General features: G+C 53.1%; 57 protein-coding genes (1 of these 57 cut by a window edge). 26 read left to right on the top strand and 31 right to left on the bottom strand.

Translation table 11 applies throughout. The annotated features are described in order from the left end of the window. From QJQ48_RS04820 to QJQ48_RS04805, 4 genes are all read right to left on the bottom strand, one after another. On the bottom strand, nucleotides 1-226 hold the 5' portion of the coding sequence (locus QJQ48_RS04820) for a YihY/virulence factor BrkB family protein (protein ID WP_346290063.1). Its footprint begins 653 nt before the window's first position; 226 of the gene's 879 nt are visible here — the first part of the coding sequence; its start codon is at nucleotides 224-226; the stop codon falls past the left edge of the window. Between the two features lie 18 nt (nucleotides 227-244). Beyond that, nucleotides 245-1051 carry a DUF1206 domain-containing protein gene (locus QJQ48_RS04815; protein WP_346290062.1) on the bottom strand — a complete coding sequence of 269 codons (807 nt, stop codon included), beginning with the start codon at nucleotides 1049-1051 and terminating at the stop codon, nucleotides 245-247. An 89-nt stretch (nucleotides 1052-1140) separates the two neighbouring features. Beyond that, nucleotides 1141-2025: a tetratricopeptide repeat protein gene (locus tag QJQ48_RS04810; protein WP_346290061.1), complete on the bottom strand. Its 885-nt coding sequence runs from the start codon at nucleotides 2023-2025 to the stop codon at nucleotides 1141-1143. Between the two features lie 276 nt (nucleotides 2026-2301). Beyond that, nucleotides 2302-2649 carry a hypothetical protein gene (locus tag QJQ48_RS04805; RefSeq protein WP_346290060.1) on the bottom strand — a complete coding sequence of 116 codons (348 nt, stop codon included), beginning with the start codon at nucleotides 2647-2649 and terminating at the stop codon, nucleotides 2302-2304. A 276-nt stretch (nucleotides 2650-2925) separates the two neighbouring features. On the opposite strand from QJQ48_RS04805, the gene QJQ48_RS04800 reads away from it, so the two are divergent. After that, nucleotides 2926-3711 (top strand): TrkA C-terminal domain-containing protein, encoded by a 786-nt coding sequence (locus tag QJQ48_RS04800; protein WP_346290059.1) that lies wholly within the window; start codon nucleotides 2926-2928, stop codon nucleotides 3709-3711. A 64-nt stretch (nucleotides 3712-3775) separates the two neighbouring features. On the opposite strand, the gene QJQ48_RS04795 is transcribed toward QJQ48_RS04800, so the two are convergent. Further along, nucleotides 3776-3943: a hypothetical protein gene (locus QJQ48_RS04795; protein ID WP_346290058.1), complete on the bottom strand. Its 168-nt coding sequence runs from the start codon at nucleotides 3941-3943 to the stop codon at nucleotides 3776-3778. 910 nt (nucleotides 3944-4853) lie between these two features. On the opposite strand from QJQ48_RS04795, the gene QJQ48_RS04790 reads away from it, so the two are divergent. The 4 genes from QJQ48_RS04790 to QJQ48_RS04775 all read left to right on the top strand — a co-directional run bounded on the left by QJQ48_RS04790 (nucleotide 4854) and on the right by QJQ48_RS04775 (nucleotide 8809). After that, on the top strand, nucleotides 4854-6422 hold the full coding sequence (locus tag QJQ48_RS04790; RefSeq protein ID WP_346290057.1) for a metallophosphoesterase: 1569 nt from the start codon (nucleotides 4854-4856) through the stop codon (nucleotides 6420-6422). A 103-nt stretch (nucleotides 6423-6525) separates the two neighbouring features. Beyond that, nucleotides 6526-7326, top strand: coding sequence for a glucose 1-dehydrogenase (locus tag QJQ48_RS04785; RefSeq protein WP_346290056.1), 801 nt, complete (start codon nucleotides 6526-6528; stop codon nucleotides 7324-7326). Nucleotides 7327-7535: 209 nt separating this feature from the next. Then, nucleotides 7536-8012 carry an orange carotenoid protein N-terminal domain-containing protein gene (locus QJQ48_RS04780; RefSeq protein ID WP_346290055.1) on the top strand — a complete coding sequence of 159 codons (477 nt, stop codon included), beginning with the start codon at nucleotides 7536-7538 and terminating at the stop codon, nucleotides 8010-8012. Between the two features lie 17 nt (nucleotides 8013-8029). Further along, complete coding sequence (locus QJQ48_RS04775) at nucleotides 8030-8809, top strand: SDR family NAD(P)-dependent oxidoreductase (protein ID WP_346290054.1); 780 nt, start codon at nucleotides 8030-8032, stop codon at nucleotides 8807-8809. A gap of 49 nt (nucleotides 8810-8858) precedes the next feature. On the opposite strand, the gene QJQ48_RS04770 is transcribed toward QJQ48_RS04775, so the two are convergent. Next, on the bottom strand, nucleotides 8859-9026 hold the full coding sequence (locus QJQ48_RS04770) for a hypothetical protein (protein ID WP_346290053.1): 168 nt from the start codon (nucleotides 9024-9026) through the stop codon (nucleotides 8859-8861). Between the two features lie 45 nt (nucleotides 9027-9071). Next, the gene (gene malQ, locus QJQ48_RS04765) at nucleotides 9072-10586 is read right to left on the bottom strand and encodes a 4-alpha-glucanotransferase (RefSeq protein ID WP_346290052.1); all 1515 of its coding nucleotides are present in this window, start codon (nucleotides 10584-10586) and stop codon (nucleotides 9072-9074) included. A 243-nt stretch (nucleotides 10587-10829) separates the two neighbouring features. Here malQ and QJQ48_RS04760 point away from each other — a divergent pair, with 243 nt between their 5' ends. The 3 genes from QJQ48_RS04760 to QJQ48_RS04750 all read left to right on the top strand — a co-directional run bounded on the left by QJQ48_RS04760 (nucleotide 10830) and on the right by QJQ48_RS04750 (nucleotide 13267). Then, complete coding sequence (locus tag QJQ48_RS04760; RefSeq protein WP_346290051.1) at nucleotides 10830-11270, top strand: NUDIX domain-containing protein; 441 nt, start codon at nucleotides 10830-10832, stop codon at nucleotides 11268-11270. A 235-nt stretch (nucleotides 11271-11505) separates the two neighbouring features. Beyond that, nucleotides 11506-12495, top strand: coding sequence for a GGDEF domain-containing protein (locus QJQ48_RS04755; protein ID WP_346290050.1), 990 nt, complete (start codon nucleotides 11506-11508; stop codon nucleotides 12493-12495). 13 nt (nucleotides 12496-12508) lie between these two features. After that, nucleotides 12509-13267 (top strand): SDR family NAD(P)-dependent oxidoreductase, encoded by a 759-nt coding sequence (locus QJQ48_RS04750; protein ID WP_346290049.1) that lies wholly within the window; start codon nucleotides 12509-12511, stop codon nucleotides 13265-13267. 71 nt (nucleotides 13268-13338) lie between these two features. On the opposite strand, the gene QJQ48_RS04745 is transcribed toward QJQ48_RS04750, so the two are convergent. The 4 genes from QJQ48_RS04745 to QJQ48_RS04730 are packed head-to-tail and all read right to left on the bottom strand — an operon-like array spanning nucleotide 13339 to nucleotide 16409. Then, entirely contained in the window at nucleotides 13339-15381 is a 2043-nt protein-coding gene (locus tag QJQ48_RS04745) for a ribonuclease catalytic domain-containing protein (RefSeq protein WP_346290048.1), read from the bottom strand. A gap of 43 nt (nucleotides 15382-15424) precedes the next feature. Beyond that, on the bottom strand, nucleotides 15425-15640 hold the full coding sequence (gene rpsR, locus QJQ48_RS04740; protein ID WP_346290047.1) for a 30S ribosomal protein S18: 216 nt from the start codon (nucleotides 15638-15640) through the stop codon (nucleotides 15425-15427). A 14-nt stretch (nucleotides 15641-15654) separates the two neighbouring features. After that, nucleotides 15655-15843 carry a 50S ribosomal protein L33 gene (gene rpmG, locus QJQ48_RS04735; protein WP_346290046.1) on the bottom strand — a complete coding sequence of 63 codons (189 nt, stop codon included), beginning with the start codon at nucleotides 15841-15843 and terminating at the stop codon, nucleotides 15655-15657. Between the two features lie 41 nt (nucleotides 15844-15884). Then, nucleotides 15885-16409 carry an RDD family protein gene (locus tag QJQ48_RS04730; protein WP_346290045.1) on the bottom strand — a complete coding sequence of 175 codons (525 nt, stop codon included), beginning with the start codon at nucleotides 16407-16409 and terminating at the stop codon, nucleotides 15885-15887. 261 nt (nucleotides 16410-16670) lie between these two features. Here QJQ48_RS04730 and QJQ48_RS04725 point away from each other — a divergent pair, with 261 nt between their 5' ends. Beyond that, on the top strand, nucleotides 16671-17561 hold the full coding sequence (locus QJQ48_RS04725; protein ID WP_346290044.1) for an AEC family transporter: 891 nt from the start codon (nucleotides 16671-16673) through the stop codon (nucleotides 17559-17561). A 5-nt stretch (nucleotides 17562-17566) separates the two neighbouring features. Here the strand turns inward: QJQ48_RS04725 and QJQ48_RS04720 are convergent, their stop codons facing one another. The 3 genes from QJQ48_RS04720 to QJQ48_RS04710 form a co-directional block, all read right to left on the bottom strand. After that, on the bottom strand, nucleotides 17567-18808 hold the full coding sequence (locus tag QJQ48_RS04720) for a Zn-dependent hydrolase (RefSeq protein ID WP_346290043.1): 1242 nt from the start codon (nucleotides 18806-18808) through the stop codon (nucleotides 17567-17569). Nucleotides 18809-18989: 181 nt separating this feature from the next. After that, a complete protein-coding gene (locus QJQ48_RS04715; protein WP_346290042.1) occupies nucleotides 18990-19358 on the bottom strand; it encodes a metal-sensing transcriptional repressor in 369 nt (122 codons plus the stop codon). Nucleotides 19359-19412: 54 nt separating this feature from the next. Then, nucleotides 19413-19817 (bottom strand): hypothetical protein, encoded by a 405-nt coding sequence (locus tag QJQ48_RS04710; protein WP_346290041.1) that lies wholly within the window; start codon nucleotides 19815-19817, stop codon nucleotides 19413-19415. A 311-nt stretch (nucleotides 19818-20128) separates the two neighbouring features. Here QJQ48_RS04710 and QJQ48_RS04705 point away from each other — a divergent pair, with 311 nt between their 5' ends. Then, a complete protein-coding gene (locus QJQ48_RS04705; RefSeq protein WP_346290040.1) occupies nucleotides 20129-21310 on the top strand; it encodes an HhoA/HhoB/HtrA family serine endopeptidase in 1182 nt (393 codons plus the stop codon). Between the two features lie 94 nt (nucleotides 21311-21404). On the opposite strand, the gene QJQ48_RS04700 is transcribed toward QJQ48_RS04705, so the two are convergent. Beyond that, the gene (locus QJQ48_RS04700) at nucleotides 21405-23054 is read right to left on the bottom strand and encodes an FAD-binding domain-containing protein (RefSeq protein WP_346290039.1); all 1650 of its coding nucleotides are present in this window, start codon (nucleotides 23052-23054) and stop codon (nucleotides 21405-21407) included. A 282-nt stretch (nucleotides 23055-23336) separates the two neighbouring features. Between QJQ48_RS04700 and QJQ48_RS04695 the strand changes: the two genes are divergently transcribed. Genes QJQ48_RS04695 through QJQ48_RS04685 form a run of 3 tightly spaced genes read left to right on the top strand, consistent with a single transcriptional unit; the run spans nucleotide 23337 to nucleotide 24723 of the window. Then, nucleotides 23337-23816 (top strand): hypothetical protein, encoded by a 480-nt coding sequence (locus tag QJQ48_RS04695; protein ID WP_346290038.1) that lies wholly within the window; start codon nucleotides 23337-23339, stop codon nucleotides 23814-23816. A gap of 8 nt (nucleotides 23817-23824) precedes the next feature. After that, nucleotides 23825-24286: a hypothetical protein gene (locus QJQ48_RS04690; protein WP_346290037.1), complete on the top strand. Its 462-nt coding sequence runs from the start codon at nucleotides 23825-23827 to the stop codon at nucleotides 24284-24286. A gap of 38 nt (nucleotides 24287-24324) precedes the next feature. Continuing rightward, nucleotides 24325-24723, top strand: coding sequence for a DUF4342 domain-containing protein (locus tag QJQ48_RS04685; protein WP_346290036.1), 399 nt, complete (start codon nucleotides 24325-24327; stop codon nucleotides 24721-24723). 1 nt (nucleotide 24724) lies between these two features. Here the strand turns inward: QJQ48_RS04685 and QJQ48_RS04680 are convergent, their stop codons facing one another. Beyond that, nucleotides 24725-25084 carry a DUF1823 family protein gene (locus tag QJQ48_RS04680; RefSeq protein WP_346290035.1) on the bottom strand — a complete coding sequence of 120 codons (360 nt, stop codon included), beginning with the start codon at nucleotides 25082-25084 and terminating at the stop codon, nucleotides 24725-24727. 12 nt (nucleotides 25085-25096) lie between these two features. Further along, nucleotides 25097-26755 carry a citramalate synthase gene (cimA, locus tag QJQ48_RS04675; RefSeq protein ID WP_346290034.1) on the bottom strand — a complete coding sequence of 553 codons (1659 nt, stop codon included), beginning with the start codon at nucleotides 26753-26755 and terminating at the stop codon, nucleotides 25097-25099. 98 nt (nucleotides 26756-26853) lie between these two features. On the opposite strand from cimA, the gene QJQ48_RS04670 reads away from it, so the two are divergent. The 3 genes from QJQ48_RS04670 to thiO all read left to right on the top strand — a co-directional run bounded on the left by QJQ48_RS04670 (nucleotide 26854) and on the right by thiO (nucleotide 29708). Beyond that, nucleotides 26854-27192, top strand: coding sequence for a 2Fe-2S iron-sulfur cluster-binding protein (locus tag QJQ48_RS04670; protein WP_346290033.1), 339 nt, complete (start codon nucleotides 26854-26856; stop codon nucleotides 27190-27192). Nucleotides 27193-27284: 92 nt separating this feature from the next. Next, complete coding sequence (locus QJQ48_RS04665; protein ID WP_346290032.1) at nucleotides 27285-27689, top strand: hypothetical protein; 405 nt, start codon at nucleotides 27285-27287, stop codon at nucleotides 27687-27689. A gap of 48 nt (nucleotides 27690-27737) precedes the next feature. Next, nucleotides 27738-29708, top strand: a complete 1971-nt coding sequence (thiO, locus tag QJQ48_RS04660; protein ID WP_346290031.1) for a glycine oxidase ThiO — start codon at nucleotides 27738-27740, stop codon at nucleotides 29706-29708. 17 nt (nucleotides 29709-29725) lie between these two features. On the opposite strand, the gene QJQ48_RS04655 is transcribed toward thiO, so the two are convergent. Continuing rightward, the gene (locus QJQ48_RS04655) at nucleotides 29726-30058 is read right to left on the bottom strand and encodes a hypothetical protein (protein WP_346290030.1); all 333 of its coding nucleotides are present in this window, start codon (nucleotides 30056-30058) and stop codon (nucleotides 29726-29728) included. A gap of 554 nt (nucleotides 30059-30612) precedes the next feature. Between QJQ48_RS04655 and QJQ48_RS04650 the strand changes: the two genes are divergently transcribed. Continuing rightward, on the top strand, nucleotides 30613-31017 hold the full coding sequence (locus tag QJQ48_RS04650; RefSeq protein WP_346290029.1) for an alr0857 family protein: 405 nt from the start codon (nucleotides 30613-30615) through the stop codon (nucleotides 31015-31017). Between the two features lie 82 nt (nucleotides 31018-31099). Here the strand turns inward: QJQ48_RS04650 and QJQ48_RS04645 are convergent, their stop codons facing one another. After that, nucleotides 31100-31930, bottom strand: coding sequence for a CPBP family intramembrane glutamic endopeptidase (locus QJQ48_RS04645; protein WP_346290028.1), 831 nt, complete (start codon nucleotides 31928-31930; stop codon nucleotides 31100-31102). Between the two features lie 39 nt (nucleotides 31931-31969). Beyond that, nucleotides 31970-32362, bottom strand: a complete 393-nt coding sequence (locus QJQ48_RS04640) for an AbrB family transcriptional regulator (RefSeq protein ID WP_346290027.1) — start codon at nucleotides 32360-32362, stop codon at nucleotides 31970-31972. An 817-nt stretch (nucleotides 32363-33179) separates the two neighbouring features. Here QJQ48_RS04640 and QJQ48_RS04635 point away from each other — a divergent pair. Beyond that, entirely contained in the window at nucleotides 33180-33398 is a 219-nt protein-coding gene (locus tag QJQ48_RS04635; RefSeq protein WP_346290026.1) for a chlorophyll a/b-binding protein, read from the top strand. 2 nt (nucleotides 33399-33400) lie between these two features. Here the strand turns inward: QJQ48_RS04635 and QJQ48_RS04630 are convergent, their stop codons facing one another. The 9 genes from QJQ48_RS04630 to QJQ48_RS04590 form a co-directional block, all read right to left on the bottom strand. Further along, nucleotides 33401-34864, bottom strand: coding sequence for a trypsin-like peptidase domain-containing protein (locus QJQ48_RS04630; protein ID WP_346290025.1), 1464 nt, complete (start codon nucleotides 34862-34864; stop codon nucleotides 33401-33403). Between the two features lie 154 nt (nucleotides 34865-35018). Continuing rightward, nucleotides 35019-36626, bottom strand: a complete 1608-nt coding sequence (locus QJQ48_RS04625; RefSeq protein ID WP_428843024.1) for an NAD(P)H-quinone oxidoreductase subunit 4 — start codon at nucleotides 36624-36626, stop codon at nucleotides 35019-35021. A 271-nt stretch (nucleotides 36627-36897) separates the two neighbouring features. Beyond that, the gene (locus QJQ48_RS04620) at nucleotides 36898-38973 is read right to left on the bottom strand and encodes an NAD(P)H-quinone oxidoreductase subunit 5 (RefSeq protein ID WP_346290116.1); all 2076 of its coding nucleotides are present in this window, start codon (nucleotides 38971-38973) and stop codon (nucleotides 36898-36900) included. 344 nt (nucleotides 38974-39317) lie between these two features. After that, complete coding sequence (locus tag QJQ48_RS04615) at nucleotides 39318-40667, bottom strand: hypothetical protein (RefSeq protein WP_346290023.1); 1350 nt, start codon at nucleotides 40665-40667, stop codon at nucleotides 39318-39320. Nucleotides 40668-40808: 141 nt separating this feature from the next. After that, a complete protein-coding gene (locus tag QJQ48_RS04610; RefSeq protein ID WP_346290022.1) occupies nucleotides 40809-41351 on the bottom strand; it encodes a hypothetical protein in 543 nt (180 codons plus the stop codon). A 190-nt stretch (nucleotides 41352-41541) separates the two neighbouring features. Continuing rightward, entirely contained in the window at nucleotides 41542-42339 is a 798-nt protein-coding gene (locus QJQ48_RS04605; RefSeq protein ID WP_346290021.1) for a ChaB family protein, read from the bottom strand. 129 nt (nucleotides 42340-42468) lie between these two features. Next, complete coding sequence (locus tag QJQ48_RS04600) at nucleotides 42469-42783, bottom strand: sll1863 family stress response protein (protein WP_346290020.1); 315 nt, start codon at nucleotides 42781-42783, stop codon at nucleotides 42469-42471. Between the two features lie 480 nt (nucleotides 42784-43263). After that, nucleotides 43264-43707: a YggT family protein gene (locus QJQ48_RS04595; protein WP_346290019.1), complete on the bottom strand. Its 444-nt coding sequence runs from the start codon at nucleotides 43705-43707 to the stop codon at nucleotides 43264-43266. Between the two features lie 320 nt (nucleotides 43708-44027). Further along, the gene (locus QJQ48_RS04590; RefSeq protein ID WP_346290018.1) at nucleotides 44028-44840 is read right to left on the bottom strand and encodes a PD-(D/E)XK nuclease family protein; all 813 of its coding nucleotides are present in this window, start codon (nucleotides 44838-44840) and stop codon (nucleotides 44028-44030) included. 286 nt (nucleotides 44841-45126) lie between these two features. Here QJQ48_RS04590 and QJQ48_RS04585 point away from each other — a divergent pair, with 286 nt between their 5' ends. After that, nucleotides 45127-46653 carry a coiled-coil domain-containing protein gene (locus QJQ48_RS04585; protein ID WP_346290017.1) on the top strand — a complete coding sequence of 509 codons (1527 nt, stop codon included), beginning with the start codon at nucleotides 45127-45129 and terminating at the stop codon, nucleotides 46651-46653. A gap of 9 nt (nucleotides 46654-46662) precedes the next feature. On the opposite strand, the gene QJQ48_RS04580 is transcribed toward QJQ48_RS04585, so the two are convergent. Next, nucleotides 46663-47256, bottom strand: coding sequence for a PAP/fibrillin family protein (locus QJQ48_RS04580; RefSeq protein WP_346290016.1), 594 nt, complete (start codon nucleotides 47254-47256; stop codon nucleotides 46663-46665). A 239-nt stretch (nucleotides 47257-47495) separates the two neighbouring features. On the opposite strand from QJQ48_RS04580, the gene QJQ48_RS04575 reads away from it, so the two are divergent. Both QJQ48_RS04575 and mraY read left to right on the top strand, forming a co-directional pair. Then, nucleotides 47496-47732, top strand: a complete 237-nt coding sequence (locus tag QJQ48_RS04575) for a DUF3134 domain-containing protein (protein WP_346290015.1) — start codon at nucleotides 47496-47498, stop codon at nucleotides 47730-47732. A 137-nt stretch (nucleotides 47733-47869) separates the two neighbouring features. Further along, a complete protein-coding gene (mraY, locus tag QJQ48_RS04570) occupies nucleotides 47870-48967 on the top strand; it encodes a phospho-N-acetylmuramoyl-pentapeptide-transferase (protein WP_346290014.1) in 1098 nt (365 codons plus the stop codon). An 82-nt stretch (nucleotides 48968-49049) separates the two neighbouring features. Here the strand turns inward: mraY and QJQ48_RS04565 are convergent, their stop codons facing one another. Continuing rightward, nucleotides 49050-49946, bottom strand: coding sequence for a DMT family transporter (locus QJQ48_RS04565; RefSeq protein WP_346290013.1), 897 nt, complete (start codon nucleotides 49944-49946; stop codon nucleotides 49050-49052). A 167-nt stretch (nucleotides 49947-50113) separates the two neighbouring features. On the opposite strand from QJQ48_RS04565, the gene QJQ48_RS04560 reads away from it, so the two are divergent. The 5 genes from QJQ48_RS04560 to QJQ48_RS04540 all read left to right on the top strand — a co-directional run bounded on the left by QJQ48_RS04560 (nucleotide 50114) and on the right by QJQ48_RS04540 (nucleotide 54878). Next, the gene (locus QJQ48_RS04560; protein ID WP_346290012.1) at nucleotides 50114-51175 is read left to right on the top strand and encodes a hypothetical protein; all 1062 of its coding nucleotides are present in this window, start codon (nucleotides 50114-50116) and stop codon (nucleotides 51173-51175) included. A gap of 218 nt (nucleotides 51176-51393) precedes the next feature. Beyond that, nucleotides 51394-51765, top strand: a complete 372-nt coding sequence (locus tag QJQ48_RS04555; protein WP_346290011.1) for a phage holin family protein — start codon at nucleotides 51394-51396, stop codon at nucleotides 51763-51765. A 45-nt stretch (nucleotides 51766-51810) separates the two neighbouring features. Next, nucleotides 51811-52818: a tRNA dihydrouridine(20/20a) synthase DusA gene (dusA, locus tag QJQ48_RS04550; RefSeq protein WP_346290010.1), complete on the top strand. Its 1008-nt coding sequence runs from the start codon at nucleotides 51811-51813 to the stop codon at nucleotides 52816-52818. A gap of 47 nt (nucleotides 52819-52865) precedes the next feature. After that, nucleotides 52866-53423 (top strand): hypothetical protein, encoded by a 558-nt coding sequence (locus tag QJQ48_RS04545; protein ID WP_346290009.1) that lies wholly within the window; start codon nucleotides 52866-52868, stop codon nucleotides 53421-53423. 93 nt (nucleotides 53424-53516) lie between these two features. Next, nucleotides 53517-54878, top strand: a complete 1362-nt coding sequence (locus QJQ48_RS04540; RefSeq protein ID WP_346290008.1) for an 8-oxoguanine deaminase — start codon at nucleotides 53517-53519, stop codon at nucleotides 54876-54878. The last annotated feature ends 107 nt before the right edge of the window (nucleotides 54879-54985 follow it).

The raw sequence follows: 54985 nt of genomic DNA, 5'->3' as shown, positions 1-54985 counted from the left end.
CGGAAGCCCCATCGGCTCCTACAAGGCCCTGAATTTGATTCACAATTTGCTCTCTGGCCGCACTGGCATCAAAAACCATACCGGCGATCGCAATCACCAGAATCAATAAAGGGGCCAACGAGAACACCGTATAGTAGGCCAGCGCGGCTGCTAAGCGGGAAGCATCGTCTTCCTGCCACTCCTTGAACGTTTCCTTTAGCAGTCGCCACAGGCGTTTGAAGCTCATCACAATACCTATAAAACACTAATTAACTGCAATGCGGCGATAGCGAGCCTTGGCCTCTAGATAGACACCGTAAGCCACCAGTCCGATGGCGACTAGCCCTAGCAGCCACGGGCCGTAAGCCTGCTGCTGTAGCGTCTGCAGCGCCCCAGAAAGTCCCCGCGCTTCGCTGGGATCGGCAGTGATGGCAGCTCTGATTAGAAATCCACCAATAATGACAAACGTGACGCCTCTAGCCGTATGGCCGATGCGGCCTAAGCGAATGGCCCAGGTGCGCTCAGTATCACTCATTTCAGCCCAGTTGAGCTGACGACGAAACTTAGCTGAAAAAGCTTCATAAAAATGATAGAAGGCAATGCCTAAGGTGATAACGCCTGCTGCCGCCACTAGCCACTGGCCAAACGGTTGAGACATTAGCTTAGCTGTCCAGTCCTGCGTTGAGCTGTCGCCGGAAGAACCGCCGCCTGAACCCATGATCAGCCGTACAGCGCTCACCCCCAAACCGGCATAGACAACGCCGCTACAGAAATAACCGAGGCGATGTACCAGTCCCTCGCCGTCGGTGCCCTTGTTTTCAATGTCTAAAAAAGCTTCTGTAAAACGATAAATAGCGTAACCAAATAGCCCAATCGTAATCAAAACGAGCATGAGCTGTCCAAAAGGCTGATTCAGAATCGTTGTCAGCACTCCTTTAGTGTCAGATGTTTTGCCCCCGGCCCCAAAAGCCGCCTGTGCCGCCAGAATGCCAATCAGCCCGTAGACAATGCCCTTGACGGCTATGCCTAAACGGCTGACAGTTTCTATCCAGCTAGCCTGTTGAGAATCCATGATAAGCCTCAGCTTGAATACTCCCAAACCCTATAGAAATTGGGGTTTGAGAGCATCTACCTGGGGTAAGACGGCTGGTTTAAAGCGCCCTATCGATTGATATAAGTTTGCACGTTAGCGATCGCCTCGGTAGCGTAGTAGTCGCTGGGGCGCTGTTCCAGGGCTTGCTGAAAGAAGTTTAAGGCGCGGGTATAGTCGCCTCGCGCAGTGGCGTCGTAGCCCAGGCGCATAAAGCGATCGTAAGCTTCAGTGTCAGTCTCTAGTGTGCCTAGGCCAGCGTCGCCGTCCTGTAGACCGTCAACCACGTTCCAGTAGGCAATAGTGGCCTGTCGGTCGTTCGGGCGCTCATAAAGGGCGCTTCTAAAATAGGAGCGAGCCGTGAGGTACTCTTGCTGCTGCTGGGCCGCGTAGCCTAGACGCATGTAGCGATCGTAAGGGGTTTCTCCTGGGTAAGCAGCCGCAGGCGCAGTAACGTCTTCAGCCTGCCCTGCCGTAGAATTAGCGCCTTCACCTCTGGCAAGATAAGTTTCTACATTACGGAGAGCCTGAGTAGCGTAGTAGTCGCCGGGGCGTTGATCTAGGGCTTGCTGAAAGTAGTTCTGCGCGGTGAGATAGTCACCTGCGTCTGTGGCGTCATAGCCCATTTCCATGTACTGATCATAGAGTGGCAGGTCTTGACTATCCTGATTCATCGCGTCAATGACGTTCCAGTAGGCAATCACTGCGGCGCGATCATTGGGGTTAAAGTGAAGAGCATTACGAAAATAAGTGGCTGCTGCGGCATAGTCTTCTCGCTGCTGGGCCGCATAGCCTAACCGCATGTACTGATCATAGTTCTCGTCGCCGGTCAGGTCTGCCGTTTGCTTGGAGCCTGAAGTGGCTGCAGTATTGGGAGCAGCTAGGGCGGCTGAGACAGGTAGGGCTAAAACAGCGATCGCCAGGGGTAGAGATTTAGCTATAGAAATAATATTCATCGGTTCGGTCTTAAATTTTAATAAGGCTTGCTGCTTATTCAAGCTATCGCTGAGCGAGGCTAAAAAGTAACGACTTTCTGACAGATTTTCGAGTTATTAGCGTCTGTCGCAAGAGGTAAATTTTAGGTTGGTTAAGTAGTAAACTAATCGCCTGCGGTAACGTCTCAAGCCTCGACGGCGTGGGACATTGCGGCTGTCTCCGACAGCTTCGACGGCCTCTTTTATCTGTGTTTACTGACTTAAATAAATCAAAAAATTTGTGGGGCCAAAAAGCGACTAAATACTCAAATCAGAAAATTCAGCGGTAAAGCGATCGCTCCATTGGCCGCCTTCTATCTGACTCATCATCTCAGCTTTGGCCGCAGACGGATGGCTCTCCTGCAGCGCTAGGCGATAGGCCGTTTTTTCCCAGCGGGCTGGCTCTAGCTGCTGCGCTAAATGGTTCTGGGGAATCAGGCTACTGATCTCTGTTGCTTTGTGGGCTAGTAGCTGACGAGTAACGCCAAAGCCTAAACTGAACATAGTTGCCGACAGCGCGATCGCGCCAAACAGAAGTTTTCCATGCCCTAGCTGAGAATTTTGCTCTGTAGCTAGCTGATCTGATTGAAAGCCTTGATTTGTCATTTCAGATTTGGAATACTTTTAATAATTCTTTGTCAAAGAAATAGCTACTTTAAGCTTGTCAGAGAAAATGAAAAATTCCATCGTTCAAAGGAGCCGAGTTGACTTCTCACCTGCGATGGATTAGCCTTTACTGCCGTCTGAAAATGTCAGCAACTCGCTCTGAAAATCTGACTTTTGCTAGAAGACAAAAATTGTCTTTTGGCTATGACTTTTTGCTACTGTGCCCGGTAGTTTATTCAGACAGATTTACTAATACCTAAAAAATGAGGTAATGCCTTGGCCGCTGTTATATCGCTACTGCTGGTTTTGTCCCTATCGATGCTGATTACGCGAGTTGCCACGGTAGCTTTGATTCACACGGGGCTATCACACGGAATCGCCCGTTTTCAGGCTCGCTCCGCCTTCACCAATGCTGGCTTTACCACCCAAGAGTCTGAAAAAATGGTCAACCATCCGGTGCGGCGGCGCATCATCATGGTGCTGATGCTGATGGGCAACATTGGGATTGCCACCGTCATATCCTCACTCATGCTCACTTTCTTAAACAACGGCGGCACCATCAACTGGGGACAACGGCTCCTGTTTTTAGCTATTGGCTTAGGGCTGATTTGGGGACTGGCGAGCAGTCACTGGGCCAACCAGCTAATTGCTCGTCTCACTTACTGGATTCTGCGGAAGTACACCAAACTAGACGTGCGAGACTATGTCAGTCTGCTGCGGTTGGTGGGAGACTATGGGGTCACTGAGTTCGTGGTGGAAGAGGGAGACTGGCTAGCCAATCAAAAGCTGTCTGCTCTGCGGCTAAATCAGGAAGGGATTATCGTCCTAGGCATTCAGCGAGAGAGTGGGCGCTATATTGGTGTACCCCAGGGACGCTACTTTATTCGTCCTAACGACACGCTGATTTTGTATGGCCGCTCGGATGTGCTCTCTAGCCTAGATGAGCGCGATTCAGGACTGGGTGGGGAACTGGCTCATCAAGCCGCGATCGCCCGACAGCGAGAAATTATTGAGCAGCAGGATCAAGAAGAAAAGACTGGGCAAACAGCCTCAAAAAAATAGCTTCCCTCAGATGAGAGAAGCTGTTGAATTCAGTTAGTCACTAAATTTAGCGGTGAATCCCAAATTAGCGAGCTTCAGTGCCCTGGTTGGGATCGCCAGGTTTGTTGCCTTTATCGCCAGGGGCTTCCGGCTTAGCGCCTTCACGCGCATCGGAGCTACGTGCACCTTGTCCTGTGCGACGAGAACCGGGTTCTAAAGGCGTGTTCTTACCTTCTTTATCTGATTCAGACATAACGTTTTCTCCTTAGAGCTTTGATTAAGTTTTTACAGAAGTTTCACTGAGACTTAGTCAGCCAGTGAAGCTTCCTTTACACTTCATAAGCTTATAGAGTTGCCCACCCTCAAAACGTCTATCTCTGGATATATCCTCTCAATCAGTGATTTACGAAGGCGATCGCTCCATTAAGGCGCTTAAGATTTCGATTGCTTCCAAAAGTTAAGTAAAGGCCAAATTATATTGATAAGTTTGCCTCACAAAAAGTTCCCAAATTAATTTGGATTCACAGTGATTTTAAAATTAAGCTGACTTTATAAAGGCTTTTTGAAGCAAGTCAGTATATTTCGATAGCAAATGAACGAAGTTAGGTAATCTCCGGGTTTGAGCCGCTTGTTCTTATTAGTTAGTTTTAACGAAAGCGATAGTTGAATCTAGAGTTACGTATAAAGATAGAGGCTTTTCAAAGTCAGTAATATTATCATCTAAAAAAGTTATTAAAACCTCAACTCATGAAAAGACATACCGTTTTCTATCAGTTGGTTAATATTAATGGCAGGCTCCGGTTGAAGCTTTGGGAACCCGCTACAGCGACAAGCTGCCAAAAGAAACGTCATCGCTTTGCTGTTAATTACTCTGTCGCTTCTGAGATGGAGGCCCAGCAGCTAATTGACCAGTATGTTAAAGCTAACCAGGCCAAGGCTCGCTGCTTTGCTTAGGCAGGTGCTTTCTGCTCATACTCCTCAATCCGGCCCAGTTTAAGATTAACCTCAGGGTGCTTTACCACCGTCATTCATTCGTATATATATTAATTTAGCTTTGAAACGCTTTTGCCAGGAAATATCCTGTTTTGGCAAAACAGCTTTACCGGCTGCCTTTGTAGCGTTATCAGACTTTTATATTTAAAACTTGCTATTTTTTGAACTGAATGAAATTTGTCACCGATCCGGCGATCGCGCTTAAGATCGACCGCATGAAGGAGCGTGTCCGCTGGCAGCATCCGTCTGTACTCAAGCGAGAAATTGATCAGACCCAGCTAGTTATTGAAGCACCGGATACGGACAATCCTGAATTTTCCTTTTTGGTCATTGGCGACAGCGGTTCTGGCTACCATCGCGGCGACAATCCTCAGCGCCAGGTGGCCAAAAGCCTGCTGAAGCAGCGAGATCAGTGTCGCTTCGTCTTACACACGGGGGATGTGATCTATCTGGTTGGCTCTAGTGAACAATACCCACAAAATTTTATTCAGCCCTACCGGGAGTTTTTGGTTGGCGGGGCAGATCCCGATCAGATTGCCTACGATCGCATGGTGTTCAACTACCCCTTCTTGCCAGTCCCCGGCAATCATGACTATTACGATTTGCCTTTTGTTTTCGGGGCGATCGCCCAGTCGCTACTCCCCGTCCGGCGGCTGCTGCGCTACCAGCTCGATCTTGACGTAGGCTGGCATGGTTCTCGCAAGGGTGATGCTTATGCTAGGGCTTTCCTCGACTACTTGCTGACCAAAGAAGGAGACGCCCTCAACCGCCACCTCGATCGCCACTATACGGCTAAAACGGCAAGCCACTGCTGCTTACGCTATCAGCCAGAAAAGTTCACTCGCCTGCCCAACCGCTACTATTCTTTCCGCGTTGGCGGTATTGATTTCTTTGCCCTCGACTCCAACACCTTCAATGCACCGCTGCCGCTAGAGGATCTAGAGGCCTGGCAGATTACCCAGCAGCAGCTTACTGCGCGGCGACAGCAGCTCATTAGCCGCAAGCAGCAGTTGCTAAACCAGGCTACCGACTTAGAAAGTCTGCCGGAGGAGGCCGACAGTGATGAAGCCAACGATCTTTACGGCAAAGTTGAGCAAGTTGAGGAGCAAATCCGCGATATTGAAAAGCAGCTCAACGCCGATCGGCAGCAGTCCGATGTGGATACCGAGCAGCTCAACTGGCTGCAAACTCGCCTAATTCAGTCCTGGCAAGATCCTGATGTCAGAGGCCGAGTCATCTACTTTCATCATCCTCCCTACGTCACTGAGGCAACTAAGTGGTACCAGGGGCAAACGTTAGCGATTCGGCAGCGGCTGCGGCAGGTACTTGACGGGGTAGATCAGGCGGTAGGCGATCGCCCGCCCAGTCAGCCCTTGGTCAACCTCATCATCTCTGGCCACGCCCACTGCTTTGAATATCTCAAAACGGCGGAGACAGGTCACGGGGATGCCCATCTTAACTGGGTCGTCTGTGGCGGCAGCGGCTACAGTTTGCGGCGGCAGCGACCCGAGGGCTCAGTGCTAACAGAAGCGCTTACAGACGATCAGAGCCGGGTGGTCGCGAAGTCTCACTGCTTTGCCGGACGTAACGGTCACGGCTCCCAAAAGCGACATCCCTACTCGTTTCTCCGAGTTGACGTACGGGCAGGCTGTCCACCTCAGGTCGTGCTGCGCCCCTTTATTGTCGAGCGCTATCAGCGATCCTGGCAGGAATACGCCCTCGATCCGATTAGTCTCTAAGCCAGTTTAGCCTTTAGGCTAGTCGCTCCAATCTACACCTGTAGCATGAGGTGTCAGGGCGCTCAAAGCCGTAAGCTAACCAGGGATTTTACTGGGGACGCTTATGAAAGGGCTAAAGGGCAAGAACGTACTGGTGACGGGCGCTTCTACCGGCATTGGCCGGGCGATCGCGGTGCGATTTGCGCAGGAAGGGGCCAACGTTGCTATCAACTACTACAGCGGTGAGGAAGAGGCAGCCGAAACTCAGGCGCTAATTGATCAGGCCTGTGGTGAGATTCAGGGCTGCGGCGTCAAAGACATGGTGATTCAGGCCGATGTCTCCCAGCCAGATGATGTCGCCAGTATGTTTGAGCAAACGCTGGCGAATTTTGGCGACTTGGACATTTTGGTCAACAACGCCGGTATTCAAATGTCAGGCCCTTCCCACGAAATTGAAATTGATAAGTTTGACCGGATGCTAGCCGTTAATCTGAAGGGAGCTTATCTCTGTGCTCGCCGCGCCATTCAGCATTTTTTAGCCCAGGACAAGCCCGGCATCATTATCAACAACTCCAGCGTCCACGAAATTATTCCCCGACCTCAGTATGTGGGCTATTCCGTCAGTAAAGGCGGGTTGGAAAACATGACCCGGACGCTGGCCCTGGAGTATGCGCCCAAGGGCATTCGCATCAACTCGATTGGCCCCGGTGCCACCGCAACCCCAATCAATGACTGGGCCAATAAGCCGGATGAACGGGCTAAGGTAGAGGCTCATATTCCCATGCGGCGGGTAGGCAATCCGGAAGAGATGGCGGCGGCTGTGGCTTTTCTTGCCTCGGATGAAGCCAGCTACATCACCGGACAAACCCTGTTCATCGATGGTGGACTGACCCTGTATCCCGATTTTCTAGAACCCTGGTCTTAGGGATAACTAAACCGGAGTTCCCGTCTCCAGCAGGATGTCTGTAGCTGCGATTAGGCGTTAATTTGCTGCTAAAGCAGAGATCTGAGTTCTCGTGATGCTCAAGCTAACGGAGATGCTTGGCTTTGTAACTGAACCCATCAACAGCGATCTCTGCTGCAGATTAAAAACAACCTGCTCAAGTCACTCAGCGAATCGAGGAAGCAAAACCTATGGCAACCGACCAGTCCCAGATGAAAAATCTCACCCAACAGTTCAAACAGCTATCTGTAGACAATCAGCTTTTTTTGCTGTGGCAAATCTTTCAGCAGATGGAGAAGCAGGAAGAAGTGGAAACTTCTGAGCAGATGATGCCACAGACAGCCCAGCTATTTTTGCAGGAGTTTCTGCAGATAGATAAAACCAGCCGCCTTGCCATCATGCGGGATATTGTGGCGGGCGCGGATACCCGCTTTGGTCGCGGCTACAACAGCCTCGATCGCAATATGCAGCTAGCTTTCTGGTACGAGTTGGCTCAAGCCGCAGAGCAGCGCGCAGCCGTCACGCCTCCCAGTGAATACTCGCTGACAGATGAGGCTAAAACCCTTTGGCAGTCATTGCAGGCGCTCAGCCCCAAAGAGAAGGCTGATTTTGCCCAAACTGTGATTTCGTCTATGGGGTCGGATGTGGCTGAGCTACCTGTTGTATAAGGCTTGAAGGTAACTAGATGACAACTGTTCTAATTACAGGAGCCTCAGCCGGGATTGGGGCTGCCTTCGCCCGTGCCCTCGCCGCCCGAAAATACGATCTTGTGCTGGTGGCCCGTTCAGAAGGGCAGCTAAAAGCGATCGCCCAGCAGCTGGCCGCTCAGCATGATATTCAAGCCCACGTAATTACCCAAGACCTGACGGAGTCCAACGCGGCTGAGGCCGTTGCGGCAGCAGTCGCCGCCAAAGGGCTAACTGTAGACTGGCTGATTAATAATGCTGGCTTTGGTCGCTACGGGGAGTTTGCTCAGGTAGACAGGCAAACGCACCTGCAAATGGTGCAGCTTAACGTGATGGCGCTAGTGGACTTGACCCATCAGTTTCTGCCCGCGATGCTGCAGCAGCAATCAGGCTGTATCATCAACGTTTCTTCGACCGCGGCCTTTCAGCCTATTCCCTACATGTCTATCTACGCTGCAACCAAGGCGTTTGTGCTTAGCTTTAGCGAGGCTCTGTGGGCAGAAAATCAGGACAAGGGTATTAAAGTCTTAGCTGTCTGTCCGGGGCCGACACGCACGCAGTTTGCCGATCGCGCTAATTTTCCAGACTCGATGGCAGAACGCATGGGGCAAAACTATGACTCCTCCGAAGAGGTAGTGAAAGACGCGCTCAAGGCGCTAAAGCAGGGCCAGTCCACAGTTGTCACCGGCAGCTTTAGCAACAAAGTTGTCGCTGCCCTGCCGCGCCTGCTGCCCCGGCAAAACGTTGTCAAACTGGTCGGTCAGCTATTTGAGCCTTAGCACCGCTGCGATAGAATCCCAACAGCTAGGCGGAAAAACTGCCGGTGCGTTAGGGCTGCGGGTCAACCACAGATTGGTTTGCCGTAGACTGCTGGGTTTCTGGCTGGACAGGCTCATCTGGATTAGGCGCAGTGCGGCAGGCAGCCAAACCAATAAGGCTGCCCGCCACAGCTAGGCCGATTAGAATCAGATAGCGTCGGATAGATGGCCAAGACATCGCAGATTTGTGAAGTCAAAAGCGTTTAGTCTACCCACAGTCTACCTAACAGTGCCAGTGAGCGGGTGCCCGCCGACACAGCATGGTCAAGTCTCTAAAGCGATCGCGCAGCTCGTCGGTCAGCACTTCAGAGCGATAGCGCCAGAGCCAGTTACCGTCGGCCTTGCCGGGGCTGTTCATGCGGGCGCTGCTGTCTAGTCCTAAGAGATCCTGCATCGGCAGAATGGCACAGTCTGCCACCGAGGTCAGCGCCAGCCGAATCATATCCCAATGAATGCCGTCTTCGCTGATGCAGCCTAGGTACTGCAGCACCCGTCCTCGTTCGTAATCATTCGCTTTCTCAAACCAGCCAACAGTGGTGTCGTTGTCGTGGGTACCCGTATAGATGACGCAGTTGGTCGGTACATTAAAAGGCAGGTAAGGATTGTTGCAGTCCGAGCCGAAGGCAAACTGCAAAATCTTCATCCCCGGAAACTCAAATTTGTCCCGCAGGGCTTCCACCTCTGGCGTAATAATGCCTAGATCTTCGGCCAGAATCGGCAGGCTACCCAGTTCTTCCTTCACCGTTTGGAAAAACAGCTCTCCTGGCGCAGTAATCCACTCACCATTAATCGCCGTAGTTTCGCCCTCCTTCACCGCCCAGTAAGCTTCAAAGCCGCGAAAGTGGTCAATACGAATCAGATCTACGTAGTCCAGCAGTGACTTAATCCGCTGCAGCCACCAGCGGAAGCCTCGCTCTTTCACCGCTTCCCAGTTGTAAGTAGGGTTACCCCAGAGCTGGCCGGTTTCGCTGAAGTAGTCCGGCGGCACCCCAGCCATTTCAGCGGGCGTGAGGGTTTCAGGATCAATCATAAAGTTGTGGGGAAAGGCCCAAACATCAACGCTGTCATGGGCCACATAGATCGGCATATCCCCCAAGATCTGAATACCGTGCTCATTGGCATAGCCTTTCAGGGCGCACCACTGCCGGAAAAATTCAAATTGCAGATACTTGTGAAAGAAAACAATGGGCGAGAGCTTGGTGTGCCACTCAGCTAGCGCCTCTGGCTGCCGCCGGGCGATCGCCTCATCCCACTGATCCCAACTGGCGCCGCCATGCGCCTGCTTCAGCGCCATGAAGAAAGCGTAATCATCTAGCCAAAAGTCACGCTCTTGGCAAAACTGATCAAAATCAGCTCGATTCTGCTCACTAGCCTGATCCTTGAACCGGCTCGCGGCTTTCTCTAGCAGCGGCATCTTCGACTGCAGCACGGCTTCAAAATCCACCTGATCCGCGTTTAGCTGGGGAAAGCCATCTAAGTCTTCTTGGCCAAGCAGGCCGCGATCGCGTAGCTGCTCTACGCTAATCAGTAGAGGATTCCCCGCCATTGAAGAGTAGGACATGTAGGGCGAATTGCCGTGTCCGGTTGGCCCCAATGGCAAAACCTGCCAAACCTGCTGCCCGGCTTCAGTTAAAAAATCGACGAACCGATAGGCATCTGGCCCTAAATCTCCCATGCCGAATCGACCGGGTAAAGAAGTGGGATGTAATAAAACACCACTTGATCTGGAAAAGGGCATAGGATCTCCTAGCGAATTAAACGGCAGCGTATCTTGACAATGAGCTGTCAAAAAGAGCTATTGGTACCAGGATTACTCATAAACGAGAAAACCTGTTGCGGCTAACTACCAATAGTTAGAAGACGGTGATATTCTCTCAAAACTAACCTCTGACAGAGGCGGTTGAAAACTGATTTCTTATCTCCTTAAAGATTCAGCGCCTATTTAGGCATAAGTAGTGATGAGTGAGGAAACGTAGCTTTAGTGACTTATCGAAATCCAGCGCCCACGGTTGATCTCATTATTGAACTAATTGATCGACCGCATCGGCCCATTATCCTGGTTGAGCGGCAGCACGAGCCTTTAGGCTGGGCTTTGCCTGGCGGCTTTGTGGACTACGGCGAAGCGGTTGAAACTGCCGCCTGTCGCGAAGCTCAAGAAGAAACGGCCCTGACAGTCACGCTGGTTGAACAGTTTCAAGTCTACTCTGATCCCAGCCGCGATGCGCGTAAACATACTATCAGCCTGGTCTTTTTGGCAACAGCCACCGGGACACCTCAGGCCGGAGACGACGCTCAAAACCTGGATATTTTCAATCCCTGGGAGTTCCCTAAAGATCTTTGTTTCGACCACGACCATATTCTTAGCGACTATCTGCGGTATCGCCATTACGGTCTACGGCCACGGCTGCAAAATGCTTTTTGAGGAATTGCTTTATACCAATAGCCATCAGATAAAAAACTAGGCTCATGGCGGTCAGCCCTTGCCTAAATCTGTCTTTGGATATGGGCGATCGCATCTGCTGACAGATTTCTAAAGATCTAATGATTTTCTGACTTCAAATACCGTAGTTGTTCAAATCTTGGCGTCTGCGCCCGCTATAGCGACCTGTAGCGGCTAAGCTTACTACTATCAGTATCCTGAGTAAGTCGGTACCAACGTGAATTCAATAGGGAACAACCCCAAGCATCCGCCTGACTTTCTGCGTCAGTCTTTTCTGGGGCTGGCTTTGGTATGTCTCACAATCATGCCTCCCTTTGCGCTCAACAATCTGATGCACGGGCGCTATCTGCTAGGAACCGGCGCTTTCATGATTGTCGCTATCTTTGCTTTCAACACCTGGCAAATTATTTACCGCGATCGCTACTACGCTATTCTGACGCTGTTGGGATTAGTGCCTGCAATCCTATTCTTTCTGGCGCTCTCGCTGCGCACCCAGGGAATGATCGGTGTCTTTTGGTGTTACCCTGCTGCCGTTTCCTTCTACTTTATGCTGCCTGAGCGGCGAGCCTGGTTGGCAAACGTCGTGCTGCTGCTGATTGTGCTGCCGATGGCCTGGCGCGTTATGGCATATTCCGTCGCTGTCAGAATGGTGGTCACGCTGATAATGGTCAGCGTTTTTTCAGCTATTTTTGTGCGCGTGATTACCATGCAGCAAAAGAAGCTTCATCTCCAGGCCATTACAGATGTCCTCACTGGTCTTTTCAACCGGACGCTACTGCACGAGACGCTAGATCAGGCCGTTGAGCAGAGTCGGCGGCAGAAGATTGCAATGACGCTGATTGCGCTAGATATCGATCACTTCAAGGCAATCAACGATACTTTTGGTCACGATGTCGGCGATCAGGTTTTGCGCCGATTAGGCAATTTGCTTAAACAGAGGATCCGGCGAACCGATCGCGCCTTTCGGCTAGGCGGGGAAGAGTTTTTAGTGCTGCTTTTTGGCGCTAATCCAGAGGAAGCCCAGCAGGTGGCCGAAGAACTCCGTCACCTAATTGCACAGCTGCCGCTACTGCCAGATCGCTCAGTGACGGTAAGTATTGGGATAGCCACGCTGCAGCTAGGTGAAAGCTGGTCACAGTGGATGAAGCGCAGTGACAAAAATCTCTACTGTGCCAAGGCTAACGGACGTAATCGGGTAGTAGCTTAGCGCTGGGTTGTCTATGACGAGCGACTTGGGCAAAACTGAACAGCGAGTGGCTTTGGTGACGGGGGCAACTTCAGGGATTGGTTTGGCAATTGCCCAGCAGCTCGCTGCAGACGGTTTTGTGATTGCTTTTCATTCTGTCTCTTCAACTGAGGCCGGGCAGGCGTTAGCTGCTTCTTATCCGGGTGCAACCTACACTCAGGCCAATTTTGCAGAGCAAGACCAAGTCCGGGGTCTGGTACGCCAGGTCATATCCCATCACGGTCGCTTGGATATTCTGGTTAACAATGCTGGCATCAGCGTCGTCATCCCCCACGCCGCACTCAAAGCAGCTACTGCGGACATTTGGCGGCAGCTTTACGAGGTAAACGTCATTGCTCCCTGGACGCTAATTGCCGAGGCAGAAGACGCACTGCGTCAGTCCTCACAGCCCAGTTGCCCTAGCTGCATCTTGAACATCAGCTCCCATGCTGGGATTCGCCCCAAGGGTGCTTCTATTCCCTATGCCGTTAGCAAAGCAGCTCTCAATCATGTGACTCGTCTGCTGGCGGTGAGTTTGGCACCGCAGATTCGCGTCAATGCCATTGCCCCCGGTTTAGTGGATACGCCAATGACCCAAAATTGGACGGCCGCTCAGGAACTTTGGCAAGCGCGATCGCCCATGAAACGAGGAGCACAGCCGACCGAAATTGCTCAGATAGCCGCTATGATAGTCGCCAGCCCCTATCTCACAGGGGAAATCATCATCGTTGATGGCGGTCTCAACCTCACCTAGGCTCAGGTCGGCGGCCTAGTCAGAAGCTACAGCTGCAGTCTGCGGAGGAATGCTCTTAGGGAGATGCTGCCCTAAATCTGCAGGGCCGATGAGGCTGACTCTGGAGTATCAACCGCTTCTGGTTCAATCACTTCCACTAAATGAATCATATCTTCACGCGGATTGGCATAGGCAACGCGCACCTGAAAGTGTTCGCCCAGATCGGCAGGGCGATCGAAGCGCATAGGCAGCTCCAAGCCTAAGTCTTCTAAAATCACTAGGCCCAAGCCTTCATGTTCCCGCAGCCAGCGCAGCAGCATCACCGGCCAGACCTCATCGGGCCGCCGCCGCAGGTATTCTATTGACCAGTAGCGCTTAGTTTGGCGCTCAACCAAGACTGCCTCGTAGGCGGCAGTCGCGGCTCCCTGAGTCAGCTCGTTCATCTCGCTAGAAGAGAAAGGCAAAGGCTCGCCCCTGAGATGAGCCTTGAGCTGAAAATGAGCGAGCAGGTCAGTGTAGCGGCGAATAGGAGAGGTGACCTGGCTGTAGCGATCGAGTCCTAGAGTCGCGTGGCGAGCTGGCGTCGTCCCCATCTCACTGCGGGGCATACAGCGGCGCAGGGCAGAGTCTCGTACCCAGCCGTAGGGAAGCTGCAGCAGTTCCTCATCAGAGGGGAGTTCCGGCTGGGGCTGACTGCGAAAGGGAATGGCTAGGTTGTGGGCTTCGCCATATCGAGCCGCGACTTCACCTGTGAGAATCATCATCTCAGCAACGAGCTGCCGGGCCGCTGAAATATCTAAGACCTCTACCTGAATATCGTCTTCAAACACCTTGACCGACGATTCCGGCATGTTGATATTGATGGCCCCCTGGGACTGTCGCCAGGCTTGGCGGACTTTAGACCACTGGGCGATCGCGCTAATTTCTGACTCAGCCTCGACTCCCAGCCCTAAAATTTCGTCTACGTCCTCATAGGTGAGCCGATAGGTAGGCTTGATCCAGCTTGGCTGGATGTCATAGTCCTCAACCTCTCCGGCTTCGCTCAGGCAGATACCGAAGCTCAGGGCACAACAAATTTGGCCCTGCACCAGACTCATCGGTCCGGTGGCCAGCTCTGAGGGAAACATGGGCACCATGCCCGTAGGCAGATAGACCGTGGTACAGCGCCGCCGCGCTTCTAGCTCAATTTCATCTCCTGGAATCAGCCAGCGAGTCGGATCGGCAATATGAACCCAGATCTTGTGCTGACCGCCCTCTAGCACTTCTAAGCTCAGACCGTCATCAATTTCGCGAGTGCTTTCATCATCAATGGTGTAGACCTTGAGGTGGGTCAAATCGAGCCGCTCCGCGTCCGGATCAGACGGCGGGTTTTGAAGACGCTGCTCCACCATGTTGAGTACCTTCTCAGGGAACTGGGTCGGAATCTGACTGCGTTTGAGGGATAAATTCTCGTGCACGCTCCATAGACCCAGATCGACGAGTAGCTGGAATGCCGACTCGGGCGTAGTCGATCGCTCAAAGGCTGTCAGCGCTTCTACTGCCAAGGCTCGCTGGCTGGCCTCTTCTCCAAACAGGGCTAAGCGCTCAATGGCTTCTAAACGGGGGCGATCGCTTTTCTGCCATTCTAGCGGCTCTCCCGCCAGGATTTGCCGTACCCGGTTGAGAAACCCTTCCCACTCCTGCTGATGCTGGGCTTCTCGGTTGAGCTGATGCTGAATTTCTTCTACTTGAGCAGGGGGACGAGGTTCATAGCGATCGCCCTTCTGCTTAAAATAAATCTTGTCTTCCGATAGCAGCCGATGCGCCGCATAGCGGAACTGGAGCTGCTGATCGGAAAATAGGAGCTGCGCCAACGCAGCCGGATCGGCAGCTTCCTCGGCTTCACTCAAAAACTCCCAGGCCACCTCTAGGCTAGAAGGATCGATGTAGGCTTCGGCCTCAGTGCGAAACTGAAGCAGATCCGCTGGCGTATAGGTAGCCTGCTGGCTTTGAAACGTAACCTGACGAGGATGAAGACTGTGGGACTGGCCCTGTTCGTCAATCACGACCCAGTTTTTCTTGCCATCTGGGCGATCGACAACCGCAAGCCGGGGAACTCCTTGGTGTTTGAATTCGATTAGCTTGCCCTTTTCCACCGTACCCTGTCCTTCATCTGTCTACATCTCTAGCTAGGCAACATCATCCTTCGCGGTTGACATAGGGCAGCAAAGCCAGTGCCCGCGATCGCTTGATAGCGGTGGTCAAGTCCCGCTGCTGCTTGGCGGTTAAACCCGTGATCCGGCGAGGCAAAATCTTACCGCGTTCGGTAATAAACTTGCGCAGCAAATCGACATCCTTGTAGTCGATGGCTTCGTTAGGCTTGATGGGAGAAACCCGGCGACGAAAATAGGCCATAGTTCAAGTCGTACTTACTTAATCTCTTTGTGAACAGTATGCGTATTGCAGTGGGTGCAGAACTTTTTCAGTTCCAGACGCCCTGTAGTGTTACGACGATTCTTCGTCGTGGTGTAACGAGAAACCCCAGCCGAACGCTTGTCGGTATTGGTGCGACACTCGGTGCACTCTAGGGTGATGATAATGCGAACGCCTTTAGCCATGACTGATTTAAGACTGCAGCTAGAAGATTAGACACAAATTACTATTTTTTCATACGCTGCCGGACAATGGCAACTATTTTTCTGATTTTCAGGTCTAGACGATAGCCCCGCCGACTGGAAATCACTGCTGTAGCGGCAATGCGATCGTGTAGAGTCTGCTTGTTAATCGGATCTGCTAGCATCACGCAGGCATCCCCCAGCAGCGGCAAAAGTAGAATAACGGCCCAAGCCGCCATTGGTCCCAGCCGCATCAGGCCAAAAACCGCCAGCCCACATTCTAGCCCAATCAGCGCTTCCCGCTTTAGTAGCACCGGCAGCAGCGGCGTCTTGCCTTTGTGCAATTCCGCAATCCGCATGTTGAACGCCCAGCGGCCCAGACTCTGCCCCTGATTGTTCAACACGACGGCTACCCGCAGTCCTAGCCAGATCGGAATAAACAGCAGCAGCCAAATCACTAGGTTGTTAGCGGCCAGAGCGCTAATCAAGCCGACAGGCAGACAGTCAACCGCCAAAGCGGTTCCTCGACGCCAAAGCGGCACTTTGGGATAGCGAATTAGGGAAGACATGGAAGAACCGATGAGTTTTGAGCCGCTTAACTATGTAGTTCGAAATAAGCAGCTCAAAATAATTTGAAACCGCACCACAGCCTTCATTAAACCGCAGCTTTTTGAGACAGTAACGCCTGCAGGGTAGATATATTCGTCGGGTATCTGGTGTTTATTGATAGCTGAGCTGGGGTTGAAGCGTATCGATCAGAAACCCGGTCTCATCCAGCTATAAGTTTGTCATCAGCCTGTTTGTAAGACCTCCAACTCTTTTCTCTGTTTATGACTGTTTTGATTTCGGCGGTGCTGCCGATCGCCCTGGTGGCGCTAGCGGGCGTTTGCGTCGGACGCAGCTTTGACCTAGATTTGCGCACCCTGGCCCGACTGAATATTTACGCTCTGCTGCCAGCGCTGGTGCTGACCAGCCTGGCTGAGACAACGCTGGGGCTGAGGAGCGCGATCGCCCTGGTAGCCGCTTTTTTGCTTAACACCGCGCTGCTTTATCTGCTAGCAAGAGGTCTAGGCCGCAGCCTTAAGTTTTCACCGGATGAGCAAAAGAGCCTGATTGCGACCACCCTATTTGCCAACGTCGGCAATATGGGACTGCCCTTCGTCCTGTTTTCTCTGGGAGAGGCGGGGCTAGAGCGGGCGGTTGTCTATTTAGTGGGATCGAGCCTGATGGTGGCTAGCGTCTTTCCGATTGTGCTGAAAGGCACCGGGATTCGAGCCGGAGTGCGCTTCACAGTGCAGCTACCTGTCTTTTGGGCGGCGCTACTCGGCTTGGGCTTACAAATTGGCAACGAAGCACTGCCGGAAGCGATTAATCGCGGCGTGACGCTGCTGAGCGGCGGTGCCATTCCCATCGCGCTGCTGACCTTGGGCATTCAGCTCTCCCAGACCCAGTTCGCCTTTGGTCCCTATGAGCTATTTGGCTCAGGGCTGAGGCTAATCGTGTCGCCCTTAATGGCCTACAGCATTGGCCGAGTGCTGGGGCTAGAGGGTTTGGATTTACAGGTATTGGTGCTGCAGGCGGCCATGCCCGTCGCCGTCAACTCGCTGATTTGGGTGACCGAGCTAGGCGGTGACACGGTGCGGGTGGCGCGGACAATTGTGCTGTCTACCTTTCTCAGCTTCCTGACGCTGCCGGGAGTGCTGTGGCTCAGCGCTCTGTAGACAGCTTAATCAGAATAGTGCTGATCGAGTTCTAGCAGGGTTTGCAGCAAAACGGTGGCCCCCTGAGCGCAGTGTTCTGGGGAGGTGTATTCAATTTCGGAGTGGCTGATGCCACCTTCACTGGGAACAAAAATCATGCCCATGTCGGTAAAGCGGCCCATAGCCTGAGCGTCGTGTCCGGCGCGGCTGGGCAAGGATCTGTGGCTAAAGCCGAGGCGATCGCAGACCTGAGTAATCGTCTGCTGAATCACCGGCGCGGCAGGCGTCGGATTCACGTCTAGCACTGGAGCAATCGTAATTTCGGTGCGAGTTATCGCCGCAATTTGCGTTAGCTGAGCTTTCAAATCGTCCACTAGCCCCGCAATCTCAGCTTTGGAAAGATCGCGTACATCAAGACTAGCCTGCACTTCTCCTGCAATCACATTGGTTGCGTTGGGCCAGACAGACAGCGACCCCACTGTGGCCACCTGCTGCCCCGGTCGGGTTTTAGCCAAAGACTCCACGGCTAAGACGATGTGGGAGGCGGCTACTAGCGCATCCTGCCGCAGCTCCATCGGCGTGGTTCCCGCGTGATTGGGCGCACCCTTGATGGTGATCACATGGCGCTGCAGGCCGACTACGCCTTCCACCACGCCAATACTGACGCCGCTAGTTTCCAGCACCTGTCCCTGCTCTACGTGCAGTTCCACAAAGGCACAGATATCACGACGGGTGCGCCGCGCCGTTGCGAGCTGCTGCCAGTCACCGCCCACCTGCTGCAGCCGCGCCTGAATTGTAGGCTTGTCTTTGCGGGCGTACTGGTTGGCGTCTAGAGCAGCCGTCCCCGCGATCGCCTTGCTGCCAATCATGCTGTCTTCCTCATCGGTGAAGACAATCACCTCAAAAGGATGCTGGAGCTGGAGTCCATTTTCTTTCAGCGTTCGCGCCACCTCAATTCCCGCCAGCACCCCTAGGGTGCCGTCGTATTTGCCTGCCTTGGGCACCGTGTCGATATGAGAACCCGTAGCCAGGGCTGGGGCGGCCTGTTTCCCCGGCAAAGTACCGATGATGTTGCCAGCGGCATCCGAACGAACCGACAGGCCCGCTGCAGCCATCCAGCGCCAAACGAGCTGCCGTGCCTTGATATCTTCCGGGCTGAAGGCTAGACGGCAAACTCCGGTTTCCGAGAGTTTGCCAATTTCGGCCAAGTCCATCAGGCTCTGATAGAGGCGATCGCAGTTGATAACAGGCAGTAGCTGAACGGTCATGGTTTTAGCCTCCCTGGGATAGCTGGGCAGTCATGCAAATTATGGGCATCAAGCAATTGTATACTGTATACAGTTTGACAGACTGTATCAGGGTTAACCAGCTCTGAGCAGTCAGAAAGCTTTGTGGCCTGCCCTTTGGCTAGCTGTTTGCTAGGTTTTAAAAATTTAGAATTATGCCCGGTTAGCGCAGGAAGCGATCGAGAGCGGCCTTTAGCTCCTCAATTTCGGCGTCAATATTACCTTCAGCCGCCGCTCGGCTAACGCACTCAGACAGATGCTCGTCTAAGATAATGCGAGCCACGCGATCTAGAGCACCGCGGACTGCCGCCACCTGCACCAGCACATCCGGGCAGGGACGGCTTTCCTGCACCATTGTTTTAATGCCGCGAATATGACCCTCAATTCGAGCCAGCCGATTGACAATCCGCTTCAGCGATTCCTCGCTGTGCACATGGACATGCTCTCCGTGACTATGCTCTACTGACTGACTTGGAGATGAGAGTGATAAAGCATCAAGGGAAGAATCGAAAGAAATATCGGAAGCCGTCATTAGCGTCAGTGAGTAGTGTGGGTGAGTCGCCTATTTAGATTACCAGTCTAGCGATTATTCGGGGCTAGGCTCAAATTCAGAAAGCTCTGCCAGTTCCTCTAGCGATCGCACACCCGGATAGAGCTGGCCGTTGATTTCCCAAGTGGGGTAACCCTCAAGTTCCTTGGCCTGACAGACTTCAGGCTGAGCCGCTTCACCGCTGGGATCACATTCGATGTAAGGCACGCGATCGACCGCGTCGCCAAAGCGTTCTTTTTGGTCAGCACAGTGAGGGCACCAGTAAGCCCCGTACATTTTGTCGCCTTCTGCCGTCAGGTGATTGGCGAGTTGGGCTTCAAAGGACAGCGACTCGGAGGCAGAGGGACTGAGCTGGCTGCAGCTAACGAGCAGGCTACCAATCACAACCACTCCGCTGAGCAGGCTGCCGTTGATAATTTGACGCAAGGGAAAAATTGACATGACGATCTGCGGGAGTCTATTGACAACAACTGAAGCGCACAGGCTACAAAGCTGAGCGCTTTGAGTCAGTAATGAATGGGCGAGCGATCAATTTATGTGGGGAGAACCGTACCTATCCTAGTCTAACTACCCCTACTTGAAGCCACCCTGGATTCTCCGCCACGATGGGAATTAAAGACGATTCGACTAATTGGCTTCCTATCGGCTTCATAATAGATTTACTAGATTCAGCCAACAAGCTAGAGGTCTGAGCCAATCTAGATTCCCCTTAAAGCCATCTTTACTCTTATTTTTTAGATCAACTTAGATCAATGAGATCACCGCAGCGCTTCCAACAACTGACTCAGATTTTATCTCGTGGGCTTGTGCTTCTATGCCTTAGCCTTTTAGCCATTGGGCAGTTGGGCCTGCTGCCGGCTCAGGCTGTCTCCTTGGCTCAGGTTCCGGTCGCGGGGGCAAATGAAAGCTTTGTCGCAGTTGCCGTGAGGCAGGTAGGGCCAGCCGTTGTCCGAATTGACACTGAAAAAACAGTGGTACGTCGTCTGCCCGATCCGTTCTTTGAAGATCCCTTCTTTCGCGGCTTTTTTGGGGGTCCCAACGGCATGTCTGGCCTGCCTCAGGAAGAACAGCTCTTACGGGGGCAAGGCTCCGGCTTCATTATTGACCCCAGCGGTAATATTTTGACCAATGCCCACGTAGTAGACGGGGCCGACCGGGTGACGGTGACGCTCAAAGATGGGCGTCAGTTTGAGGGCACCGTCGAAGGAGAAGACGAAGTCACTGATTTAGCCGTCGTCAGAATCAATGCCGGTAGCGAAGATCTACCGATTGCGGCTTTAGGCAATTCTGATCAGGTAGAGGTGGGAGACTGGGCGATCGCCGTCGGCAATCCCCTCGGTTTAGACAATACGGTCACCCTGGGCATAGTCAGCACCCTGAAGCGATCGAGCGCGACGGTAGGCATTCCTGACAAGCGGCTAGAATTCATCCAAACCGATGCGGCGATTAATCCAGGCAACTCCGGCGGGCCGCTGCTGAATCAAAATGGTGAGGTCATTGGCATCAATACGGCCATTCGGGCCGATGCGATGGGCATTGGCTTTGCGATTCCAATCAACAAGGCCAAGGAAATCAAGGATCGGCTGGCTCGCGGCGAACAGATTGCCCATCCCTATCTGGGCGTTCAAATTGCCACCCTGACCCCCGACATTGCCCGACGTAACAACGAAGATCCCAACTCTAGCTTTACCCTGCCAGAGGTGAATGGTGCCCTAGTGGTGCGGGTAATTTCTGGTACCCCTGCCGCCGATTCTGGTCTGCGACGCGGCGACGTCATCACTGAAGTAGAGGGCAAGACCATCAGCACCTCCGATCAGCTCCAGGCTCAGGTAGACCGCAGCGAAGTGGGTAAAGCGCTGCAAATCAAGGTCAGACGCGGCGATCAGATTCAGCGCTTAGCGGTGAAAACAGCGGCTCTAGAAAGCGATCGCTAGACTGTATTGACAGCATCGCCTAGGGCATCAAGCCTGGGCGATGCTGCTTTAGATGAGAGGTTCTAGCGGTTGTGGTGAACCTACAAAGCTGGCATTAATTCAGCATAGACAACAGGCTAAGCTGACCGTCATCTCGCTTGGGCTGGGAGCGACGGCGGGGCTTGAACGGTTTGATATTGACATGAGCCACAAACCAGGTGCGCAGCATTTGGGACTGAGCAGGACTGAGACTTTCTAGGTCAAGCGCGGCTGGAAACAGGGCTGCAACGGGCGGCTGTAGCCAGGTCAGATCGGCAGCATAGCGATCGCTGCCAAATGGGGTTAGATCTTCTGGCAGCCTCGCCAAAAACGGCACAATATTTGGCGCGTTGAGAAAAGGATAGCGCTGCTGCTCTAGCTGTTGAATACGGTATTGGCGAGCTTGCTGATAGTTCAAGATTGGTCGGGGATAGCCGTTGACAGCGGGCGGACTGCCAAGCTGCTCCGGCGGCAGGTGCGCCAGTTCGGGCAGCCAGCGTTTGATAAAGGCACCGTCTGGATCGCAGCGATCGACGGCTACCTGGCCGGGATTGTAAATGCGAGTCCAGGTTTTATCGACACAGTGGGTGACGCCCGCCTGCATGGCCCACTGATAGTGATCAATCGGGCAGTCACCGTCGATTAAATACCGCATAAAGTGCAGCGCCCCCAGTCGCCAGTCCATACCCAGCAGATTGCTCAAAAAGCTGGCGTAAATAGCCCGTGAGCGAAAGTTGAGCGCCTGATAGCCGCCCGTGGCCTGCAGGCAGCGCGCAGCCGCATCCACAATCGGAAATCCGGTTTGCCCCTGCTGCCAGGCCCGGTAGAGGTCTTCGTCAAAGTCCCAGCCGTCTTGGTCAAAAACCGTGTAGAGCGATCGCAGTTCGAGTTGGGGCAAATAGCGAAACCGCTGGGTGAAGCCGCTGGCCCAGCGCAGCCGGGAAATAAGCTGTTTATGGCTGCGCTGAACGCGCCTGTCGTTGTCATGCGGCGTTTGCCAAACGGTTTGGACACATTCTCGAATTGAAATGACGCCGAATTTGATGTGGGGACTCAGGCCCGTCGTGGCTTCAGCGCTGGGGTAGGAAAGCTGCCAGTAGTAGCGATCGCGCTTATGCTCTAAAAATTCTTGCAGTAGCTGCCGCGCCGCTGGGGTACTGGCCGGCGGAATCTTTTTGTCATCGGGCTGATGTTCTAGCGTCTGCAGAGCGGGCAGCGCCTCGCTGGCGATGTCCCCAGGTACCTGCACCTGCTGAGGAGTGGGCACCTGGGGCTGGCCCATCGCCTCAAACCAAAGATGGCGATACTGGGGATAAGGCACTAGCTCTGCAAGGCTGGCTGGCGGCTCAAACCAGCGGATTTTCATACTTTCACGGGCCAATGCTCGGTTTAGCCGCCCATCGCGCACGCGCCCATAGAGGCGTTCACAGTCCGTATAGGCGTAAATGCCCTCGGCCTCGGTTTCCCGAATTAGCGCTGGTAAAACCGCTACCGGATCTCCCGATCGCAAAATCAGCCGTCCGCCCCGCGATCGCAAATCAGCATCGAGCGATCGCAGACAGTCCAGCAAAAAAGCCACCCGCGCCGCTCCGGTTTCAGGATGGTGCAGCAGGGCGCGATCGAAAATAAAGACCGGCACTACTTCGCCCCGACGGGCCGCCCGATACAGCGGTTCATGATCGCTAATGCGCAGATCGCGGCGGAACCAGACAATCGTGCGGTTCATAGATAAGCCTCGTTCTTGACTTATCTTTACAAAAAAATCCTGTTCTTAACAGGGGGAATAGCCGGACCGAACGGGTGAAAATTTTGCCTATAAATTTCTGACAAAAGATTTACCACTTAAGTACAATTGTACTAACATGAGGGCGTTACCCACTACTGGCCTTAGCACTCTACCCCCCGTAGCCCTGAGATAGCCCATTTTGCTATTTCTTTTGAAAGCGCTTCTGAGTGTTTGCCGCCAAGCATACTGGCTTCTAAACATCTCCAGCCGGGAGAAATCAGCATGGTTAATCACTCCAATTCTCAGCCTTCTCAGCAGCGTTATCTGGCCTCGCCCCCAGCCCGACCAGTCAACCCTGGTTTCCCGACACAGCCAGTGCCGCGTCAGCGACTCCGCCGTCGTCGCCGCCGTCCTGCCAAGGCAGTGCTAGCTGGTGGATCCGTTTTGGCGCTGGCGGCGCTGATTATTTCACCCACACAGCGGCAAGCCCAACAGGCTCAGCCGGAAACCTGTACCCAGGTGATTCAGGATACAGCCCGCCTGTCTAGAGGAGAACTGAAACAGCTCCTCAGCCTACCCCAAGATTCCAGCCGCGCTGCTGTAGCAGATCTGCTGCAAGAGCCATATTGTCTGCTATCAGCCACTACAGAATCGGGCCTAGAGCGACAGGCTTATCCCCTGGAGTTTGATATCGATACCTGGTTTGTGGTGGAGTATGCGGGCGATCGCTACGTGGGTTACGACTTTAGCTTTCGTAAATAGGGGGTCACATGCGGCTTAGTCCTTCAAGAGTTTGGGCTCAAGGTCTGGGGATAGGCAGTTTGTGGCTGCTGGCAAGCTGTAGTCAATCAGCACCGCCACCGGCACGTCAGGTCACGATTCATCAGAACTGGGCTTTGCAACCGGGTAGCGAAATTGCTGGCTATCGCATCAGCGGCAGTCTTGGCGATATCTCGATTGAGCTGAACGGAAAGGCCGCCCATGCGCCCTTTGACGGTAAAGTCCAGCCCAGCGCAGCCAACTGCGTCATGTTTTCTAGCCCGGAAGTGCCTGCTTATCTGTTTCGCCTCTGTGGTTTGAAAAATGCGCGGTTAGGAGACATCAAAGCCGGAAATCAGGTAGGTACGGGAGAAACACTGCAGTTTGCAGCCCTGCGCAAGCAGCCAGACGGCAGTTGGGCCTTAGTCGAACCTGCTATTGACGTGCTAGAGCGCACGGTGAGTTCACCTTAGTGCTTCTTTGCACAACGTCTTGGGGTTTCGTCTTTACAATGACAGATAAAGATATTCAGGAGCGTCAGCCCATGAATCCTGTCAATGACCCTATTAACGACCCCACCGCCGAGACAGCCGATTCGATTCCTGTCAACACTATCCCCGTTGACCCGCAGGATGAAAATCGCGCCAGCGCGGCTCCCAATGTGACTACTGAAGAGTTCAGCATCTCTGGCGACACCCTAGTCACCAAAGTTAAGGAGCTCATTCATGAGGGCAATATCCGCCGCATCATTATCAAAAATGAAGAAGGACGGATTTTAATCGAGATTCCGTTAACAGTTGGCGTAGTCGGTAGCGTGGTTGGAGCAGCGGCCTTCCCGGTAATTGCAGCAGTCGGCGTTATTGGCGCGATGGTAGCTCACCTAACGCTCGTAATTGAGCGTAGAGAATAACCTACGTGTGCTGCTGCAGGTAGCTCAAGAGCCAGTTCGCCATAGTGGCCCGCCGGGTCAGTCGAGGTACGAGCTGGTCAACGCTGTAGCCCTTGAAGCCAAGCTGCTCTTTGAGCAACTGCTTGTTTTCTTTGGGAATAGACCGGGTTAGCTGCACCGTTGCCGGACGGCTGGCAATAAAGTCGGGCGGCTGGGGGTATTTTGCTGTCCACGCCTCATCGACGTTTGAGGTGTCCCACTGGGCTGTGGCAGCGTCGTAGCGATAGCCCAAGTAGTGCCATACCAGACGATTTGCGGTTTCGTCTGGCAGTTCTTCATTCAGAATGGCCCAAATGGTATCGGTGGTCAGGGGAGGTAGCATGGTAGAGGAAAATCAGGTAGAGGCAAGAACAGCTTCAATCGGCTGCTCTTGCATGATCAGGCCGTATTCAAGCCCCTCGACGACAGCCTGATAGGAGGCTTCAATGATGTTGGCCGAAACGCCAACGGTCGTCCAGCGCTGGGCCCCGTTGCTGGACTCCAGCAGAACGCGGGTCTTGGCAGAGGTTCCTGCCTTGCCGTCCAGGATACGCACTTTGTAGTCGGTGAGATGGAACTGGGCGATCGCCGGATAAAAGTTTAGCAGCGCCTTACGCAAGGCAGCGTCTAAGGCCGAAACCGGGCCGTTGCCTTCAGCGGCCTCTAGAATTTCCTGGCCGCTGACCTGCACCTTAACCGTTGCCAGGGAGTGACTGCGCCAGAAATCTCCGTCCGGCATCCGCTCACAGTTTACCTGAAACCCTTTGAGGTCAAAGAAGTGGGGTCGCTGGCCCAGAGCTTCCCGCATCAGCAGCTCAAAGCTGGCTTCTGCCGCTTCAAACTGGTAGCCTTCATGCTCCAGCTCTTTCAGGTGCTCTAGTAGCTGGCGAGAGGTAGGATCTTTTTTGTCTAGCTCAATGCCAAAGCTGCGAGCTTTAGAGATAACGTTACTCAGACCTGACTGATCCGAAATCACAATGCGGCGGCGATTGCCTACCTGCTCCGGCGCAATATGTTCGTAAGTTAAGGGGTTACGTTCAACCGCGCTGACGTGGATGCCGCCTTTGTGAGCAAAGGCTGACAGACCCACAAACGGGGCATGGTCATCTGGCGCTAAGTTGACAATTTCGCTAACAAAGCGGCTGGTTTCGGCCAGGGTGCTGAGCTGCTGGGGCTGGAGGCAGGTGCGCTCTAGCTTGAGCTGTAGATTTGGAATCAGGGTACAGAGATTAGCGTTGCCGCAGCGCTCGCCATAGCCGTTCATCGTGCCCTGCACCATTGCCGCCCCTTCTCTCACCGCTGCTAGGGCGTTTGCTACCGCAGTGCCAGAATCGTTGTGGGTGTGAATGCCCAACTTTGGCACAAAGTCGTGCCGGCGCGGCTGTTCCGACAGCCAGCTCTGAACAGCCTGCACGATTTCGCTGACTTCATGGGGCAAGGTACCGCCGTTGGTATCGCAGAGCACTAGCCACTCGGCCCCCGACGCGATCGCCGCTTCCAAAGTCTGCAGGGCGTAGTCTGGGTTGTGCTTATAGCCGTCGAACCAGTGTTCAGCATCGTAGATGATGCGGCGTTCCTGGCTGCGCAGAAAGGTAATTGTGTCATGAATCATGGCCAAGTTCTCTGGCAGCGTGGTCTGCAGTCCTTCCGTCACGTGCAGATCCCAGGATTTGCCAAACAGGGTAATCCAGCGGGTACCCGCCGCCAGAATGGGCTGTAGCATCGGTTCTTCAGCCGCTTTGCGTCCGGGTCGCCGGGTTGAGCAAAAAGCCACCACCTCCGCCTGACTCAAGGGTTCTTCTCTAAGCTGCCAGAAAAACTGCACGTCTTTAGGATTTGCTCCTGGCCAGCCGCCTTCGATGAAGGGAATCCCTAAGCGATCGAGCTGGTGGGCAATGCGTAGCTTGTCTTCAATAGACAGGGCTAGCCCCTCTCGCTGGGCACCATCCCGCAGCGTCGTATCATAAATCCAAACTTGAGGGTCTTGGTGAGCGTTAGCGGCAGATTGAGTCATGGCAGAGAACAGTTGGCGTTTAGCGACCTAGGGACAACGGGTTGAATCCAACCTCAGAAAAAACTAGGCTATCAAAATAATAAGTCGAGCTAGCCCCCATGCCGAAAGTTACCGCCCAAGGAAAAACGTTTGACTGCCCTCAGGGGGCAAATCTGCGTCAGGTCTTACTGCAAAACGGAGTTGAACTCTACAACCAGCAGGCTAAGCTGATTAACTGTCGCGGCATTGGCACCTGTGGCACCTGTGCTGTTGCCGTCAGCGGCGCGGTGTCGAAAACTAATTGGCGCGATCGCACTCGGCGCAGTCTGCCACCCCATTCTCCCAACCGGGATTTACGATTAGCCTGTCAAACGCAGGTGCTAGGTGATCTCAAGGTTACTAAATATGATGGATTTTGGGGTCAGGGCACTGAAGCGGTTTGGACATCGGCGGACTGATCTCAATAGCGCAGTTGCGAAAAAGTTTGGCATCAGCGTGTCAAAAGCAGAACCTCTAAGCGAAGATGGAAGAGAGCAACAGGTAAGCAGGCATGAACAGGTATATTCTTGGGGCGATGTTGGCAGGCGCGGCTGCCTTAATGATGTACGGTATTGGCTCCAGCGATAACGTCGCTAACTGGATTGACAGTGCAGGGCAAAATTCCTCTGGAGGCGCGAATCAGGTTGCTAACAGTAACAATCCTGATGCGGTAGCAGGCGCTGAACCTGTGGAACGCGCCGGACAGCTCGCCCAGCGGCAAACACCAGAAGAATCCCCTGCTGCCGCTAGCAACTATTCACCGCCAGAGCAATCTGCTAATACTCCCAGCCCTACTCCTGAACAACCGCAGGCAGAGACTAGCGCTACCCAGCCACCAGCCGAAACAACCGAAACCCCTGCTACACCTGCGCCAGCCGAACCAGCAGTTGATTCTTCAATTCCGGCCCTTTGGTAGGCTAATAGCTTTAGTGTTTAGCAGCGAGATAGCAATAGGAAGGCGCGTATGAGTGGGACATCCGATGTCCTGATCATGGGAGGCGGTCTGATCGGCCTAGCGATCGCCGTCAATTTGCGACAGCAAGGGGCTGCCGTAACAGTGCTGAGCCGCGATTTTCAGGCAGCGGCGGGGCACGCGGCGGCAGGCATGCTCGCGCCCCAGGCCGAAGCGTTGCCACCAGGACCAATGCAAACCCTCTGCCAGCAAAGCCTAGCCCTGTATCCTGACTGGATTGAAAAACTAGAAGCTCTCACTGGGCAAGATGCAGGCTATTGGCCCTGCGGCATTCTAGCACCCCAGTTTACAGCGCCTGCTCAGGTAGATGCCACTGCAACTCGCACCTGGCTCGATCGGGCTCAACTGCAGCAGCTCCAGCCCGGTCTTAGCCCGCAGATCGCCGGGGGCTGGTGGCTACCGGAAGAAGGTCAGGTTGACAATCGCGCTCTGATGCAGACACTACGACTAGCCGCGCAGGAGCTAGGGGTGAATTTACAAACTGGCGTCAGCGTCAAAGGCTTGCAGCAGCGCGATCGCCAGGTGACGCAGGTAGTGACTTCAGTGGGTAGCTTCCGGGCTGACCACTATGTTTTAGCTACTGGCGCTTGGGCTAGAGAACTGCTGCCGCTGCCCGTATCTCCCTGCAAAGGCCAAATGCTGTCGGTACGAGTGCCGCCGGGCTATCCGCAGCCGCAGCCGCTAAAGCAGGTGCTCTATGGCGAACAGATCTATATCGTGCCGCGCCAGGATGGCCGCATCATTTTAGGGGCTACGGTGGAATCGGTGGGGTTTACTCCTTACAACACCCCGGCAGGCGTGCAACAACTGCTAAATCAGGCTATTCGGCTCTACCCAGAACTGCAAAATTTTCCCATACAGGAGTGCTGGTGGGGATTTCGGCCTCAAACGCCAGATGAGCAGCCGATTCTTGGCCCCGGCTCCTGCCGCAACCTCATCCTAGCCACCGGACATCACCGCAACGGCGTGCTGCTAGCGCCCATCACCGCTGCCCTTACCAGCCGCCTCATTCAGGAAAAGGCCGTCGATCCCCTACTTGCGGCTTTCTCTTGGGAGCGCTTTCAGTCAGCCCAGCCGCCCACGGCTACCCTGCCCACCTTACCCGCCGCTCCGGTTCAACCTATGCAACTTGTCGATCGCCCCGCTGCGCCGTCACTCCAGTCTTTTGCAGATACGCCCCTGACTATTGCTGGACGTAGCTTCAAGTCGCGTTTGATGACGGGGACAGGCAAATTTGAGAACTTTGACCTGATGCGCCGCAGCCTTGCCGCCAGCGGCAGTGAGATTGTCACCGTGGCTGTCCGGCGGGTGCAAACCAGCGCGCCCGGTCACGAAGGACTCGCAGAGGCCCTCGACTGGAGCCAGATCTGGATGCTGCCCAATACGGCAGGTTGCCAAACGGCAGAAGAAGCGGTGCGAGTCGCCAAGCTGGGCCGGGAAATGGCAAAGCTGCTGGGCCAAGAGGATAATAACTTTGTCAAGCTAGAGGTGATTCCTGACGCCAAGTATTTACTGCCTGACCCGATTGGCACGCTCAAAGCCGCAGAGCAGCTCACCCGCGAGGGCTTTGCCGTATTGCCCTATATCAACGCCGATCCGCTGCTGGCAAAGCGGCTAGAAGAAGTTGGCTGCGTCACGGTGATGCCGCTGGGGTCGCCGATTGGTTCCGGGCAGGGCATTCGTAATGCTGCCAATATCGAAATTATTATTGAAAACGCTCAGGTGCCCGTGGTGGTTGATGCCGGGATTGGCTCCCCTAGCGAAGCGGCTCAGGCAATGGAGATGGGCGCAGACGCGCTGCTGATCAATACGGCGATCGCTAAAGCTAAAAATCCAATCGCAATGGGACAAGCAATGGGCATGGCGGCTGAGGCGGGGCGGCTAGCCTACCTGGCAGGGCGGATTCCGGTGAGGGCCTACGCCAGTGCTAGCTCCCCGCTGACGGGTCAGATCAATAGCTAATCCTCAACAGTCTAGAGCTAGTCGAGGCTATGACGGCTGAGAGGCACCAGCTCCCCGGTGACGGTTAGACCCAGCAGCATTGGACTTTGCGGGGCGATCGCCGCTCCGGTTAGAGCGCAGTGCTCCTCTTTCTGGGCGATCGCCTCTAAACTGGCTCGAATATCTTGGCGCTCCACCGTCGGCTGCAAGTCCTCTGACTTTTGCTCCACATAGCGCCAAAGGATATCTCGGATCAACGCCTGATAGCCACGATTGCCAGCGATCGCCTTTAAGCGCTCCTTCAAATCTCGCTCTAAGCGAATGCTGGTCACTTCCATATCGGTCGTTGACGGTCGAGATAAAGTTGGCATGGGGTGGTGCACCTCCTAAAAAAATTGCTATAACTCTATAGTTCCAGTCTAGGCAAAATCGTGCTACAAATGTAGTATTGAAAGTACTAAATTAATGCCTCGATATTCAAAGCTTCATGTCTGGAATTGAATATCAGGTCAGTGTATTTATTTTTTAGCAGTTCTTACGGCCATATTTTAGGAGTTCTCGTGTTAAAGCAGTTGTTCACAAGTCAGCAAAGCGCGATCGCCCGTAGGTTGGGCAATCGGCCACTTGTGATGGGAGCTGTGCTGGAACTCACTACGTGGCTGCACTCCGCTAGCTTTAGAAATTGGCCTCAGTACAGCCTCTCAGCGGGCACCACCGGGATAGATCTGCCTATTAAAACTGGCAGACATCGATCTTTAACTCGAAGCGGGCGGCCCAGCCGCAGGAGCCTCATTAGCTCTTTTAGCTGAGACACTTTCAGTCTTACTCAGCTCCCGCTTCTTCCGAGGCGGGGGCTTTCTATTCGCTATAGCAATACTCAAGCCACTGCCCTGCAAAGTCTTTTACTCTTTTCAGGACTTCGTTCATGCTGAAGATAACCTATACCGAAAGTGGCCTGTACTTGGAGCGGTTGGCGCAGACAGCCGCAGCCTTTCTGTCTCAGCGGACAGCGCTTAACTGGCAAATGGAGTGCGACTGCATCGTGCAGCGAAGCTACGGTGCCTTTTTACTCTCAGCCCATCTCCCTGATCTAGAGCAGCTTATGAGCATGAGTCAGCAGCTCAATTCTTCCCAAATTAGCCTCTCTGCTGGTGACTGCGATGTGATGGAAGTTAGCCTTCAAGGCTACTGGCTCGCTGAGCAATCCCACAGCGCAGAAGGCATTTTGGTTGCGGAACTGCCGGTTCACCTAGAGATTTTGCTACTCAGACTTTGGCAGATTTCTCAAAAGCAGATGCGGGCAAAGTCTGCCCAAGGAAAACTGGGCTAGCAGTGCGGGCATCGCCCGCGTTTATATTGAGCAATCTGCCACAACATCCAAATCCCCTTTGATCTTGACTATCTGCGGACTGCTAGAGCTGCCAAAGCACCCCTGCCGTAGCCAGCATTAGCAAAATTGTCATCAGGCCGGTTAGAGGCTGTCCGGGACGACCAACCAACCAGGGCTTACTTTTCACGGTCGGCCTAAAAACTGCGGCTGTATCTAAGCTGGCAATGCCCCAAACCCAGCCAGCATGAAGCCCCCAGGCTAAGCCGAGCTGGCCGCCATCGGCCCAGCGAGCCAGGGCCAGCACCATCCCCATCAGCCACAATCCCGGCAGTTGGGGCACATTTTCTCGCCCCTCCCAAACCAGATGTAGCAGAGCAAAAATACCGCTGGCGATCGCCGCTGTTAAACCCCAGCCATAAGACTGATGGAGCTGATTGAGCAAGAAGCCGCGAAAGACAAGCTCCTCCGTCCAGCCAATCCACAAGGCCAGCAGCAAGAGGGGCAAAACAACCTTCGCTAGCGATGGTAGCGTTTCTGCCTGGGTAGTGGAGGTATCAGAGCGATCGCGGCCGGTTTTGCCGGTTAAGGCAATCCAGCCCAAAGCCCACTGAATCAGCACCAGTAACCCCAGGCCCGCCACTGCTAAGGCTAAACCCGCAAGCAGCGAAACTAAGAGCGATCGCTGCCACACCATACCGTAAGTCGCGAAAGAACTGGCGTTCACCCTAGTAGCGCCCCAAACGACTAAGGGAGCTAAAAGATATAGGGAAGCCAGCAGCGGCAACTTTTGAGCAGCCTCAATTGGCTTACCTGGTCGCCACTTAACCACAACGGCTACAGGAATTGCCAGCGGCAGCCAAAGTCCGCCCCAAACCACAAAGAAAAGAAACGCCTTAACTACAGCAGAATCCATTCTTTAAACCTGAGCTAGCTAGCTGAAAACGCTAAAGAGTTATTCTTCAGCAACAGCCGTTCCATCGCTATCAAGCTGAATCAAATGAATATGCTTGTAACCTAGCTTAATTTCAAACTCGTCTCCTGGCTTTAGACCCATTTCTTGGGTATAAGTAGAACCAATTACAATTTGACCGTTTTTATGAACGCTGACCCGGTAGGTCGGTTCACGGCCTCTACCATCTTTAGCACTTTCCGGATTTAAAGTGATGCCTCTCGCCGCTAATAGCGCATCGTAAAAATCAGTCAGGTTAACTCTCACCTGTCCGTCTTTTGTCACGCTGTAATAGCCGCACTCTCTAGCCGTTTCCTTTTTAGAGAGGTGGGAAAGATCTTTAACTTTCTGTAATAGCCCTTTACCTGTCAAAGGGGCTGTTTTGGTTTCTGCCATTGAATCAAAAAAATCCTTCTCTTGATACTCAACGTAAGGGGAAAAATTGCAATAAAACCTCAAGCTCTTGTAGTGAACTATTGGTTTACGGGCATTTTTTACCGAATTAAAGCGAAATATTGTTGCCGACAATGGAACTTATTATAGACATTCCTAGCACATTTGTCATAGGGAACAATATCCTAAAGTCAGCGACTAACTAGCAGCAAAGCTATAAAATTTAAGCTATTGTAGGGTCAAATCGCAGCCGATTAAGGCTGAATCATATCACGGAAGAAATCATACTTGTCAAGCAACTTTTTCGGCTGGTTAGAGCAATTTCAAGCTGTTTTAGCAAAAAATAAGCTGCTTTTCTAAATGATTGTGCTCAGATTAGCTCTGCTAAGACAGAAAAGCATTAGGGCAGGACTAATAATATCTGCTATCAGCGGGCACTTTGATCAATCAAGTTTGCTAGGACGGCTATCGGCGCTGTAAAGCTAAAGCAGGGAAGAGAGGCTGGCTAAAACGAAAGAATATTGCTTCAGCAGATTCTTGTCGTCTTTGCTTTTTTGCCCTCATGGCCAATCTAGCTCCGAGCTGATTTACCCAGTGGGAACTTAGATTTTTGGGGCTAGATACTCAATAAATCGTAAAGCTTTGGAGCAATCGGCTGATTAACAATATTAGACTTGTCTACTAGCAGCCGCTATTTAATGCTATTGCTGAAAATGTTTACCGCTGAGATAGCCGCAAACCTTAACCCGACATTGACGATTGAAATTCAGAGTCTAGAGCAGTTAGGGTAGGATAGGCAAGCAGCTATTGAGAAGAGCAAATGTCTCAGGATAGGCAAGAATTGGCAACACCAGAACAGGCCGCCGAACACCCCAACGGGGAGGCGCAATTGGCAGAACAGCCTCAGCCAGCTTTTGGGTGGACAGCTTATGCCGAAATGCTGAATGGGCGATTTGCCATGATTGGCTTTGTCAGCTTATTGCTGTTGGAACTCATCACTCATCAAGACTTTTTTACCTGGTTAGGACTGTCCCGCTGAAGCTAGCGAGCCGTGAGACGATATTGTCCCTGTCCGCCGGCTGCATAAGCGTTGGCGATGACCCGATAAGTCCCGCTAACTGGCAGGGTGGTGACAATACGAGCGTTGAAGTTGCGATCGCTGATGTTATTGTTTTCAGCTACGACGCTGCCGTCCGGAGCCACCAGCAGCAGATAGGGATTGAAGTCCGAACTTTGTAAATCGATAGTGACAGACTGGCCGCTGCTGCCTTGGAACGTGTGTTCGTCATAATAGGTGCGATCGCTTAAAACCTGATCGCCTTCAGCTAAAGCGCCCTGCACCTGCAGCAGGTAGTTTCCTGAGCGGTTCTGAGCCTGATTTCGAATCTGCCCGGTGGATGAAACCCGAATTTGGTAACGGCCTGCTTCGGCAGGGGCATAGGAATTGGCCAGAACTAGATAAGTACCGCTGGTGGGCAGCGTAGCGCTGAGCTTGGCGTTAAAGTTACCGCCGCTATCGTCATCTTGACCAACAGTGCTACCGTCTGGGGCCACCAAGATTAAAAAGGAGTCGATTTCGCTGCTGCGCATTTCAACGGTGATCGGCTGTCCGGCGTTGCCCTCAAAGGCATAAACATTGAAGTAGCTGTTATCTACAGGCAGCACATTGCTGTTGCTGTCAAGCTGGCCACTTACAACTGGGCCATCGACGCTGATCGTAGTAGGGGGCTGATCGCGCCGACCTAACCGCATGGATCCCGTCGCTGCCTGAGCCGCTGTTCCTTGCTCTACCGCTGTTAAAAAGGGCTGTATCTGCTGAATATCAATCGCAAAGCCGATACCAATACTGCCGCCATTAGCGCCGGTAGTAAAGATAGAAGTATTGACGCCAATGAGTTCTCCCTGGCTGTTGAGCAGCGGCCCGCCAGAGTTCCCCGGATTGATTGCCGCGTCAGTTTGAATCAGACCCCGCTCACTATCTAAGCGACTGACGATGCCGACGGTAAATGTCCCCTGCAGGCCAAAAGGATTGCCGATAGCAAAAGCTCGCTGACCAACCTGAACTGAGTTAGCCGCTGCTAAAGGAATACTGGGAAAAGTAGTACCATTGCCGCGTAGCTGAATAGCGGCGACATCTAGACCGCGATCGCCATAGCCCACCACATCTCCCTGAAACTGTCTGCCGTCTTCAAGGCGCACGGTGACGGTTCTAGCATCACGGACAACATGGGCGTTCGTCAAAACCAGGCCATCCGACGAGATCAGGCTGCCGCTACCAGAACCTTCGCCCGCATCAATAGCGACCACGGCGGGACTCGCCTGCCGGTAAACTCGAATACTTGTCTGCTCGTCTGCCGCCGACTGGGCCAAAGCAGCGGGGATGGGGGGAATAGCTGCAGATTTGAGTAAGCTACTGGGCGCGATCGCGCTGATGATATTGAGGCCCAAAGCTGCCCCTAAGGCTACCGCAGGAGAAACGATTAACGCAGGATATAAACGCGACATATGACTAGAAATCTACAGACTGACAGGTCACGGCAGGCAAACAGGGCTTAGCGGGTCTAGTTTGCAAATACCTTTTCATTTTAGAAGACGACAAAAGAACCTCGGAAGTTTAGGGACACTTCCGAGGCTGTCATGGTCTACTAAAGACTAGGGGTTAAGGTTTGAGACTAGGAGCCTGAAATGGCTGAATGGCTGCTAGCGGTCCGGCAGGCGTAGAAGTATCCGCTATTTCTAGCGCCTCTTCCCGCAGCCGGGAGGTAATAGCCAGGGTTTTAGCGTCGTAGACCTGAGTCAGCAGCTTAGGATACAAACCAAAGCCAATGATGGGAACTAACAAGCTGGCAATAATAAAGACTTCGCGGGGTTCGGCGTCTATAAGCACCTCATGCTCAACCAGTTCCTGATTTTCAGGGCCGTAGAAAATTTCTCGCAGCATTGACAGTAAGTAGATAGGCGTCAAAATCACGCCTACCGCCATCAAAATGACGATCAGCAGCTTGAAGGTCGTGCTGTAGGCATCACTCGTGGCAAACCCGACAAACACCATCAGCTCTGCGACAAAACCGCTCATGCCCGGCAATGCCAAAGAGGCCAAAGAACAGGCCGTAAACATGGCAAAGATCTTGGGCATCTTTTTACCAACCCCCCCCATTTCACTCAGAATCAGGGTATGGGTGCGATCGTAAGTAGCGCCTACCAGGAAGAACAAGCTGGCCCCGATCAAACCGTGGGACACCATCTGCAAGACGGCACCGCTCAGACCCAGATTAGTAAACGAAGCAATCCCGATGATGACAAATCCCATGTGGGAAATAGACGAATAGGCAATCTTCCGTTTGAGATTGCGCTGTGCCCAAGAGGTCAGGGCCGCATAAATGATATTGATGACTCCGAAAATGACTAATACCGGCGCAAAATAGGTATGGGCCTCCGGCAGCATTTCCACATTCATCCGAATCAGCGCGTATCCGCCCATCTTCAGCAGGATACCCGCTAACAGCATGTGTACCGGAGCAGTAGCTTCACCATGAGCATCAGGCAGCCAGGTATGGAGCGGAAAAATGGGCAGCTTTACCGCATAGGCAATCAAAAAAGCGCTATAGAGCAAAAGCTGTAGCTGCAGCGGAAAATCCTTAGCCATCAGGGTTGACATATCAAAGGTGATAGTGTCGCCGTAGAAGGCCATTGCCAGCGCTGCCACCAGAATAAATAAAGAACCGCCTGCCGTATAGAGAATGAACTTGGTAGCCGCATAGAGACGGCGCTTGCCGCCCCAAATAGAGAGCAGCAGATAGACCGGAATTAGCTCTAATTCCCACATCAGGAAAAACAGCAGCATATCCTGCACGGCAAAGACGCCGAGCTGACCGCTGTACATCGCCAACATCAGAAAATAGAACAGGCGCGGCTTCAGCGTCACGGGCCAAGATGCCAAAATTGCCAAGGTGGTAATGAAGCCCGTCAGCAAAATCAGCGGCATGGACAGACCGTCTGCGCCCACAGACCATTTCAAATCAAGCTGGGGCACCCAGGTATAGCTCTCGACTAGCTGTAGACCTGGATTGCTGAAGTCATAGTTGTAGTAAAAAGCAATGACGATCAAGACAAAATCAATCAGACCGACGGTCAGAGCGTACCAGCGTAGCCGATAGGCCGTTTTCTTCTGTTCGGCCTCGTCACCTTCAGCCGGAAAAAACGGAATTAACAGAGCCGCCAGGATCGGAAAGAAAATGACTATTGATAGCCAGGGTAAATTGGCAATATTCATATCCAAATGCTTTTAAAGCAGTTAATTTCAAGAACAGCTAGCTTAAAACAGAGCAACTTGACTGAGATTAATGCTGGGTTTGGCAGAAATGCGGCCCCCGTTCAACAAAACTTTTCTCAGAGAAAAACAGTCGCCAACGGAGCCAAGCTTAGGGTGAAGCGCTATCCAGGAGCTACCCAGAGCACTATAGAAGAGAATTTCTGTTTGGCCGTAGAAACTGAAGACTTTTTACAGAATGCAGTGCGGCCAAACAGAAGTGATTAGCTTAGGTTAATCCTGAAACTAAAACCAGCCCTAGCACAGCCCCAAACACAATCAGGGCGTAGAACTGGGCTCGACCATTTTCGAGGTACTTTAGGCCCTCACCTGTAACTAAGGTGACAAAGCCCGCCAGATTGACGATGCCATCGACAATGCGAACGTCAATTTCTAGGATTTGCTTAGCTAGATTACGGCTGCCCTGGACAAAAACGGTGTCGTAAATTTCGTCGATGTACCATTTGTTCAGAGAAAGCTTATAAAGTGGCTCAATCTGCTTGGCGATCGCACTCGCATCAATCTTGCCAGAGAGATACATCAGCGAGGCTAGGGTAATGCCAATCAGCGCGATCCCCACCGAGCTGCCACCCATAATCAAAAATTCACTCCAGTCAAAGGCTTCAGCGGACTCAGCCACCTCGGCGATCGCCTCAGCATGGGGATGAATGAACTCTTCAAAGTAGTTAGCAAAAGGGGTACCGACCAAACCAATCAGCATTGAAGGCACCGCTAGAGCCATCAGCGGCAAAGTCATCGTGAGCGGCGACTCATGGGGCGATTCGCTGTGATGACCGTGCTCCTCATGGGCTTGAGCTTCTTCTGCCATGACTAATTCTTGCGGGTTCATCGCGCCGGGGCCTAAAGAAAGCCCCATCCGCTGCAGCTTTTCGTGCTGGAGCTGTTGGCGAATCCCTTTGTCGTTACCGCGAAAAGGCCCTTCAAACGTGCTGAAATACATGCGGAACATGTAGAAGGCCGTCGCTCCGGCAGTGAGCCAGCCCACCAGCCATAGCACCGGGCTAACCGCAAAGGTTGAGCCGAGGATTTCATCCTTCGACCAGAAGCCAGCAAACGGCGGAATGCCGCAAATTGCTAGCGTTCCAATTAGGAACGTAATCGCCGTGATGGGCATATACTTGCGCAGGCCGCCCATCAGCCGCATGTCTTGAGCCAAGGCCGGGTCGTGGCCCACCACGTCTTCCATGCCGTGGATCACTGAGCCGGAACCCAAAAACAGCATGGCCTTGAAGTAGGCGTGAGTCATCAGGTGAAAAAGGCCAGCGCCGTAAGCGCCAACACCCATAGCCATCACCATGTAGCCCAACTGAGACATCGTGGAGTAAGCCAGTCCCTTTTTAATGTCGTTTTGGGTAATAGCAATGCTAGCGCCCAGAAAGGCAGTAAAGGCACCTGTCCAGGCCACAACCGTCATAGCGCTGGGAATTTGCTCGAATACCGGAAACATGCGAGCAATGAGGAAAACGCCCGCAGCCACCATTGTGGCCGCATGAATGAGGGCTGAAATTGGCGTGGGGCCTTCCATTGCGTCGGGCAGCCACACATGTAGCGGAAACTGAGCTGACTTGGCAACCGGGCCTAAGAAAACCAGCACTGCAAAGATGCCAGCCCAGGCTAGGCTCAAGCCGCCTGACTGGACTAGCTCTGTGAGGCGATCGCCCATCAGGTCAAACTCAAAGGTACCCGTGGCCCAAAACAGCGCCAGGATACCCAGAAGTAAGCCAAAGTCGCCGACTCGGTTCGTCACGAATGCCTTTTGACAAGCATCCGCGGCTGCGCCTCGGTTGTACCAAAAACCAATTAGCAGGTAGGAACACATGCCCACCAGTTCCCAAAACACGTAAACCTGAATTAGGTTAGGGCTGACTACCAGACCCAGCATAGAGGAACTAAACAGGCTGAGATAAGCATAAAAACGAACATAGCCGGGATCGTGAGCCATGTAGCCATCGGTGTAAACCATGACCAAAAAGGCCACAGTTGTGACGATGACCAGCATCAAGGAAGCCAGATGGTCAATGGTGTAACCCATCGATAGCTGGAAGTCCCCTGCTGAAGCCCACTCAAACATCTGAGTGTAGGGCGCATGGCCTTGAACCTGACTCCAAAAAAGAGCACAAGATAGCACCATTGCCGCTCCAGTCAGCGTCACAATAAACGCAGAGCTGACTTGCCGTAGCTGACTGGTAAGTTTGCTATAAGAAATGAGGCCAATGCCTAGAACCATCGCGCCCAAAAGGGGCAGTACTGGGACTAGCCAGGCATATTGATAAAGAGTTTCCATCGAATCCATTGCCTACTCCAAGTGTCTTCGCCGAGTTGGCAAAACCGCCTACATTGTTACACACCCGCAATACAATATTTCTCTGGCGTGAGACGTATTGAGAAATGTAACGAGGCGATTTTCAAAAATAGCCCGCTCTAGATGGCAATCCGGGCAACTATCCTTTTAACGGCTTAGCATGATCCCCATTTTGGGGGTTAGACCAATTCTAAGCAAAACTTTACATTTTTGCTCCGCTGACGGAAGTATTTAATTATTTACTGGCGTTGATTCTGAGCTTGGTAAAGATATGGATAAGCCTTCAGCTTTACAGACTGAGCAACATCAAATTCAGCAGCCTAGAGCTAAGATTCCGATGGTAGGCTATTGAGCTGAGCTAAAACCCATTTCTGCAAGTTTTGAGCTTGTTCATAGAAAGTCGTATTTCTTCTCACCTGGCTTAGATGATTCAACATGGCCTGTAGTTCACCCCGTGCTTTGCTGGGATTAGTTGAGCCTAGGTTCTGAGACAGGAAATCTTCTTGTTTTCGCTGGGCTAAGCTGAAAGCCTGAGCCGCAGATGCTTCAATTTGAATCCATTCTTCTACAATGCCTAAGCTGTCTTTGTATTCGACTAAAAGGCTTTGAGCTGCGGCATAGTCTGGATTATCGGACGGTATTTCTTCGAGCCGAGCGATCGCAGTTTTCCACAAACTAGCAATTTGACGCCAAGTGGCTTCAGAGTGGGGCAGATTTTGCCCCTTTTGCGCGGCTTTTTCGGCAAACCCTTTGGCGACTTGAATAAATCTGGTTGCGCGATCGCCACCTACGGTCAATCCTGTAGAGGCTTCATAGTCCCGCTCGTAGGCTGCTAGCTTGGTGCGAGCCGACTGACCTGCTAAAGTTTCTGCCGGAATTTCCCGCAGCAGATCCATTCCCAGTTGCCAAGCTGTCAGCGCCGCCGTTTCCGCCTGAAGCGTTTCTGCTGTTTGGTAGCTAGCCTTGGCTTCTTCAACAGCCTGCACAGCCTCTTCTAAAAGCGTTTGGGCATTGTTGAATTGAAAAATTTTAGCTTCCATACGGCCAATTGCTTTGCGGGCCGCAACAAACTCATCGTAGGTGAACTGCCAGGCACAGCTAAACAAAGTGCAGTAGCGCTGGGGATAATAGCCTAGAAACCAAACCGGCAGGCGATCGAGCTGCTCCTGAGCGGCAGCCACTTTTTCCGCGCCTAACTCAATATCCCGTGGACTGGTTGCTTGATTCACTAGCTGATCGGCTTGTTCGACCAAAGAAATGGCCTGCCGATAGCTGTAATCCATTTGCATGAAGCTAGGCAGCAGCACGATAGGTGCTACGCGGGCAACGGGCCAGCGAATCATGGGATAAGGTAAATTCAGGATCCAGATACTTCCGGCCAGCACCGCTGTCCCTAGCAGTCCCCCGCCGACGCAGCCTAGCTTGTATCCAACACGGCTAGGAGGACGGTTGGCTTTTGCAGCCTGCTTCAATACCTTTTTGCTGAAGTCTGGAAAAATATCGCTGACGACTTCGCTCATTTCGGCCAGCGTCAGCGGTGCCCCGTCCTGAGTTCTAAACTTATCGAGTCGTCGTAAAACAATGTCTTGACGGACCTGCTCTAAAGGATTGTGGGTACACAGTCGTTTGACTTCGGCGGCTAAGATATCAAATGCGCGATCGCTCAGACGCGGCATAGTAAGTAATTAAAGTGGGGAAAGAATTTGAAGTGTCGTAGAGTATCTTCAACCTGACTAGCAGTGATTTCTTAAAAGTTACCGACTTCTTTTAGCCATCAGATAATATCGTCAAAGCCCTACAGGACAGATTATGCCCGTTTAGATGCTGGCAGCGATCGCTTCAAGCGCTGGCTGCTGCGATCGCGCCTGATAGCGATCGCCATTGAAAGCGAGTTCAAAGCGCTGTAGCTTATCTGCCTCTAGCTGTAACACCTCTAATACGGGCAGTCCAGCCTGGACTTCACCTGTAGCCCGGATCATAGCTTCTGCCGAAAAACTAGATTCAATATAGCCATACCAAACCTGCTTGAAGCCGCTCGATTCGTCAGCGGTATAAATCATGTGCAGACAGCCTGACTCATCGCAGAGCAAAGAGGGGTTAGCCGTGGCTGTCGTCTCAGACTTAACAATATAGATGGGGGCACGGTTGCCCACTGCGATCGCCTGAACGCTGGCCTGCTCTAAACTGACGGGCGTATCGGCTAAAAAGTTGGCTTCAACATGCTCAATTAGCTGAGAGGCCATCTGCGGATTGCGGGTGCGGAGTTGCCAGCTAGAGGCAGTTGCTTCTCCCAGCGAAAAGTTGGAAAGCAGGGCAAAACTAGCGGTGGCAATTCCAGCATAGATGAACTTGGCGTTCATATTATCTGTATTCTCCTCTGTGTCTTCAATTGCGGCGGGCAGTTAAAGATCAACAGAGCCACCTAAATAAAACAAATTGCGGCGTGAACTCATTGCGGTAGCGGACGTTTTAATCGGCCTTAGGTAGCACAGATCTTTAACTCGTGAGACAGGGCTAGCCTTGATCTAAAGCTAGCCCTATCCTGGGTTTCTAAACAGCGGCAGGTGACTTCCAAACACCGTCATCGTCACGCTCAAAGTCTGACTCGACCTGGTGCCACGCCTGAGACATTGCCTGAGCACTGTCTTGACTCTGCTCAAGCTGACTGCGGTAGGTCTGAACAAAAGTCTGCTGAGCATCCTCTGAGAGATGGGCGCGGATTTCCGGTGAGAGATCGGCGGCTGACTGAATCTGCTCTGCATTCTCGCGGGGAATCTTCATGTCAGTGCAGGCTAAGATTTCTTCGCCGCCCGCCTTTTGTAGGAGAGATTCCACGCTGTCAGATTCCGCCTTGGGCACCTCAGCAACTAGCAAAAATTCGCCTGCCTTGAGCCGGGTTTCATAGATCGCCGCCTTTTCTTCCGGCATTCCTAAGGAAGCAAGGGCTGAAGCCAGGCTGCCGCCCGTTCCTCCTGCGATCGCACCCGTTACAGCTCCTAGCAGCGCAGCGCCCAAGGGGCCAGCCGCCACGACGGAGCCAACAAAGGGAATAAATAAAACCCCTACTCCGGTTAGCAGACTTAAAAATGAGCCAAAGAGTGAGCCAAAAATAGCCCCATTCTTAAGCCCGTCTAGAATCAATCCTTTGCGGGTAACAAAGCCAGAGATACGGCTTTCAGATTGAAAATTGCGACCCACAACTGAGATGTCGTCTCTCGCAACGCCTTTGTCTAGCAGTTGCTGGACTGCTTCCTTGGCCTTGGCATCTGTCTCAAAAACGGCTGAGACGGGACATATTGAGTTGCCTGCTTGGTTCTGATCGGTTGTGGTCTGACTTGCTGCAGCCATAAATAATGTAGTCTCCTATCTAAAAATTGTTGAAAAAATGGGAAAAGTTACGAACAAAATGTTCGCAACTTAACTCAATAAGACTTTAGATGAGGGAAAACCTACATCACTCACTAGGCAGAGCCTAAACTACTGCTTGAGAGAGTTTTCCAACTTTGCGATCGCCGATTGAAAGGCCGTTCCCAAATCTGTCCAAGCTTGTTCAAATCCACGCTGCACGTCTTCCCAAGCAGCTTCACTTGCCTGCTGCAGCTCCTCTAGCTTAACTTGGGCGGCATCTCGCTTCGCTAAAAGTTCTTCCGCCTGGCTATTGTATTCAACAGCGGTTTCAGCTCTTGCCTTGTCGGCTTTGGCCCGATATTCGGCAATCTGAGCGTTGATTTTGTCTAGCTCAGCTTTGACCTTATTTTGATAAGCCTGACGCGCTTCCATTGATGTTGCCATCGCTATTTCCCCCTGTAGAGTTTTGAAGTTAGGGCTTGCTGCTTTGCTGAATGCTCTGCCTCTGACAGACACAAAACACTAGAAATTCAAGCTAAAGTTCAAAGCAGTAGCTCCAGCCTAAATCTAACCAAAGACAACAGCCTTTTACCTCTATAGAAGGTGCCAACTGACAGCCTCAAAATACAACAAGGCGCGCTATGGCTTATATCAACTGATATAAAACCGCTCACCCAAGCCAAGACTACTTGCTGTAGTTAAGAGCTGCTTAAACAGGAGAGGCTTTTTGCAAATTCAAATGGAAGCAGATTCTTTTCCGTGAGGTTTAGCTAAGCCCCTGCTTGGCTTAGCTATCGGGCTTGCGTCACTTACAAGCTAGGAAAATCTAAGTATCTTTCTTCTATTGAGTTATGTCTATGATTTTAGCTAAAATTTTCTATTTTGTCAAAAATATTAGCCCAATTTAGTCAGCAGTGAACATTATTAGCGGCTAGAAATGATCCTGACTAACCAAATAACCAGGAACATCAAAACTAGGTAGGACAGCATAGCCACTAGCAAGTTGACATCAAAGATGTTGAGATTGCCGTTAAAGGTGGGGCTGATAAACAGGGTTGAGAATGGAGCTATGAAGGGTTCTGAAAGATTATAAATAACGTTGGCAAACGTATTAGCGGGATTGGCTCCGCTCAGGCGGAGGATGAAGCGCAAGAGCAGCAACAGTTCTAACGCGCCCACCAGAAAATAGATGCCTTGCTCAAATTTACGGGCGATCGCGTTTTGCTGGGCCGATTCTACGTACTGTTCTTCCCTGTGCAGGCGGCGACGTTCGGCCTCCTCTTGCAAGCGGCGACGTTCAGCCTCTTCAGCCGCAGTTGGCCGATAGTTGTCTTCTGGATGAGAATTAGGATTAGGGCGATCGTTCACAGCGCCTCCTTCGCGTTATCAGAATTAATTAGCTGCCATCTGGCAGTTGCTTATCCTAGCATCCTGTAAAAGTTGCAGCCTGTGAACAATCTATAGAGAGAAAAGAGCAGACAGCGCATGTCTGTCTGCTCAGCACAGGAGTTACGAGGAGATACGACAACAGTTAAACGCTGCTAGTCGCAGCACTATATAAAGCATTAGTGCGCCTCCACTATTCCATAAGAATTTAGGCCAGACTGTTCATTTTAGGAAAAACTTTGGAATCTGCTATTGCTGAGTCCTGGAGTCAGAATTTATAAAACTCAATATTACTACCACCCTCACAGCAGCTCTACTTCATCAATTTCGGTCAGAGCTGGAATGGTGAGCGGCTCTGAGGAAGACAGCCTTGACCAATGACGCCGACAGCGAATAGCAAAGGGGCAGCTAGCGCAGATTCCTTTTGCCAGGTCAACTTTAGGCAGTGTTGCTGACTGCGATCGCCACTGGCTGAGCCGGGATGTCAGGCGATCGAGTTCGTGGCGAATTTGCTCGTGCTGCTGCTGGCTGTAGTGAAAAGTTTGCTGCTGGGGCTGGAGCTGATTGTGGCGATCGCGGTGGCGGACGAACCAGTAGGTGATGGAAATCTGGCTGGGAGCAAGGGTCGTAGTTTCGGCCAAGACGTAGGGATAAAGCCGGGTCTGCCAGTCTTGAGCTAGAGTTTGGCGATCGCGGGGCTGCAAGTAGGTTTTCCAGTCAATAATCTGCCCCCGGTGGGGCTGTAGGATTAGCAGATCGTAAATAACGGTCAGCAGGTAGCCTGCGAATTCTAAAGTCCGGCGATGCTCGCTTTGACGAAAAGTCTCTGGCTCTGTCACAAATAGCTCAGGGGCTGCTTTGGTCAACTGATCTAGGCTTTCTTGTAGCTCCGGCTCTGCTGTGAGCGCGGCAATGGGTAGCCCCAGTTCCCGCTGCTGCATCAACAGGTGAAACTGGTTGCCCCAGGTGATACTGGCCTGCTGCTCAGCAGAAATTGGCAGGCCCAGCTCCTCAAAGTAGGTGTACTGAAACTTACGCGGACAGGTAGTTAGCAGATTGAGTGAGCCTTGAGAAAGCACCAACAGGATTGGGACAGTGGGGGTTATAGCAGTCATAGATCCTGACCGAGCGTCATCAGGCTAGGCAAAGCTGAGCATTCTTGGGGCAAGAGACGAAACGTCGAAAACATTGAGCGCTTTTCCGGTATGAGCAGAATTCAGCCGCTCTATTAATTTTAGGTAAATCAAACATTTCAGCAGTGTGGGACGTCTTTGATTTATACGAATATGAATGATGCATATTGAAGTTGACAAAAGCCCAAATGCTAGAGGATGGGACGCGAAATTTTTAAGGTTTGGGACTTTGATAGATTCATGCAATTGAAAGGGGAGGACCTCGGCGATGAACGATGAGCTGCGAAAATCTGTGTTTATCCAGGCACGCGATCGCTTTATGGCAGCCGGACAGTGGCTGGGCATCGCAATTGTGGTTCTGCTGATCTTCCACATTTTGACCCTACAGCCGTTCATCAGCCTGAGTCATCAGGTAGAACAAGCAGACGCTCACAGCCAGCAGCTAGCGCAGGTACAGCCTAACTTTCAGCAGCTCGAAGCGGCAATTCAGTCACTACAGCCTTATCGAGAGCAAATTGCTCAGGCAACTAACGAAACTACCGAAGTCCTCATTCAGGACTTTGAAAGGCTGAGCCAAGAAATTGAAGCGGTACGGGCATCTGATCCCTCTGCCGCGATCGCTCTTGATAGCGCTGAAACAGCTGAAACAGATGATGATCTTGAAGCAGACGAGGCCGAATTAGACGATATTGAGATCATAGAGGACACCGAGGATGAAAATCAGCCAAGTACTTCCCCGGTACAGCAACCGCTACAGTCCACCGCCGATGACCAGATTCAATCGACTGAATTTACCCTTACCCCAGCCTTAGCAGAGGAAGTGCGGCAAACCGCCGAAATCGACGCCCTCCGGGGAGCACTGACTCCCTATATTCGCCGCGAAATTGTAGATCCTCGTTTTGCTCAGCTCAACTACCGCCTACAGGATATTGCCACCGAGGTTGAGAGCAAGGTTGACGATATTCAGGTTCAGACTGAAGCGATTCAGCGGCAGGTCAAAACCATTCCAGCCGCAAATGATATCGAGCGGCAGATCGCCCAGATTCAGACGCAGACAGAGGAAATGAAGGGACTGGCAGCTACGCTAGAAGCCCAGCCGCCTGCCGACAACGACTGGTGGGCCAGTGCTGATGAAAAAACGGCCGTTACCCAAGCGATCGCCAGTGTTACAGCCGATAGCCTGTTACCGACTAGTTTGGAAACCGTCACCAGTCAGCTCAATCAGGATTTTGACGCTTTGCTCAGCCAGCAACAGGGACTACAGGCGGAACTGGCCCAGGCAATCGCTCAGCTCGAAGTCGATTTTGCCGCCCAGCAGGAAAAGCTAGCCGGACTGGGGACGCCGCTCCAGTGGATTGCCTTAGATCTAACTTTTGCAGCGGCTCGGTTTCCGCTGCTGCTGGCAGGCATCCTAGCAGCGCTGCTGTGGTTGCAAAGTCGGCGGCTGATGGCCCTGGTAGAGGCGATTCGCTTTCAACCACCGCCTCATCAGGATTTTTGGGACTGGTTCTTTCATCAGACACGTGGCCTAATCACCGGCTTTTCGCCGCGATCGCTCAAGCAAGTCCGAGAAAATCCGCTGCCCGTTGTCTTTTTAGCCTGGGTAGGGATCGCCGCCTTTAACGTTTCATGGCTTAATCAGGTTAGCTGGTTAGCTGCTCTGCTGATGCTGTTGGTCGCTTGGGGCTTCTTGCTGCTGGCCTTTGAGCATCGCCAGCGGGTTTGGCGGCAAGTTTTGCACCTGAGCCGCCGCGAAACCAACCCCACGGAGCAGTCCGCAGAGGAGTCGGCCTGACCAATCAGCCTAATCCTTCGTCAGGACAAAAACGCTGCCTTCATTGCCTCGCCCCAGACGCATATCTTGATCTAAGTAGGTGACTTCTAACCAGCCCTGCTGGCGATCGCTGTTGATGTCAAAATCAATTGCCTGCAGCAGGGAGAGCTTGGGGGTATTCTGCAGTTTGTGAATGAGCTGGCTGGGGGCGCGGTAGTCAATCAGTCGCTGCAGCGCCAAAACGCCGCGCTCGAACTTGACGTTCACCCGCTGGGGAGAAGTAGCCTCGAACTGAGCTGCCACTGAAACCAGCCCTTCTAGCAGGGGCAAACCTGTTACTTCCGCAATGTTGTAAACTTTGGACTCGGCTGTGCGAATGCACTGGTAAATTTGGCCTAGCGTCAGCAACGGCAAGCGATCGATGCCTAGCAAATCCTGGCTAGAGGTATAGCGCAGTCGCCAGTCTCCTTCCAAAAGCTCTGGCGCTTCTAGAGGCTGCGGTGTCGGATTGCGGTCTTCTAGCCGAGCGATCGCCGCTAAGATAGCTGTCTTTTCAGTAGGGCTAGCTGCCAGGCCACGATTCTTATTGGCGATCGCCTGTTTCAGCTCAGCTTTTGCTAACATACAAAACTCCCTGCTAATTTCAGCCCTGCGCTAGACTCAGGCCCTACTGCCAAGAAATATGTCTAAACGTCGCGGTTTGTTGATATTAGATTGACATATGCTAGAAGATGGGCTATCCATCCAATGGTAGACTCATCTTAAATCCGAGCGGCTAGCTCGACTGAGGTATCTCTATCCCCCTAGCGCCCGTCTTAGCTGGCAACCCTGTCAGACTTTACCCTGCAAAAATCGATACACCTATGGCTTACAATCCCTCCCTGCGCCAGATTCCTCGCAATCAGCCCGCAGCCGTAATTCCCCTTCAGCAAAACGCCTCGATTTTAGACTGGCTAGAAAAGTCCGGTCGTCTGATTCCGCGCGATCCGGTGGAAGTCGTCAAGTCTGAAAATGACAATGAAGAAATCACCGATTTGATGGGTAATGAGGACAACTTTGAGGAAGAGGACGACGACGATCTCGAACTTGACGAAGACTAGGCAAAATCTATCCTAGGGCAGGCTTGCTCAGCCGCTCAATAGCGGATGCTATGCAAAGCTTTTGCCAAAATTTCCGGGTTTTCAAGGAAACCGTGGGTTATGCGTGAAGTGTGTGGTGTGAGTGTAAGAAAATTGTTGTGGACGCCAAGTTTTTCTCAACCAAGTCGATTGATTTATCCGGCATAAAGCTGCTGTGGGTTTTGACGAGCAGCCTCAGCTTAGCGGCGATCGCCTTAGATGCGATCGCCGGACGCCCGTTTTTAGGGCTAACCTCTTTAGGGCTACCGCTGCTAGTCGCCGCTATCTTGAGCGCGGCCTTGGGGCTGTGGGTAGTGCCGCTGCTGCGATCGCTCAAGGCCGGACAGTTTATCCGCGCCGAAGGCCCCCAAGCCCACTTAAAAAAGGCAGGAACGCCCACAATGGGCGGCATCTTTTTCATCCCGGTGGCGGCGGTCGTGGCTGTCGGCCTGACAGGCTTTTCGGGGCACGTTTTGGCGGTGACGGCGCTGATGCTAGCTTACGGCCTGATTGGCTGGCTGGACGACTGGCAAGTTCTGCGGCGACGTTCTAATAAGGGCATTTCTCCTCGCATGAAGCTGGCGCTGCAAATTGGGTTTGCGGTGCTTTTTTGTCTCTGGACGCTAGGAACCCAGCCTGCCGCGATTACAACCGTGAGCTTACCGTTTGGCTGGTTTTTACCCCTAGGCTTTTTATTCTGGCCGCTGGCTGGGTTTGCCCTGGTGGCCGAGAGCAATGCCACTAATTTAACTGACGGCGTAGATGGCCTGATGGCAGGTACAGGGGCAATCGCGCTGTTGGGTTTCGGTGCCCTCGTGGCTCCTTCTCATCCTGACCTGATGGTTTTCTGCGCCGCTCTAAGTGGGGCTTGTCTGGGCTTTTTAGCCCACAACCGTAATCCGGCCAAGGTGTTCATGGGAGATACCGGGTCTTTGGCTCTAGGGGGGGCATTAGCTGCCGTCGGTATTCTCAGCGGCAATTTGTTTGGGCTGCTAGTGGTGACGCTGCTGTTTTTTGCAGAGACGGTTTCTGTAATTTTGCAGGTAGGCTACTACAAGGCAACCAAAGGGCCAGATGGCATCGGTAAGCGCCTGTTTAGAATGGCCCCGCTGCACCACCATTTTGAGCTGTCCGGCTGGTCTGAAGTGCGCGTTGTGGCAACTTTCTACGGCGTTACCGCATTCTTGGCGCTGATGGCTCTAGCCACGCTGTCCTAGCCTAGCTTGCCGCATCCCCCTAAATTTCCGGCGCTGCCTGTACCTCACTACTGGCAGCGCTTTGTTTTTGGCCAAAGATGACTTATCCCTGAACAAACAGCAGCCAGATGCCAATGAGGGAAATGCCTACGCCGCCAACAGCCCTGAGACTGACGCGATCGCCTAGCCAAAGGGCGATGGGCAAAATAAAGAGCGGACTGGTGGCCATCAGGGATTGAGCAATGCCTGCTGGGGCAAATTTGAGCGCTGTTTGCTGCAGCCAGAGGGCTAAGTACGTGCCTAAAACAGCCGCCAACGCTACGACGCTGACTAAACGAGGCGATCGCAGCGGCTGCATTTCAGACCAGACCTGACGGCGAGCCAGCAGCAAAATCGTCAGCATCAGCACCCCGCCGCTCAGTCGCAGCAGCGTACTCCACAGCGGATCAATAGTCGTGCTGGTCAGGGCCGCCCGCGACATTACCACCCCGACCGCCTGCCCTAGCGCTGCCAGCAGCCCCAGCAAGACGCCGCGACGGGGATCGGCTAGCTGAGGGTTCACGTCCGGTACCCGTTCTGAAATCACCCAGGCAACGCCCACCAGCGTCAGCAAAATGCCCAACCAGGCCACTAGCCCCAATACCTCAGCCAGAAAGATCCAGGCGAGCAAGGCTGCTATCGGCGGCGCGACAGATTCCATCAGCAGCACCCGCCGGGGTCCCAAATGGTTGAGGGCGCTGAAATAAGCCGTGTCTCCGAGGCCAATGCCAATCATGCCGCTGAGCAGCAAGAGCACATAGGGCAGCGGCTCAGTGCGGGTAAGTTCGTTCTGCTGGAGGAGCAGCGTCAGGCTAATAAGAGCGATCGCCATCAACCCCTTGATCAAGTTGAGGATGAGGGGTGAAAGGCGCTTGCCCAACCGCCCGAAAATTACGGTAGAGACTGCCCACAGAAAAGCAGCTGTCAAAGCTGCGAGTTCTCCCCTGAAGCTTGACCCCATATCGAATATCAAGTCTCTAAGTTCCCGCTATAAATCTGAATCTCTCTTATTGTCTGCAAAAAAGTTGCACAAACTTTGGCAGATTTTTCCTGATCTTGCTTAAAGCCGATGTAACTTTGTCTAACTATCTAAAAGTCCACTTAGTTTCTGAAGTAGGGGGATACTCGATGCGTGGTTCCGCCATCGCCCTGTTGGGGCTGGCAGCGCTAACAGCCTGCCGCCAGAATGAAACAACTGCTAGCTGGACGTGGGATACCGACCTCTCAAGCGATCGCCAAAGTGATTTGACCTTTGGTCAGGATTTGCTAGCGATCAAAACGGCAAGTCAGTTGACGCCACCTCAGGTTGAACTCAGCTCTGAACTAGCTCGCTTGTCGCGCTCAGATGTGGATTTAACGGCTACGGCAATCCCGACCCAAGCCAGCACCCAGGCCAGCTCATCGCCAAAGTTATCGCTTGTTGCAGTCCGCTCTGCCGCCTCGCTGCCGCCAATTCCCATTCGTCCTGATTTAGCCCCTCCCGCTATCTCAACGGCCCCCATCACCTCAGTTTCGGTAGCTCCGGCCAGTCCAGCCGCCGCAGTGACTGCTACAGCCGCCCCGGCTCCTCCCTCCGCCGGGATGCTGCCCGATTTGTCCAATTTGCTGCTGACGGCAACGCCTCCTGGGTTGCTGCCGGTAGAGCCGGAGCCGGTTAGCAACGCTCCACAGTTTACCCGCGCCAGTCGGGCCAGAACGGTCGCAGCCGTGGTCGATTCAGTCATGGTTGAAACGGCAGATTCGCCAGTGACTACGGCGACAGCAATGCCTGAAGTGGCTGTGCCTTTGCCTGAAGCCGAAATGTCGGCTGCTGGGGAGTCTACAGCGGCAGCTGACCCGGCTGATGCTGTTGCTGAGCCTAGCGATCGCCCGTCAGCCTCTCAGCTCCCCGCCGTAGAGGTTGAAGCCGCAGCCGTCAGTCAAAAAACACCTGCCAATTCTCTCCACAAACCACTGCAGCTAGACTATAGCGAGACTCTACGCCTCAGCTCAGCCTCAGCAGAGCCAACCTGCCCGGTCGAAACGGCTACGCCTAACGCTGAAGCAATGCCTGCTACCGAGGAAGTGCCTACAGCAGCGTCCGCCCCGGCTCAGAACTGTGCCACAGAAGTTTCCATTTTGGCTCAAACCCCTGAAACGGCTGCGTTAGACACCAATGAGCTAGCGGCGGCAGAATTAGCCTTACCCTAGCTGCCTGGTGAGCCGATTAGAGCCGGAGTGGCATCCACATTTTTTTCTTAGAAGGTTAACAATTGCGAATTTTCTTACGAAATTTCATCGAGTCAGTGATCGTAGCGCTGTAGCCTATTAACTTTGAGCAGGGCCTGATGTTTTGGGGTCGGATTAGCTTTTTTGGCCGCTAATTGGGCCTAGCGTGTGTTTTTACTGACTATGAGGAAATACTGAAGATGTCTTGGCTTATTAGCAGCTTAATCTTTTTGGTCGTGACCGCTATCAGCCTGATGATTATCGCCAAGTTACCGCTGGGCATTGAGGTGGATAGTTTTGGTAAAGCTTTTACTTCAGCGCTGATCTTTGGCGTTCTCACAGCGATCGCTTTCCCCATTCTGTTTTTCCTCAGACTGCCGATTATTAATATTCTCTTCTTTCCTATCCTGATTTTGATCTACGCTCTCCTTTTTGGCCTCACCGCCAAGCTGGTTGTTGGCTTCCGGCTGCGCAGCATCTGGAGCGCCATTATCGGGGCGATCGCCCTCGGTATCGTCAATCGCATCTTGTTCTTTATCTTGGGACAGGTCTTTCCCGCGATCGCTAGCTAGGCGCTCTCTACGCTACGATAGGCGATCGCAGCTTCTTTTCTTGCCATGACTGCTTCGTCTCAGCTCTCGGATCGCCCTGCCACCGCGATCGCAGCGGCCCCGCTCAGCATCGCGCCGATGATGGATCGCACCGATCGCCATTTTCGCTACTTCATGCGGCAGATTACTCGTCATACGCTGCTGTACACGGAGATGGTGACTAGCAATGCGATCATTCACGGCGATCGGGAGCGGCTGCTGGGCTTTTCGCCAGAAGAGAAGCCCCTGGCGCTGCAGCTAGGCGGAGATACCCCTGTGGACTTAGCCGCCTGCGCCCGCATTGCAGCAGAGATGGGCTACGACGAGGTCAACTTAAACGTGGGCTGCCCCAGCGACCGGGTCAAAAACGGTAACTTTGGGGCTTGCCTGATGGCCCAGCCGCAGCGGGTGGCTGACTGCGTGGCGGCGATGCGGGCAGCGGTATCCATTCCGGTGACGGTGAAGCATCGCATCGGTATCGATCAGCGCGATCGCTACGAGGATATGGCCCACTTTGTCAGCGTGGTAGCGCAGGCAGGCTGCGATCGCTTTACGGTTCATGCCCGCAAAGCTTGGCTACAGGGACTCAGCCCCAAGGAAAATCGTACGGTGCCGCCGCTGCGCTACGCCGACGTGCACCGGCTGAAGCGAGAATTTCCCCACTTGTTTATTGAGATCAATGGCGGCTTCAAAACCCTAGCGGAAGCCAAAGCCCAGCTAGGGGCCGTAGATGCGGTGATGATTGGCCGCGCCGCCTATGACGATCCCTATTTGTTTGCCGAGGCCGATCGGCTGATTTTTGGTCAGTCAACGTCAATACCGACCCGGCAAGCGATCGCAGAAAGTATGCTGCCCTATATCGAAACCTGGATCGCCAAGGGCTATAAGCTGAATAAAATTACCCGCCACATGCTACAGCTCTTTCTAGGCCAGCCCGGCAGCCGGCTCTGGCGGCGGTATTTGACGGAGCAGTCCTGCCACTGGGGGGTAGGCGCTGAGGCGGTGCAGCAGGCGATCGCTCAGATGCCGGGCTAACCCCGGCCAATAGCTCATAATAGAGGCAGCATCCAGTTCCTCAAATCATGGCAGATCCCGTTACAATCGCAGACATTTACGCCCTGTTCCAAACCTCTCAAGCTGAGGCCGACCGCCGCGCAGAAGAAGCCGACCGGCGTTTAGAGCGATTAGAGCGCATTGCGGCGAATACCAGCCGAGAGGTGGCAGGGTTGACTACGCGCTGGGGCCAGTTTGTTGAGAACCTGGTAGAGCCTGCTGTCATCCGCTTGTTTCAGGCTAGAGGTATTGATGTGCAAGAAACCTATCGCCGCATGAAGTCGAAGCGAGCAGGGGCACAAATGGAGATTGATGTCTTTGCCGTCAATGGGGCCTCTGCCGTTGCGATTGAAGTAAAATCTCGCCTATCGCAGCGAGATGTAGACGAGTTTGTGGAGACGCTGGGCCGATTTAAGCAAGCCTTTCCCCACTACGGAGGCTATCAGATCTACGGAGCCGTTGCTGCGATTGAAATCGACGCCGACGTGGATCGCTATGCCTACCGCCGCGGGTTATTCGTGATTCAGCAGAGCGGCGAAACGGTTGAGATTGCCAATGGCGACGCTTTCAGTCCCGCTGCTTGGTGAAGTTGAGAAATGGGCGAATTGTGTGCTGAGCGTCTGCGATAGGGGCCAAAATCGACTAGGCTACAGCTTGTCGGTTGAGCTGGAGAAAACCTGGTGGCGACGGTCTTAGTTAAAAATATTCATACCCTAGTGACGATGGACGCGCAGCGGCGAGAAATTCGCCACGGAGCGCTGCTGCTGAACGATCGCGTGATTGAGCAGGTAGGAACAACGGATACTCTACCCGATACAGCCGACGAAGTTTTAGACCTGCAGGGACGCTACATTGTCTTACCTGGGCTGGTAAATACCCATCACCACTTCATTCAATCCCTGACGCGGGCAGTCCCCGGGGCGCAAGATGCCGACTTATTCAACTGGTTGACGACTCTCTATCCCTTTTGGTCACGCCTGACGGCCAAGGGGGTCTATGTGGGGGCGCAGGTGGCCGCTGCTGAGCTAATGCTCTCCGGCTGCACCACGGCTAGCGATCACCTCTATCTCTTTCCCAATGACTGCACCCTAGACGATGAGATTCAAGCGCTACAGGATATTGGCCTGCGCTTTCACGCCAGTCGCGGCAGCATGAGCGTGGGGCAGAGTGCCGGAGGATTGCCGCCAGACCTGCTAGTCGAAAAGGAGAGCTACATCCTGGCGGACTGTCAGCGGGTGATTGAGAGCTATCACGACAATAGCCGCCACGCCATGCTGCGCATTACGGTAGCCCCCTGTTCTCCTTTTTCCGTTTCCCAAGACCTGATGCGGGAATCGGCTAAGCTAGCTCGCGCCTATCCGGGTGTGCGGCTCCATACTCATCTCGCTGAAAACAATTCAGATGTGGAGTACAGCCTGTCGCAGTTCAACCTGATTCCAGGGGACTATGCCGAGTCGGTTGACTGGCTGGGCGAAGACGTATGGCATGCCCACTGCGTCAAGCTTAGCGATCGCTCAATTGAAAAATTTGGTCGCACTGGCACCGGGGTAGCTCACTGCCCCTGTAGCAACATGCGTCTAGCCAGCGGCATTGCACCTATTCGTAAGCTGCTCGCCCGGGGGGTGCCGGTTGGTTTAGGCGTAGACGGTTCTGCCTCCAATGACTCTGGCAACCTGATGCACGAAGCGCGGTTAGCCTTTCTAGCGGCGCGGGTGCGGGAGGAGGACGCCGGGGCGATGACGGCTCGCCAAGCGCTGGAAATTGCTACCCTCGGCGGAGCTAGAGTGCTGGGCCGAGATGACATTGGCTATTTAGCACCAGGAATGTCGGCTGACTTGATTGCCATTAATCTCGATCGCCTAGGATTTGCAGGAGCGCATCATGACGTGGTGGCGGCCCTGATTCTGTGCCAGACCAACGGCGTAGACTATAGCTTTATCAACGGCCGCAAGGTGGTGGATCAGGGGCAGATCACAACGGTTGACTTACCCGTACTGATTGAGCGGCATCAGCAGTTGGCTCAGGCCATGATCGAAGGCTAACATCTCAAGGCTCAGGGAATGGCGATGCGGACGGCAGCACCCAAAAAACGAGGTAGCCAATTCCTGGCCTAAATTTGAAGTTGACTAAACCTTAAACAACTTTGACC

Origin of the sequence: Sphaerothrix gracilis Ecp01, assembly GCF_030405905.1 — a bacterium.
GTDB classification, from domain to species: Bacteria; Cyanobacteriota; Cyanobacteriia; order Phormidesmidales; family Phormidesmidaceae; genus Sphaerothrix; species Sphaerothrix gracilis.
This window is presented reverse-complemented; position numbering and strand designations above follow the sequence as displayed.

Excerpts from the sequence above, each read along its gene's own strand:
- rpmG (WP_346290046.1), bottom strand. The coding sequence starts at position 15,843 with ATGGCTAAAGGCGTTCGCATTATCATCACCCTAGAGTGCACCGAGTGT.
- QJQ48_RS04705 (WP_346290040.1), top strand. The coding sequence starts at position 20,129 with ATGAGATCACCGCAGCGCTTCCAACAACTGACTCAGATTTTATCTCGT.
- QJQ48_RS04685 (WP_346290036.1), top strand. The coding sequence starts at position 24,325 with ATGACAGATAAAGATATTCAGGAGCGTCAGCCCATGAATCCTGTCAAT.
- QJQ48_RS04640 (WP_346290027.1), bottom strand. The coding sequence starts at position 32,362 with ATGGCAGAAACCAAAACAGCCCCTTTGACAGGTAAAGGGCTATTACAG.
- QJQ48_RS04815 (WP_346290062.1), bottom strand. The coding sequence starts at position 1,051 with ATGGATTCTCAACAGGCTAGCTGGATAGAAACTGTCAGCCGTTTAGGC.
- QJQ48_RS04655 (WP_346290030.1), bottom strand. The coding sequence starts at position 30,058 with ATGCCAACTTTATCTCGACCGTCAACGACCGATATGGAAGTGACCAGC.
- QJQ48_RS04810 (WP_346290061.1), bottom strand. The coding sequence starts at position 2,025 with ATGAATATTATTTCTATAGCTAAATCTCTACCCCTGGCGATCGCTGTT.
- QJQ48_RS04750 (WP_346290049.1), top strand. The coding sequence starts at position 12,509 with ATGACGAGCGACTTGGGCAAAACTGAACAGCGAGTGGCTTTGGTGACG.
- cimA (WP_346290034.1), bottom strand. The coding sequence starts at position 26,755 with ATGACTCAATCTGCCGCTAACGCTCACCAAGACCCTCAAGTTTGGATT.
- QJQ48_RS04805 (WP_346290060.1), bottom strand. The coding sequence starts at position 2,649 with ATGACAAATCAAGGCTTTCAATCAGATCAGCTAGCTACAGAGCAAAAT.
- QJQ48_RS04725 (WP_346290044.1), top strand. The coding sequence starts at position 16,671 with ATGACTGTTTTGATTTCGGCGGTGCTGCCGATCGCCCTGGTGGCGCTA.
- QJQ48_RS04615 (WP_346290023.1), bottom strand. The coding sequence starts at position 40,667 with ATGCCGCGTCTGAGCGATCGCGCATTTGATATCTTAGCCGCCGAAGTC.
- QJQ48_RS04575 (WP_346290015.1), top strand. The coding sequence starts at position 47,496 with ATGGCTTACAATCCCTCCCTGCGCCAGATTCCTCGCAATCAGCCCGCA.
- QJQ48_RS04545 (WP_346290009.1), top strand. The coding sequence starts at position 52,866 with ATGGCAGATCCCGTTACAATCGCAGACATTTACGCCCTGTTCCAAACC.
- QJQ48_RS04790 (WP_346290057.1), top strand. The coding sequence starts at position 4,854 with ATGAAATTTGTCACCGATCCGGCGATCGCGCTTAAGATCGACCGCATG.
- QJQ48_RS04720 (WP_346290043.1), bottom strand. The coding sequence starts at position 18,808 with ATGACCGTTCAGCTACTGCCTGTTATCAACTGCGATCGCCTCTATCAG.
- QJQ48_RS04700 (WP_346290039.1), bottom strand. The coding sequence starts at position 23,054 with ATGAACCGCACGATTGTCTGGTTCCGCCGCGATCTGCGCATTAGCGAT.
- QJQ48_RS04590 (WP_346290018.1), bottom strand. The coding sequence starts at position 44,840 with ATGACTGCTATAACCCCCACTGTCCCAATCCTGTTGGTGCTTTCTCAA.
- QJQ48_RS04585 (WP_346290017.1), top strand. The coding sequence starts at position 45,127 with ATGAACGATGAGCTGCGAAAATCTGTGTTTATCCAGGCACGCGATCGC.
- QJQ48_RS04605 (WP_346290021.1), bottom strand. The coding sequence starts at position 42,339 with ATGGCTGCAGCAAGTCAGACCACAACCGATCAGAACCAAGCAGGCAAC.
- QJQ48_RS04610 (WP_346290022.1), bottom strand. The coding sequence starts at position 41,351 with ATGAACGCCAAGTTCATCTATGCTGGAATTGCCACCGCTAGTTTTGCC.
- QJQ48_RS04770 (WP_346290053.1), bottom strand. The coding sequence starts at position 9,026 with ATGTCTTGGCCATCTATCCGACGCTATCTGATTCTAATCGGCCTAGCT.
- QJQ48_RS04580 (WP_346290016.1), bottom strand. The coding sequence starts at position 47,256 with ATGTTAGCAAAAGCTGAGCTGAAACAGGCGATCGCCAATAAGAATCGT.
- dusA (WP_346290010.1), top strand. The coding sequence starts at position 51,811 with ATGACTGCTTCGTCTCAGCTCTCGGATCGCCCTGCCACCGCGATCGCA.
- QJQ48_RS04780 (WP_346290055.1), top strand. The coding sequence starts at position 7,536 with ATGGCAACCGACCAGTCCCAGATGAAAAATCTCACCCAACAGTTCAAA.
- QJQ48_RS04695 (WP_346290038.1), top strand. The coding sequence starts at position 23,337 with ATGGTTAATCACTCCAATTCTCAGCCTTCTCAGCAGCGTTATCTGGCC.
- QJQ48_RS04690 (WP_346290037.1), top strand. The coding sequence starts at position 23,825 with ATGCGGCTTAGTCCTTCAAGAGTTTGGGCTCAAGGTCTGGGGATAGGC.
- thiO (WP_346290031.1), top strand. The coding sequence starts at position 27,738 with ATGAGTGGGACATCCGATGTCCTGATCATGGGAGGCGGTCTGATCGGC.
- QJQ48_RS04560 (WP_346290012.1), top strand. The coding sequence starts at position 50,114 with ATGCGTGGTTCCGCCATCGCCCTGTTGGGGCTGGCAGCGCTAACAGCC.
- QJQ48_RS04715 (WP_346290042.1), bottom strand. The coding sequence starts at position 19,358 with ATGACGGCTTCCGATATTTCTTTCGATTCTTCCCTTGATGCTTTATCA.
- QJQ48_RS04650 (WP_346290029.1), top strand. The coding sequence starts at position 30,613 with ATGCTGAAGATAACCTATACCGAAAGTGGCCTGTACTTGGAGCGGTTG.
- QJQ48_RS04785 (WP_346290056.1), top strand. The coding sequence starts at position 6,526 with ATGAAAGGGCTAAAGGGCAAGAACGTACTGGTGACGGGCGCTTCTACC.
- QJQ48_RS04710 (WP_346290041.1), bottom strand. The coding sequence starts at position 19,817 with ATGTCAATTTTTCCCTTGCGTCAAATTATCAACGGCAGCCTGCTCAGC.
- QJQ48_RS04665 (WP_346290032.1), top strand. The coding sequence starts at position 27,285 with ATGAACAGGTATATTCTTGGGGCGATGTTGGCAGGCGCGGCTGCCTTA.
- QJQ48_RS04795 (WP_346290058.1), bottom strand. The coding sequence starts at position 3,943 with ATGTCTGAATCAGATAAAGAAGGTAAGAACACGCCTTTAGAACCCGGT.
- QJQ48_RS04600 (WP_346290020.1), bottom strand. The coding sequence starts at position 42,783 with ATGGCAACATCAATGGAAGCGCGTCAGGCTTATCAAAATAAGGTCAAA.
- QJQ48_RS04630 (WP_346290025.1), bottom strand. The coding sequence starts at position 34,864 with ATGTCGCGTTTATATCCTGCGTTAATCGTTTCTCCTGCGGTAGCCTTA.
- QJQ48_RS04680 (WP_346290035.1), bottom strand. The coding sequence starts at position 25,084 with ATGCTACCTCCCCTGACCACCGATACCATTTGGGCCATTCTGAATGAA.
- QJQ48_RS04730 (WP_346290045.1), bottom strand. The coding sequence starts at position 16,409 with ATGTCTTCCCTAATTCGCTATCCCAAAGTGCCGCTTTGGCGTCGAGGA.
- rpsR (WP_346290047.1), bottom strand. The coding sequence starts at position 15,640 with ATGGCCTATTTTCGTCGCCGGGTTTCTCCCATCAAGCCTAACGAAGCC.
- malQ (WP_346290052.1), bottom strand. The coding sequence starts at position 10,586 with ATGCCCTTTTCCAGATCAAGTGGTGTTTTATTACATCCCACTTCTTTA.
- QJQ48_RS04565 (WP_346290013.1), bottom strand. The coding sequence starts at position 49,946 with ATGGGGTCAAGCTTCAGGGGAGAACTCGCAGCTTTGACAGCTGCTTTT.
- QJQ48_RS04635 (WP_346290026.1), top strand. The coding sequence starts at position 33,180 with ATGTCTCAGGATAGGCAAGAATTGGCAACACCAGAACAGGCCGCCGAA.
- QJQ48_RS04775 (WP_346290054.1), top strand. The coding sequence starts at position 8,030 with ATGACAACTGTTCTAATTACAGGAGCCTCAGCCGGGATTGGGGCTGCC.
- QJQ48_RS04670 (WP_346290033.1), top strand. The coding sequence starts at position 26,854 with ATGCCGAAAGTTACCGCCCAAGGAAAAACGTTTGACTGCCCTCAGGGG.
- QJQ48_RS04620 (WP_346290116.1), bottom strand. The coding sequence starts at position 38,973 with ATGGAAACTCTTTATCAATATGCCTGGCTAGTCCCAGTACTGCCCCTT.
- QJQ48_RS04555 (WP_346290011.1), top strand. The coding sequence starts at position 51,394 with ATGTCTTGGCTTATTAGCAGCTTAATCTTTTTGGTCGTGACCGCTATC.
- QJQ48_RS04645 (WP_346290028.1), bottom strand. The coding sequence starts at position 31,930 with ATGGATTCTGCTGTAGTTAAGGCGTTTCTTTTCTTTGTGGTTTGGGGC.